At 42.8% G+C, this 57,671-nt stretch carries 55 protein-coding genes, 4 tRNA genes, 3 rRNA genes and 1 other RNA gene (2 of these 63 cut by a window edge); 30 read left to right on the top strand and 33 right to left on the bottom strand.

The genetic code is table 11. From position 1 onward, the window contains the following. Positions 1–128 carry the start of an energy-coupling factor ABC transporter ATP-binding protein gene (locus V7O67_RS00630; RefSeq protein WP_406670516.1) on the bottom strand. 718 nt of this gene lie to the left of the window's left edge, so the window shows 128 of its 846 coding nt (coding positions 1–128); it begins with the start codon at positions 126–128; the stop codon falls past the left edge of the window. 540 nt (positions 129–668) lie between these two features. On the opposite strand from V7O67_RS00630, the gene V7O67_RS00625 reads away from it, so the two are divergent. Both V7O67_RS00625 and V7O67_RS00620 read left to right on the top strand, forming a co-directional pair. Beyond that, positions 669–2,000 carry an ABC1 kinase family protein gene (locus V7O67_RS00625; RefSeq protein WP_406670514.1) on the top strand — a complete coding sequence of 444 codons (1,332 nt, stop codon included), beginning with the start codon at positions 669–671 and terminating at the stop codon, positions 1,998–2,000. Positions 2,001–2,102: 102 nt separating this feature from the next. Next, the gene (locus V7O67_RS00620) at positions 2,103–2,741 is read left to right on the top strand and encodes a class I SAM-dependent methyltransferase (protein ID WP_342303947.1); all 639 of its coding nucleotides are present in this window, start codon (positions 2,103–2,105) and stop codon (positions 2,739–2,741) included. Positions 2,742–2,786: 45 nt separating this feature from the next. On the opposite strand, the gene rpl12p is transcribed toward V7O67_RS00620, so the two are convergent. The 8 genes from rpl12p to V7O67_RS00580 all read right to left on the bottom strand — a co-directional run bounded on the left by rpl12p (position 2,787) and on the right by V7O67_RS00580 (position 9,014). Next, on the bottom strand, positions 2,787–3,101 hold the full coding sequence (rpl12p, locus tag V7O67_RS00615) for a 50S ribosomal protein P1 (RefSeq protein WP_406655703.1): 315 nt from the start codon (positions 3,099–3,101) through the stop codon (positions 2,787–2,789). A gap of 57 nt (positions 3,102–3,158) precedes the next feature. Next, positions 3,159–4,196 (bottom strand): 50S ribosomal protein L10, encoded by a 1,038-nt coding sequence (locus V7O67_RS00610; protein ID WP_406670512.1) that lies wholly within the window; start codon positions 4,194–4,196, stop codon positions 3,159–3,161. After that, positions 4,197–4,838, bottom strand: a complete 642-nt coding sequence (locus V7O67_RS00605; RefSeq protein ID WP_406655701.1) for a 50S ribosomal protein L1 — start codon at positions 4,836–4,838, stop codon at positions 4,197–4,199. A 170-nt stretch (positions 4,839–5,008) separates the two neighbouring features. After that, positions 5,009–5,494, bottom strand: coding sequence for a 50S ribosomal protein L11 (locus V7O67_RS00600; protein WP_406655700.1), 486 nt, complete (start codon positions 5,492–5,494; stop codon positions 5,009–5,011). 40 nt (positions 5,495–5,534) lie between these two features. After that, positions 5,535–6,002, bottom strand: a complete 468-nt coding sequence (locus tag V7O67_RS00595) for a transcription elongation factor Spt5 (RefSeq protein WP_406655699.1) — start codon at positions 6,000–6,002, stop codon at positions 5,535–5,537. Between the two features lie 2 nt (positions 6,003–6,004). Continuing rightward, on the bottom strand, positions 6,005–6,187 hold the full coding sequence (locus V7O67_RS00590; RefSeq protein ID WP_406671400.1) for a protein translocase SEC61 complex subunit gamma: 183 nt from the start codon (positions 6,185–6,187) through the stop codon (positions 6,005–6,007). Between the two features lie 210 nt (positions 6,188–6,397). Beyond that, positions 6,398–7,507, bottom strand: a complete 1,110-nt coding sequence (gene ftsZ / locus V7O67_RS00585; protein ID WP_406655697.1) for a cell division protein FtsZ — start codon at positions 7,505–7,507, stop codon at positions 6,398–6,400. Between the two features lie 55 nt (positions 7,508–7,562). Next, positions 7,563–9,014, bottom strand: coding sequence for a D-aminoacyl-tRNA deacylase (locus tag V7O67_RS00580; protein ID WP_406670511.1), 1,452 nt, complete (start codon positions 9,012–9,014; stop codon positions 7,563–7,565). A gap of 131 nt (positions 9,015–9,145) precedes the next feature. Between V7O67_RS00580 and V7O67_RS00575 the strand changes: the two genes are divergently transcribed. Together V7O67_RS00575 and V7O67_RS00570 are read left to right on the top strand one after the other, a co-directional pair. Next, the gene (locus V7O67_RS00575) at positions 9,146–9,802 is read left to right on the top strand and encodes an MBL fold metallo-hydrolase (RefSeq protein ID WP_342303954.1); all 657 of its coding nucleotides are present in this window, start codon (positions 9,146–9,148) and stop codon (positions 9,800–9,802) included. A gap of 21 nt (positions 9,803–9,823) precedes the next feature. Continuing rightward, positions 9,824–10,150 carry a ribonuclease P protein component 4 gene (locus tag V7O67_RS00570; protein WP_342303955.1) on the top strand — a complete coding sequence of 109 codons (327 nt, stop codon included), beginning with the start codon at positions 9,824–9,826 and terminating at the stop codon, positions 10,148–10,150. Here the strand turns inward: V7O67_RS00570 and V7O67_RS00565 are convergent, their stop codons facing one another. The 3 genes from V7O67_RS00565 to ffs form a co-directional block, all read right to left on the bottom strand. After that, the gene (locus tag V7O67_RS00565; protein ID WP_342303956.1) at positions 10,151–10,381 is read right to left on the bottom strand and encodes a hypothetical protein; all 231 of its coding nucleotides are present in this window, start codon (positions 10,379–10,381) and stop codon (positions 10,151–10,153) included. A 75-nt stretch (positions 10,382–10,456) separates the two neighbouring features. After that, positions 10,457–10,541, bottom strand: a tRNA-Ser gene (locus V7O67_RS00560). A 61-nt stretch (positions 10,542–10,602) separates the two neighbouring features. After that, an RNA gene (gene ffs, locus V7O67_RS00555) (signal recognition particle sRNA) lies at positions 10,603–10,917 on the bottom strand. Between the two features lie 137 nt (positions 10,918–11,054). Here ffs and V7O67_RS00550 point away from each other — a divergent pair. Beyond that, a complete protein-coding gene (locus V7O67_RS00550) occupies positions 11,055–11,294 on the top strand; it encodes a transcriptional regulator (RefSeq protein ID WP_406670509.1) in 240 nt (79 codons plus the stop codon). A 15-nt stretch (positions 11,295–11,309) separates the two neighbouring features. Here V7O67_RS00550 and V7O67_RS00545 read toward each other — a convergent pair whose 3' ends face one another. Continuing rightward, complete coding sequence (locus tag V7O67_RS00545) at positions 11,310–12,686, bottom strand: RAD55 family ATPase (RefSeq protein WP_406670507.1); 1,377 nt, start codon at positions 12,684–12,686, stop codon at positions 11,310–11,312. A gap of 87 nt (positions 12,687–12,773) precedes the next feature. Here V7O67_RS00545 and V7O67_RS00540 point away from each other — a divergent pair, with 87 nt between their 5' ends. Further along, the gene (locus tag V7O67_RS00540) at positions 12,774–12,917 is read left to right on the top strand and encodes a hypothetical protein (protein WP_406670505.1); all 144 of its coding nucleotides are present in this window, start codon (positions 12,774–12,776) and stop codon (positions 12,915–12,917) included. Here the strand turns inward: V7O67_RS00540 and V7O67_RS00535 are convergent. Beyond that, complete coding sequence (locus V7O67_RS00535; protein WP_406655689.1) at positions 12,914–13,693, bottom strand: ATPase domain-containing protein; 780 nt, start codon at positions 13,691–13,693, stop codon at positions 12,914–12,916. The two genes, V7O67_RS00540 and V7O67_RS00535, sit on opposite strands and share 4 nt — an antisense overlap. Positions 13,694–14,182: 489 nt before the next feature. Here V7O67_RS00535 and V7O67_RS00530 point away from each other — a divergent pair, with 489 nt between their 5' ends. From V7O67_RS00530 to V7O67_RS00515, 4 genes are all read left to right on the top strand, one after another. Then, entirely contained in the window at positions 14,183–16,183 is a 2,001-nt protein-coding gene (locus tag V7O67_RS00530) for an S-layer protein domain-containing protein (protein WP_406670503.1), read from the top strand. Between the two features lie 76 nt (positions 16,184–16,259). Next, a complete protein-coding gene (locus V7O67_RS00525; RefSeq protein WP_342303961.1) occupies positions 16,260–16,832 on the top strand; it encodes a hypothetical protein in 573 nt (190 codons plus the stop codon). Positions 16,833–16,923: 91 nt separating this feature from the next. Continuing rightward, positions 16,924–17,032 (top strand) — tRNA-Met (locus V7O67_RS00520). 66 nt (positions 17,033–17,098) lie between these two features. Further along, complete coding sequence (locus tag V7O67_RS00515) at positions 17,099–19,822, top strand: DNA-directed DNA polymerase (protein WP_406670501.1); 2,724 nt, start codon at positions 17,099–17,101, stop codon at positions 19,820–19,822. Here the strand turns inward: V7O67_RS00515 and phoU are convergent. Genes phoU through V7O67_RS00490 form a run of 5 tightly spaced genes read right to left on the bottom strand, consistent with a single transcriptional unit; the run spans position 19,819 to position 23,941 of the window. Then, on the bottom strand, positions 19,819–20,469 hold the full coding sequence (gene phoU / locus V7O67_RS00510) for a phosphate signaling complex protein PhoU (RefSeq protein ID WP_406670499.1): 651 nt from the start codon (positions 20,467–20,469) through the stop codon (positions 19,819–19,821). The genes V7O67_RS00515 and phoU overlap by 4 nt on opposite strands. A gap of 6 nt (positions 20,470–20,475) precedes the next feature. Further along, positions 20,476–21,246 (bottom strand): phosphate ABC transporter ATP-binding protein PstB, encoded by a 771-nt coding sequence (pstB, locus tag V7O67_RS00505; RefSeq protein ID WP_406670497.1) that lies wholly within the window; start codon positions 21,244–21,246, stop codon positions 20,476–20,478. A gap of 46 nt (positions 21,247–21,292) precedes the next feature. After that, a complete protein-coding gene (gene pstA, locus V7O67_RS00500) occupies positions 21,293–22,150 on the bottom strand; it encodes a phosphate ABC transporter permease PstA (RefSeq protein WP_406670495.1) in 858 nt (285 codons plus the stop codon). Between the two features lie 5 nt (positions 22,151–22,155). After that, the gene (pstC, locus tag V7O67_RS00495) at positions 22,156–23,049 is read right to left on the bottom strand and encodes a phosphate ABC transporter permease subunit PstC (RefSeq protein WP_406655683.1); all 894 of its coding nucleotides are present in this window, start codon (positions 23,047–23,049) and stop codon (positions 22,156–22,158) included. 22 nt (positions 23,050–23,071) lie between these two features. Then, on the bottom strand, positions 23,072–23,941 hold the full coding sequence (locus tag V7O67_RS00490; protein ID WP_406670493.1) for a PstS family phosphate ABC transporter substrate-binding protein: 870 nt from the start codon (positions 23,939–23,941) through the stop codon (positions 23,072–23,074). 214 nt (positions 23,942–24,155) lie between these two features. Between V7O67_RS00490 and V7O67_RS00485 the strand changes: the two genes are divergently transcribed. Then, a complete protein-coding gene (locus tag V7O67_RS00485; protein WP_342303968.1) occupies positions 24,156–25,517 on the top strand; it encodes a dihydroorotase in 1,362 nt (453 codons plus the stop codon). 83 nt (positions 25,518–25,600) lie between these two features. Then, complete coding sequence (locus V7O67_RS00480) at positions 25,601–26,506, top strand: ATPase domain-containing protein (RefSeq protein ID WP_342303969.1); 906 nt, start codon at positions 25,601–25,603, stop codon at positions 26,504–26,506. On the opposite strand, the gene V7O67_RS00475 is transcribed toward V7O67_RS00480, so the two are convergent. The 3 genes from V7O67_RS00475 to V7O67_RS00465 form a co-directional block, all read right to left on the bottom strand. Then, positions 26,489–27,184: a DUF1614 domain-containing protein gene (locus V7O67_RS00475; protein WP_342303970.1), complete on the bottom strand. Its 696-nt coding sequence runs from the start codon at positions 27,182–27,184 to the stop codon at positions 26,489–26,491. The two genes, V7O67_RS00480 and V7O67_RS00475, sit on opposite strands and share 18 nt — an antisense overlap. Positions 27,185–27,257: 73 nt before the next feature. Then, the gene (locus V7O67_RS00470) at positions 27,258–27,794 is read right to left on the bottom strand and encodes a KH domain-containing protein (protein ID WP_342303971.1); all 537 of its coding nucleotides are present in this window, start codon (positions 27,792–27,794) and stop codon (positions 27,258–27,260) included. A gap of 42 nt (positions 27,795–27,836) precedes the next feature. Continuing rightward, a complete protein-coding gene (locus tag V7O67_RS00465; RefSeq protein WP_342303972.1) occupies positions 27,837–28,622 on the bottom strand; it encodes a serine protein kinase RIO in 786 nt (261 codons plus the stop codon). Between the two features lie 657 nt (positions 28,623–29,279). Between V7O67_RS00465 and V7O67_RS00460 the strand changes: the two genes are divergently transcribed. From V7O67_RS00460 to V7O67_RS00415, 10 genes are all read left to right on the top strand, one after another. Beyond that, on the top strand, positions 29,280–29,474 hold the full coding sequence (locus tag V7O67_RS00460) for a hypothetical protein (protein WP_406670489.1): 195 nt from the start codon (positions 29,280–29,282) through the stop codon (positions 29,472–29,474). Positions 29,475–29,595: 121 nt separating this feature from the next. Further along, positions 29,596–31,070: ribosomal RNA gene (locus V7O67_RS00455) — 16S ribosomal RNA — on the top strand. Between the two features lie 96 nt (positions 31,071–31,166). Further along, positions 31,167–31,239: transfer RNA gene (locus tag V7O67_RS00450), tRNA-Ala, on the top strand. 125 nt (positions 31,240–31,364) lie between these two features. Continuing rightward, a 23S ribosomal RNA gene (locus V7O67_RS00445) occupies positions 31,365–34,292 on the top strand. A 99-nt stretch (positions 34,293–34,391) separates the two neighbouring features. Next, positions 34,392–34,463 (top strand) — tRNA-Cys (locus tag V7O67_RS00440). Between the two features lie 31 nt (positions 34,464–34,494). Beyond that, a 5S ribosomal RNA gene (gene rrf / locus V7O67_RS00435) occupies positions 34,495–34,616 on the top strand. Together the 16S, 23S and 5S rRNA genes with 2 tRNA genes alongside form the textbook arrangement of a ribosomal RNA operon. Before the next feature lie 277 nt (positions 34,617–34,893). Next, positions 34,894–36,363: a tRNA guanosine(15) transglycosylase TgtA gene (gene tgtA, locus V7O67_RS00430; RefSeq protein WP_406670487.1), complete on the top strand. Its 1,470-nt coding sequence runs from the start codon at positions 34,894–34,896 to the stop codon at positions 36,361–36,363. A 164-nt stretch (positions 36,364–36,527) separates the two neighbouring features. Further along, a complete protein-coding gene (locus tag V7O67_RS00425; protein WP_406655670.1) occupies positions 36,528–37,472 on the top strand; it encodes a UbiA prenyltransferase family protein in 945 nt (314 codons plus the stop codon). A gap of 38 nt (positions 37,473–37,510) precedes the next feature. Beyond that, positions 37,511–38,668 carry an NAD(P)/FAD-dependent oxidoreductase gene (locus V7O67_RS00420; protein ID WP_406655669.1) on the top strand — a complete coding sequence of 386 codons (1,158 nt, stop codon included), beginning with the start codon at positions 37,511–37,513 and terminating at the stop codon, positions 38,666–38,668. A gap of 1 nt (position 38,669) precedes the next feature. Further along, a complete protein-coding gene (locus V7O67_RS00415; RefSeq protein WP_406655668.1) occupies positions 38,670–39,815 on the top strand; it encodes a radical SAM protein in 1,146 nt (381 codons plus the stop codon). 52 nt (positions 39,816–39,867) lie between these two features. On the opposite strand, the gene V7O67_RS00410 is transcribed toward V7O67_RS00415, so the two are convergent. Continuing rightward, positions 39,868–40,728, bottom strand: a complete 861-nt coding sequence (locus V7O67_RS00410) for a coiled-coil protein (RefSeq protein WP_406655667.1) — start codon at positions 40,726–40,728, stop codon at positions 39,868–39,870. A 69-nt stretch (positions 40,729–40,797) separates the two neighbouring features. Continuing rightward, positions 40,798–41,463 carry a phosphoserine phosphatase SerB gene (serB, locus tag V7O67_RS00405; RefSeq protein ID WP_406670486.1) on the bottom strand — a complete coding sequence of 222 codons (666 nt, stop codon included), beginning with the start codon at positions 41,461–41,463 and terminating at the stop codon, positions 40,798–40,800. Between the two features lie 199 nt (positions 41,464–41,662). On the opposite strand from serB, the gene V7O67_RS00400 reads away from it, so the two are divergent. Both V7O67_RS00400 and V7O67_RS00395 read left to right on the top strand, forming a co-directional pair. Continuing rightward, positions 41,663–42,484 carry a F420-dependent methylenetetrahydromethanopterin dehydrogenase gene (locus tag V7O67_RS00400; RefSeq protein ID WP_406655665.1) on the top strand — a complete coding sequence of 274 codons (822 nt, stop codon included), beginning with the start codon at positions 41,663–41,665 and terminating at the stop codon, positions 42,482–42,484. 34 nt (positions 42,485–42,518) lie between these two features. Continuing rightward, the gene (locus V7O67_RS00395; RefSeq protein WP_406670484.1) at positions 42,519–42,695 is read left to right on the top strand and encodes a hypothetical protein; all 177 of its coding nucleotides are present in this window, start codon (positions 42,519–42,521) and stop codon (positions 42,693–42,695) included. 30 nt (positions 42,696–42,725) lie between these two features. Here the strand turns inward: V7O67_RS00395 and V7O67_RS00390 are convergent, their stop codons facing one another. Then, positions 42,726–43,319: a pyruvate kinase alpha/beta domain-containing protein gene (locus tag V7O67_RS00390; protein ID WP_406670483.1), complete on the bottom strand. Its 594-nt coding sequence runs from the start codon at positions 43,317–43,319 to the stop codon at positions 42,726–42,728. A gap of 355 nt (positions 43,320–43,674) precedes the next feature. Here V7O67_RS00390 and V7O67_RS00385 point away from each other — a divergent pair, with 355 nt between their 5' ends. From V7O67_RS00385 to V7O67_RS00375, 3 genes are all read left to right on the top strand, one after another. After that, entirely contained in the window at positions 43,675–44,184 is a 510-nt protein-coding gene (locus tag V7O67_RS00385; protein WP_406671501.1) for a YkgJ family cysteine cluster protein, read from the top strand. Positions 44,185–44,523: 339 nt separating this feature from the next. Beyond that, positions 44,524–45,270 carry a proteasome assembly chaperone family protein gene (locus tag V7O67_RS00380; protein ID WP_406655659.1) on the top strand — a complete coding sequence of 249 codons (747 nt, stop codon included), beginning with the start codon at positions 44,524–44,526 and terminating at the stop codon, positions 45,268–45,270. Between the two features lie 4 nt (positions 45,271–45,274). After that, positions 45,275–45,664, top strand: coding sequence for a DUF473 domain-containing protein (locus tag V7O67_RS00375; RefSeq protein ID WP_406670481.1), 390 nt, complete (start codon positions 45,275–45,277; stop codon positions 45,662–45,664). A 9-nt stretch (positions 45,665–45,673) separates the two neighbouring features. Here V7O67_RS00375 and V7O67_RS00370 read toward each other — a convergent pair whose 3' ends face one another. From V7O67_RS00370 to V7O67_RS00355, 4 genes are all read right to left on the bottom strand, one after another. After that, on the bottom strand, positions 45,674–46,300 hold the full coding sequence (locus tag V7O67_RS00370; protein WP_342303983.1) for a DUF169 domain-containing protein: 627 nt from the start codon (positions 46,298–46,300) through the stop codon (positions 45,674–45,676). A 36-nt stretch (positions 46,301–46,336) separates the two neighbouring features. Continuing rightward, a complete protein-coding gene (gene sepS / locus V7O67_RS00365) occupies positions 46,337–47,956 on the bottom strand; it encodes an O-phosphoserine--tRNA ligase (protein ID WP_342303984.1) in 1,620 nt (539 codons plus the stop codon). Positions 47,957–47,986: 30 nt separating this feature from the next. Further along, the gene (locus tag V7O67_RS00360) at positions 47,987–48,622 is read right to left on the bottom strand and encodes a haloacid dehalogenase (RefSeq protein WP_342303985.1); all 636 of its coding nucleotides are present in this window, start codon (positions 48,620–48,622) and stop codon (positions 47,987–47,989) included. Positions 48,623–48,787: 165 nt separating this feature from the next. Further along, positions 48,788–49,054, bottom strand: a complete 267-nt coding sequence (locus V7O67_RS00355; RefSeq protein WP_406655653.1) for a UPF0147 family protein — start codon at positions 49,052–49,054, stop codon at positions 48,788–48,790. 117 nt (positions 49,055–49,171) lie between these two features. On the opposite strand from V7O67_RS00355, the gene V7O67_RS00350 reads away from it, so the two are divergent. Next, entirely contained in the window at positions 49,172–49,648 is a 477-nt protein-coding gene (locus V7O67_RS00350; protein WP_342303987.1) for an Sjogren's syndrome/scleroderma autoantigen 1 family protein, read from the top strand. Between the two features lie 29 nt (positions 49,649–49,677). Here V7O67_RS00350 and V7O67_RS00345 read toward each other — a convergent pair whose 3' ends face one another. The 4 genes from V7O67_RS00345 to V7O67_RS00330 form a co-directional block, all read right to left on the bottom strand. Then, on the bottom strand, positions 49,678–51,945 hold the full coding sequence (locus tag V7O67_RS00345; RefSeq protein WP_406670478.1) for a DEAD/DEAH box helicase: 2,268 nt from the start codon (positions 51,943–51,945) through the stop codon (positions 49,678–49,680). A gap of 72 nt (positions 51,946–52,017) precedes the next feature. Beyond that, positions 52,018–53,763 (bottom strand): glycine--tRNA ligase, encoded by a 1,746-nt coding sequence (gene glyS, locus V7O67_RS00340; RefSeq protein WP_406670476.1) that lies wholly within the window; start codon positions 53,761–53,763, stop codon positions 52,018–52,020. 448 nt (positions 53,764–54,211) lie between these two features. After that, complete coding sequence (locus V7O67_RS00335) at positions 54,212–55,000, bottom strand: 2-amino-3,7-dideoxy-D-threo-hept-6-ulosonate synthase (RefSeq protein ID WP_406670474.1); 789 nt, start codon at positions 54,998–55,000, stop codon at positions 54,212–54,214. A gap of 54 nt (positions 55,001–55,054) precedes the next feature. Then, positions 55,055–55,567, bottom strand: coding sequence for a deoxyuridine 5'-triphosphate nucleotidohydrolase (locus V7O67_RS00330; RefSeq protein ID WP_342303991.1), 513 nt, complete (start codon positions 55,565–55,567; stop codon positions 55,055–55,057). Positions 55,568–55,808: 241 nt separating this feature from the next. Between V7O67_RS00330 and V7O67_RS00325 the strand changes: the two genes are divergently transcribed. After that, a complete protein-coding gene (locus V7O67_RS00325) occupies positions 55,809–56,060 on the top strand; it encodes a hypothetical protein (protein WP_342303992.1) in 252 nt (83 codons plus the stop codon). Positions 56,061–56,395: 335 nt separating this feature from the next. Continuing rightward, positions 56,396–57,671, top strand: the 5' portion of a protein-coding gene (locus V7O67_RS00320; RefSeq protein ID WP_406670471.1) for a PAS domain S-box protein. Its footprint extends 599 nt past the window's final position; the window shows 1,276 of its 1,875 coding nt (coding positions 1–1,276); its start codon is at positions 56,396–56,398; its stop codon lies beyond the right edge, outside the window.

The raw sequence follows: 57,671 nt of genomic DNA, 5'->3' as shown, positions 1-57,671 counted from the left end.
TTTGCTCCTAGGAGTGCTATTTTCTCTCCGGGATAAATTTTGAGGCTGACATTGTCAAGAGCTCTTGTTTTGCTGCTTGCATAAAAATAGGATACTCCTTTTAGCTGGACGATAGGTTTTTCGGTCATTATAGTCACACGCTGAATTTACAACCGGCCAAAAAGCCTGTTTTTGACAGGGAGAGTTTTTATTTTACATAAGGATGCTATTATAAATAGTTGTTTAGTGTTACCAAACCCACATATTTTTTTATTTCATGAAATTTGCTGATTTTTTGGAATGCTAAATCATCTTGCTTCTTAGTGAAAAGAAGTAATATTTAAATGACACCAATCTATATCTAGTAACAGGACAAATAATAAAATGATGTTCAAAAAACTCCGCAGGTACCTTATTATTTTTCGTGTTTTTTTGAAATACAATCTTTTCAGTCTCGTATACTCAGAAGTCAATAATTATTATGTTTCCAATAAGCGCAACCTCTGTGTGCTGGATGTCAAGAATAGGAAAAAAGCCAAAAATTTAAGGATGGCTCTGGAAGAACTTGGCCCGACATTTATCAAGTTGGGGCAAATTTTGAGCAAAAGACCTGATATCGTCTCTCCGGTATCTATATCGAGGAACTTGGGAACCTTCAGGACAATGTCAATCCACTTGAATTCGATGTGATGAAAGTGGCATTTGAAGGGTTCAGGTGTAATATTGGGGAGACTGAACAATCTGAAGGTCTTGAAAAGTCCGATTTCGATGTACTTGAGATATTCGATGAATTCAACACCAAACCATTGGCATGTGCTTCAATTGCCCAGGTCTATGAAGCTGTGCTTGACGGAAAGAAAGTTGCTGTAAAGATAACACGACCTAATCTTATAAACACTATCAACCTTGACCTTGCTATACTCGATGACCTGAAATCTATTATTGTAAAAGCCATTGGTCTTGGAAACAATTTTGATATTGATGCTTTCCTTTTTGAGTTCAGAGACCTCCTGAACAGGGAAATTGATCTCAGGAATGAAGCCAGGAACATTAAGCGTTTCAGAGATAATTTTGAGGATATTAAGGACGTGCATGTCCCTGCTGTCTATGATGAATATTCCAATGAAGGTGTGCTGGTCATGGATTACATGGAAGGCATTCCTGTCAGGAAACTTCCACAAACGTCTGCTGAAAAAAGTAAGTGGTATGCAAAGATTATCAGCCAGAGCTACCTGAAGCAGGTCTATCTTGATGGCTTCTATCATGCCGATCCTCACAGTTCTAACATCCTCATTCGGGAAGACGGCATTGCCTACATTGATTTTGGGGCTGTAGGAACTCTTGATGATGAACTACGTCGCAATATGCTTAACCTATTTTATGGCATCTATAAGAAAAAAGTGGACATAGTTTTTGAGGCATTCCTGAAGATATCTGGAACCTACAAGGAAGATATCGATGTGCGTCGCTTCAAGATAGATCTTGATGATATCATTTCGAAGCAGAATTATTCCGTAGGAGAGAGGCAAAGTGATAACTATGCGACGCTTGGTTTGAAGTACAACCTCTCACTTCCCAGTGAGTTCTCGACCCTGGAGAGAGCATTAATACTCATCGAAGCCAACTGCTTTGAACTTGATCCGAAGTTCAACCTGCTGGAAAATGCAAAACCAGTTATCACAAGGGTTTTGATGAAACGCTATTCACCCTTTGAGGCATTTGAATACCTGCAACTTGAAGGAGATAGGTATCTGGAGATAGTGAAGAACCTTCCTGAGGGTGTAAATGACGTTATTGAAACTATCAGGGGTTACCGGATAGAAAGGCTTGAAAAGAAGACTGATGAAATAAGGAAGTACAGAACTATAGATTCCATTACAAAGTACATTTTTCTGTTGGCTATCTTGCTTTCGTCCTCATATCTGGCTGTAAATGGTGAAGGTTATCTGCCAACGATGGGTATCATAGGTTTCATCAGTGCAATCTTCCTTTTTGGAGTAATGTTTCTGAAGAGGTCTTAGAATGGGTTTAATGGCAGTTTGTTCACCTGATTTTTGACTATTAACAGTCATTTTTGGAAAAAAGACGTATGTTGCAGTTAATAATATCTTAAATCGGGGGGTTTGGAGATAAATCATAAAAAAGGAAATAATTTCGGTTGGTTCTTTGGGGGCAGACATTATGATTTTTTTGCGACAATTCTTGGTTTTGGACATTATTATTATAAACAAGTAGCGTCTGCTCTTCCTTTGAAGAATGGAATGTCTGTACTTGATTTGGGATGTGGGACAGAATCAGTGGGAATTGCAATTTCAGAACTTATGGGTGGAGATATAGAGATGCATGGTCTGGACCTTTCCAGTGTTCAGTTAGGGTATGCAACTGATAAGGGGGAGGACGCAGGTATACCTTTGAATCTCTATAAGGGTTCTATGGATCTGCTGCCATTCACAAATGGGGTATTTGATATTGTTGTAACATCAGTGGCGTTTTGTGAAACTACATCTGAAGTGCGCAAGGGTGCTATCAAGGAAGTATCTCGTGTATTGAAGAACAATGCTTATTTTGCGATAGTGGATTGTGCAAAACCGCTGGTTGGGTTGGATACTGTAATGATGCTTCCTTTTTTCATGTTTAAGGAAAATGCGGATAGCTGGAATAATCATTACCCTGACATTTGCAGGGACAATAATCTGATTCTTGAAAAAGATGTATACTTAAAATCTTATGTCAAGTGCCAGCTTTTCAGAAAAGCTGATTAAAAAAAGAATGTTTGTCCGCCGAACTGGCGGACAGGAAATTTATTCTTATCCGAAGAGTGCTCCGAGGCCGGCCATTCCGTCCTCTTCTGCTTCTTCCTCAGCTTCTTCTTCTGCAGCTGCCTCTTCCTCGGCAGGTGCTGCTTCTGCTGCTGCTGCAGGTGCGCCTGCTGCTGCTGGTGCTGCAACTGCTGCGGTTGCCATTGCCTCTTCGATGTCTACATCTTCAAGAGCTGCAACGAGTGCCTTGGCACGTGCGTCGTTAACTTCTATACCTGCTGCCTGAAGTACGGCAACAATTGCTTCTTCTGTAATGTCTTTACCAGCTTTGTGCAATAAAAGTGCTGCATATATGTATTCCATGTGAAATCACCTTTTGTTTATCAATGTAATTTATGTGTAAATGTCTAAAACTTATTCTTATCCGAAGAGTGCTCCAAGGCCGGCCATTCCGTCCTCTTCTGACTCCTCTTTTTCTTCTTCCTTCTCTTCAGCTGCTTCCTCTTCTTCAACAGCTTCGGATACTTCTGCTGTCACAGCAGCAGCTGTAGCCCTTGCGCCAAGAGCCTCTTTCAGTTCATCGTCAACAGCTTCTTCATCATTGGCAGATGCTGCTGATGCAACTGAAAGCATCTGGGACTGTGCCTTTCCAAGCAATGCGTCGATTACTCCTGGTTCCAGAACAACTGCATTGACACCGAGGTTGCGTGATTCTGTTGTTGCCTTTGCAATGAGTGTCTTTATATTGTCTGAGGTTGGGTACGCTGCAAACACTGACAGGTTGAATGCCTGCTGAGTTGCCAGAACGATATCTGAGAAGTACTTGCTCTCATCGATTGCCAGTACATCTGGTGTGAAAACAGATCCAGCTTCCATAACTGCCCTGAGATCAAGACCAACTTCTACAGGGTAGATTTCAAGCCTTGTGAGCATAGATGCAAGTTTCTGTGAAACGACTTCTCCTGCTTTTGCAACGACTTTTGTCTCCCTGACAACTACTTTTCCACCGTCGATCGCTGCAGGTATTCCTACGCTTTGCAGATCACCCAGTATTGGTCCGGGTGGGAAGCTTGTTGGCCCTTCCTCGACAACAATATCATTGGGTGCGATTGCTCCACCTTTGATCGGGGATGGGCTTTTACTCTGCTCTAACGTCTTATAAAGCTTGAAAGGATTGTTCTCGGTGAACACCAGAGCGGTCTGGACATCGATGTATTCATCCATCTTTTTGATGTCATCGTCTGATTCGTCAAATGCTCTTTTAATGAGAGTGTTCCTTGCCACCTTTAAAACAGCTGTTCCCTGAAGACCTCTTCTCATCTTCTGGAGCTGCTTTGCCGGAATTCCGCCGATACCTACTACTCCGAGCAGGGGATAGTTGTTTATGAGCTCCTTTATGTCCTCAACTTCTTTTTTCTTCCATTGAGGTACATGCTCTGTGTGGTGAACTTCTTCCATTTACATCACCTTCACGGACTTACCCATAGTAGTCGTAACATAGATCGATTTTATGTTGTGCTTTCCCTTTTCGAGAGATTGCTCGACCCTATTCAAAACAGTCTCGACATTATCTGCCAGTTTGTTGACTTCCATGTCCTTGCGTCCGACTGCTACGTGGAAAGTGAGCTTATCTTTGGATCTTATCCTGATAGAGCTCCTTGCATTGTTCACAAGATCTGCAACGTTCTTGCCAGGTGGCAGAGGCGTTGGCATTTTACCTCTCGGGCCCAAAATAGCACCCAGGTTCTTACCTATCTGGGCCATGTACTGGACCTCTGCAATGAAGAAGTCGCATTCATTGGCAATGCTTCTGGCACGTGCTTTGTCTGAACCCAGTTCAGAAAGGTCTTCTTCTCCGAAGACATACTCGACACCTGCTTCCTTTGCCTGGAGGCTTACTTCTCCTTTTGCAAAAACAGCAATCCGGAGGTCTTTTCCAAGGCCATGTGGCAATAGAATTTCCTCATCGACACGATTTTTAGGTTGACTCATGTCAAGATTCTTTAAGTTAATTGCCAGGTCTACGCTTTCTGCGAATTTACGCTCCGAAGATTCCTGAAATAACTCGTTAATTGCATCTATTATATTTTGTTCTGCCATTCTTTACCTCCCGTAGTTTGAACATAATGTTCAGGCAGGACCATTTCGGTCTACTACGGCTTTTTTAGAGTCTTAGATCTTAGAGATCTTTACTCTCTCTCTGATAGTGGGCACACCAATAATATGTATTTATTTTAAACTTATCGGTTAAAGCTGAATCTCGCCTGGAATTACCAAGCTTCATTTGCAAGCACTTCGTCAAATTTGCCTTCATCTATCTCTTTCTGGCATTCTCTTGCATCCATTCCTTCAGCAGTTACACCCATTGGCACGCATGCTCCAAGGACTTCTTTTACGGCTGCCTTCAATGTATAGGCAAGAATGTCGTCCTTTTTCATACGGGCTATCTTCGCAGCCTGTGGTAATTTTAGATCGCCTACGACTTCTGTGCCGGCAAGGCCGGACCCCTTCTGGATACCAACTTCCTGAAGGATCAGTGCTGCGGTAGGGGGAGTACCGACTTCTATCTCGAAGTTTTTGTTCGAATCAACTATTACTTTGACAGGGACCTGCATCCCATTGAAATCTTTTGTTTTCTCATTGATCTTATCGATCACGTCTTTGACGTTAATCCCGAGGGGGCCAAGAGCCGGACCAAGTGGTGGTCCGGGATTTGCCTTTCCTCCAGGCACCAGTGCTTCAACAACATCTGCCATTTGACTATCACCGTTGGATTTTAATTATTGATAAAATGTATCAGGAATTTTCCTCTTCCTCTTTCCTGAGGACTCTTACAGTATCACCACGAATAGTTATAGGTATCGGTACGACTGCATCAAAGAGTTCCACTGTAATTTCTTCATGACCTTCATCCACTCTTTTTACACGTGCCCTTTCTCCCTTGAAAGGTCCGGATGTTACTTCGATTATTGCACCCTCTGTGATGCCTGTAACAGTTGGTTTTGGTGTAAGGAAATGGGATATTTCTTCGATGCTTGATTTTCCTTTCACTACTGCCCTTGCATGTGGAACTGTCTGGATTGCCTGTTCCACCTCTCCGGGGTCTGGGGCTTCAATAAGAACGTACCCTTTTAGTTCGTCAGGTGCAATTATTGCCCTGATGTCCAGATGATCTTTCCGTGCAACTAAGGTAATCAGATTTGCAACAGAACGTTCCTGATTTGCAGTGGTTTTTACAACAAATATTGCAGACTCTTCGACCATACTCACACCAATTGTGGTATCTCTACCAGCAATACATATATAAGGAATCCGACAAACCCGATTGCAAGAATTCCAAGTCCTGCGACCTTGGCAATCATCTGGAATTCCTCGCGTGAAGGTTTCTTTGTCAGTTTGAGAACCCTGAGATATGTCTTCAAGGATTGGTTTATGCTAGTGCTATTGATTTTACTTAGATCAAATAAATCTTCTGCCAAAGTTCTTCACAACCGGTTATGATCGATAATATACCTGTGTATATTTTATGTTAACTATATCATAGCTTATTGTCTGCTATATATAGCGCTATTCACACTACGTCTTTAATAAAATACCTTTCGATTGGATTACACTAATATGTAACCCAACCAAGAGGTATTTGTTAAAAAAAAGGGGTTCTACTTTACGAAATCAATTCCGTATCTTCTGGTCACGTTCTTCGCGCCGCCGTGGCCGTATATCTGTGGAGATTTTACACCTGTAACAACAATCATTGTGCGCACTGTCTGCTCAAGTGAATTGTCGATCTGTGCTCCCCAGATGAGTCTTGCGTCAGGGTCAATTCGACTGTACACTTCCTGTACAACACTCTCTGCTTCTGCAATTGTCATGTCAGGTCCACCGACAACATTTACAAGAGCTGAAGTTGCACCCGAAATATCAACATCGAGTAATGGACTGCGAAGTGCTTTTTGTACTGATTCAACAGCTTTCATCTCGCCATCGGCTTCACCAAGCCCGATCATGGCGACACCACCGTTCTGCATTACTGTTCTCACATCTGCAAAGTCAAGGTTTACAAGACCTGGTTTTGTAATAAGCTCCGTAATACCCTTAACAGCTCTCATCAGTACCTCGTCGGATACCTTAAAGGCTGCCTGAAGTGGAAGTCTTGGAACTACTTCAAGAAGCTTGTCGTTGGGCACAACAATAACAGTGTCAGCTACTTCTCTCAGCCTTTCAAGTCCTGCTTCTGCATTTGTGCGTCGGACATGTCCTTCAACACCGAATGGAAGTGTCACGACAGCAATTGTCAATGCGCCCGCATCTCTTGCAGCTTCGGCAACCACCGGTGCAGATCCTGTTCCGGTTCCTCCGCCCAAGCCTGCAGTAATGAACACCATGTCACTGCCGGTTACGGCATCTGCAATATCATCTACGCTTTCAAGGGCTGCATCTTCTCCTATTTGTGGAAGGCTGCCTGCACCAAGTCCTCTTGTCTTTTTCTTTCCGATGAGTATCTTCCTGTCGGCGCTAATATCCAGAAGATGTTGTGCATCGGTGTTAAGGGCAATAAGCTCAGCACCCTTTATTCCTTCGTCTGCCATTCTCTGGGTACTGTTGGATCCGCCGCCGCCGCAACCGATTACTTTAATATTGGTTTGCAACTCACGTAACAGGTCTTCAAGCTCGGCATTGATTTCTTTATGGTCAGGATTTGCAGCCGAACTACGAAGATGTGACTCCTGTTCAGATCTCGCCAGTGCCTCTTCTACTATGGATTTCATCTTTTTTCCCTCAAGTGAAAATCGTATGTTGGATTACAGGTATGATCATTTATGTTTAATTGGACAGTAGGATCTTCTTAGTTTTCCTTATGTGTACCATTTCTGGCTCGATCGTCCTTCCTTCCACAACAACAGACTTCCCATTTGCCAGTTCTCCCAACATTGGTCCTGGGGAGATGCCAAATTCTTTTGCTGCTTTTGGATCGAATTTATTACTTATAATGTATAGTATATTCTCATCAAGAATATATTTAACTTCATAATGCTCTTTTAGTATTTTAATGCATTCATTTATGACGTTCTGCATAGCAGTTTCAGTGTCTTCACCCATTCCCAGTATGTAATTTGATATCGTCCCGTTCTTCATCTCAATATAGATGGGGGCATACTGATTAAACGCACATATTGTTTTATCCCTGTCAGCTTTGATAGTTTCCTTGAGAAGTTCTTCATTGATCATACATGTGGATAGTTCTATATCCTCCTCATTTTCGATGGATGCATATATGCTTTCAAATGCTTCTATGGGGGAATCAGTGATTTTCAATTTTCCTTCTGGGCATAGTTCATCACACATCTTTTTGATCTTGGTGAAAAGCTTCCATGGGATTCCTTTTATTTCTCTTATTTCACTTTCTCTTAAGTGGACGTATCCAAGTTCTTCTACGATTTTGTAAAGTCGTTCTCTTTCCTTGGAACTCATGGATTTCCTGTCAAAATAAACGAAATTTGCTTTTGATTTTTCATAGGCCTGCAAAACCATACTTTTGTCTACATGGGGTAGTTGGTAATCTGGAAAATTATGCCCAAATGTTACTTCTGTTTCCAATATGAGCTCTGTTTGTCTTGAAGCATAGTGTCCTCCTCCAAAACCAATGGCAACAGGTACTTCTTCTGATCGTGCTTTCATTATGGCTTTTGCAATGATATCTCCTGCAACCGGGTCTGGCCATTGTTCTTCTCCACTACCAATCTCTACGTATACCATTGGCGTTTTCATGTCAGTTGGGCCATGATGGGTTGACTCCATGTTGATAGAATAATGTGTGTTTTTTGCCATTCGTTCCATGTTCTTTAGCACGGATCGCATAATTTGAGTTGCAGGAATTGACAGTTCCCGTGGTCTTCCTCCAAAAGATGCGTCGTTTGAGTTTCCTGTGAAATGTGCTGTAAGTACTGACCTTCCATCATTGCTCTTATGCTTTGAGGCTACTATTATTAAGTCGGTTTCAAACCCAAAACATTTCATTTTTTCATCTATTCTATCCTGATAGATATGATGTTCTTTTATCTCGATAATTCTATATTTTGGATTTTCATATACTGATTCAAGATTTTCCCACTTATCTGGGAGTTCATCGACTTGTTTCCATTGTTCGTTCTGGAGCAAATGTTCCTTTATATTCTGGCTGGCCCTGTCTACAACTGAGCAAAGTATATTGATCTTTTTACCTGTCATGCTTTCATCATCTGATTTTCTGGCGTACTTTTCTTTTTTCCATTCCACTATATATCTACTACCTTTTCCTGTCTTTGTATTCTTGTTTCTTTCAGTAGTTTTAATGCCTATTATGTTGTCATCTGGTATTTAGAAATGAGATTATTAGGTATTAGGTCAATAATTAGAGGTGTGATATTTTGGATGGTATAATAATTGATGGCGTTTTAATCAAATGGTTGGGTAACTCTGGTTTTATGATAAAAGGGAATGGCATGGTTATCTACATAGATCCAACTAATATATCCGCGAGAGTTCCTGAAGAAGACATGGCAGACTTACTTCTTATTACGCATGAACACTTCGGGCATTGTGATCCGGAATCTATTCGTAACGTCCGTAGATTCGACTGCACTACTTTAATTCCTGAGAAAATAAGTTTACAGTTCAGAGGAGATGCAAGAAGGGTCATTGAAGGTGATTCCCTTAGCGGAGAATTAAATATTAAAGGAGTGGACATCGAGGTTGTCTCTGCATATGACTCATGTGATAGCAGCAGTTCTTCCGGGGATGGTGTGGGCTACTTCTTTGTATTCGCAGGTTTGAAGATTTATCATGCAGGACATACGTGCGCGGTTCCAGAAATGGAAATAACTAATTCTGATATTGCTTTTTTGCCAATTGGTGGCCATGAGGTTATGGATGAAGTTAAGGCGGCTAATGCAGTATTACTGCTTTCTCCAAAGACTGTGGTGCCAATGATTTATGATTCGGATGATTTTGATGGCGCAAGCCCTGATGTATTCATAGATATGGTCAAAAAAAAGTCTCCTTCTACAAAAGTAGTGATTCTTTGATTTTCATGTAGGTGTCGTAAAATGGCAAGATCAAGAAAGAAAAACAAGGCTATATCCAAAATCATTGCACAAGAGCGTATTCAGTATCTCTTTGAACTCGCTAAAAATGAGCTTTGCTTAAACCCTGATAAGAGCGAACGGTACGTTTCGTTAGCAAGAAAAATAGGCATGCGTCATCGTGTAAGCATACCTGCAGAACTTAAACGCAATTTCTGCAAGCAATGTGGTTCCTTGCTTGTTACAGGTCAAAACTCAAGACGCCGCCTTAAAGATGGCAATATTATTATCACCTGCCTTAAATGCGGCGGAGTAACAAGATATCCCTTTAAATGTATAAAATCAAAATGATTATCCGTTGATCAGGGTCATAACTTTCATTGCCAGATATGCCACGGTGAATATTATAATTCCCATGGTCATATACATGAATATATTCCTGAAAACAACGTCTTTTTCAGAACCTGCCTTTATGCCAAAACCACCGCAGCAGCCTCCAGCTCCGCAGGATGTGCATGCACTCTCACTTTGCTTGTCGGATTCCTGACTATTTAATACCGGGATAATAGTTTTTTCAGACATTATTATGCTCTTTGTCCTTTATATTATTAGTTTCTCTACCACTGTGGGTATATTTGTAATTGCTAAAAAAAAGTACGACGAGAGGGGGATTCGAACCCCCGAGGCGCATAGCACCACAGGATTAGCAATCCTGCGCCATACCGGGCTTGGCTATCTCGTCAAAAAGCGAGTTCATTCCTTAATGCAATTCATCTATTTAATGCTTTCCGGCTTTATTAAAGTGACAGGCATGCCGCAAGTCGTTGTTTTTCCCATTTCCAAGTAGTCTATAATCTCTTCTCCACCCCGCAGCCCTACAAGCGATAGCTGTCCACGGTAGGTCTGCTCCCTTCCGGGCCTGGACTGGTTCCCGCAGTTAAGATATAAAAACAAGTTCTCCAACAAGCTCTTATATCAACACCATCCAAGCAGGACGGGGTTTCTCAGTTGAGATCACAGGTTTGAAAATGATCCGAACATCTCCTATTGGCTTCGTCTCCCGCATATCGGCGATTTCGGGTTACAGGTAACGCCGGCCTACCCAGACTAGCCCGCCACCACCTACATATGCATAACTGTTTATAAATGTATCCTTTGTACTGGTATGTGGTAAAAAATGTTTATGTTTGCGAGAATGATAAATTATGTAAAAGTAATTATATCATGTAACTCAATAATGTATTGGAGGATGAAAATGGAAGACTTGATCGGATTTGTAAGCGGTAATAAAAATCGTCAGAAATTACTTACTCTATTGGGGTCAAAACATAGCCTGGATGCAGGAAAAATGGCCAAGAACATGCATGTAGCTTCTCCTTCGGTCGATAAGATCGTAGAAGAGCTCATTGATAAAGAATTAATCGAACAGGAATGCGATGTATATAAGCTTACTGAACTGGGGGAAACTTTGGAGCGCAAAGTCCATAATATCTAATTATTTTTTTCATTTTTAGATTAAAGTGTCAGTTCTGAGTTTTATCCCGTTTTCTGTAATTGCATATTCTTTTATTGAGCGTTTGTGTTTTGTCCCTCTTGATTTGGTAACACACATATATCTTCGATCTCTTGCTCGGGAATTATGCAAAACGAGCACTGAATCCATGATGGATGCTGCATCTATTTTCTCATTACCTGGGCATTCCGAAGGTGCGGTATCTGTTGTAAATAAGGATGTAATGTTCCGGCTTTTCAGGTAATTTGTCATTGAATAAAGGTAGCCTCTAAGTTCTAAATTATCAGGCATTGATAACTCAAGGTGATTGGTTCCGTCAAAGAATACTCTGTTAATATTATTCGTTTCAATATTTTCTTTTATGTTTGCAGCATGTTCCCCAGGGTATATCTCACTTGGATTGTTGCAGATAAAAAATAAAAGTCCGTCATCAATATATCTTTCCAGATCCCATCCCATTCTTTTAGCATCAAGTATCATCTGGTGCGGTGTATCTTCGAATGTGACTACTATTCCCGCTTCATTATTTTTAAGTCCCTGCATTATGAATTGCAATCCGAATATTTTTTTTCCGGTTCCCGGGGTTCCAGCTACAAGAAGGCTGTTGTATTTTAAAAGTCCTCCATCGAACATACCATCCAGTCCGGGTATCCCTGTTCCAACTCTGGTATCGTCCAACGTTATCTTTTTTTCCGGTTTCAGGTGTGGGTACACGGCAAAGCCAGTTGAATTGATGTTATACAGATACTTACGGGAGGTAATCTCTGAGCGTATTCCCGGATCGAGCCCTCTCATTTTAATAAACTCCATTCGATGGTCTGCTTTGGAGTTACTGTCTTCTCTTGTGAGGTAAATAATACCATCTGAGAGGTGGCTGACTACGGAATTATGTAACTCTGTCTTTAAAAGTTCTCCGACAAGCAAGGTTAGCATATCTCTTTCCTGAAGCATTGAGTCCAGAGTGTAAAAAAACCGTCTCCTTTCCTGTTCAACGAATCCGAATCCCAGAGGAGTGATGGGATCAATGACCAGTCTGTCGGGCTTGACCGATTCAATTACATTTCCTATGTCGATCAATGTTGTCAGGGGATCTTTCTCAGAAAGTTGTCGGTTTATAGCATGCACTTCAAAGGAGTCGTCGAAGAAATCAAGAGTGGAATGGTACATTTTCAGTTTTTCAGTACTTTCTGTCGTAATAGGTATGTAGAGTGCTTTCTCCCCTTTTTTGGAAGCATTTGAAAGCATCTGCAGTGACATAATCGTCTTGCCCACTCCTGCTGTTCCTGCGACCAGGATTGTAGAGGGGGACATCATTCCACCCAAAATTTCGTCAAGCCCTTTGATACCACACGATATGCTTTTTAACCCGTCCATTCTATCTTCTTTCTGAGTTTGGTTCGATTATTTTTCTATTCGTTAATTTAATATATACTTTTATATAATTACTTGTTGGTGAATAATGTGAACTACAGATGTCCGCTTTGTGAAGGAAAAATGAACAGGTGGAGATTTCCGGTTCTTAAAAGGCATGATCACTTCGGCCGTGCCCTTGCAATTTATAAATGTGTGGAGTGCGGTCATGAGGAAATGTATCCGGATATTTAGAACATTGAGTATACTTCTTCATGCGGATGTATGACAAAACCTTCGGGTGTAATGTCGTACGGATGGATTTTTTTGCTATGGTCTGAACCGCGCATTTTAAAGATCTCCATGCTTCTCATACGCACGTTCTCATGTCTTTTGTAATATAATACTATGGTCCCATCTGTCACGAAGTTTTCAACACCGAATCGTGAGGGGTTTTCCTCGTCTATAAGCTCACATGTCATCATGGAAGTCAGGCCGATAACTTCGAGCGTAGTACTCAATTTAAGGAGTTCTATCCTTATCTTGGCCGGGTCCTGAAGATAGAAACTTACCGAAGTTGTTGAATCTACAAGTGCACGTCTGGCGTTAATTTCTTCCTGGGTGGCAATGATCTGATCCATCATTGAACGTATGTCAAAAGGACGGACATCCACATATTTCTCCTGTGAAGGGATGCCTATTTTCGTCGAACATGCGTCAATAATCACCAGTTTGTTCTCTTCTTCAAGTGCTTCTAGGTCCCAACCGAATTTCATGACATTTTCCCTGATTTGTTCAGGTCTTTCTTCTGTGGCCACTATGACTCCGTTTTCACCGTACTTGGTAATTCCGTTGTAGATAAACTGAATTGAGAAGTTGGTTTTTCCAGCTCCCGATGTGCCGGATATCAGGTATGTTCTGTCTCGGATGAGCCCGCCTCCGCACAACTCATCAAATCCGGGTATCCCTGTTTTTACCCGGTTAGCCTCATCTTCCATTGAGATTTCCTCAGAAACTGCACCATCGAACATTTTACTTTTTCACTCCTTGTGATAATTGCGTGATAAAGTGAATTGAAAAGGTTATACATATATTAGTTTTATTTTATGTTTATTTTATGTTATCATATATATAAATATGTTGAATTATGATTATTGTAGTGGCCGTGAATATAGCTTTCTTTCTTAAAAAACTATATGGCAATCTGTGAACATTATCGGTGTGTTCCTTTGTATTTTCCCTGCAGTTTATCTGCTAACTTCGACATTTCCCGTTAAATGCATCGATATTTGCCAATGCAACGTGATAATTACTCGAATTTAGACCACAAAAGATTTAAAACGGCAATTGATTAATAGAACACTTGTAATCCAATATGACGGGATTAGGAGGGTGATGAAGTCTCCTTCGGCAATTAACGAATCTTTGTGTTTGTTTTTTTGTCTGAAGTTAATATGGCGATAATACGCTTTATTTCTGATTCTCACTCTTATATCATAGAATAAATACGGAGGAAAAAAATGAACAGATTTACAACAATTGCACTCGTTGCTCTCTTAGCAATTGCAGCACTTATTGTGCCAGCAAGCGCTGTAGACGCAACAATAGAAGTGCGCAGTGAAGTTTTCAGTGGTGACAACTTCAGTGACATTTTCGACACAGTAGGCGGAAACATTGAAATTAATTCAACAAACTTTGCAGGTTTCTGGTATGACATTGATGATAACCTTGCAAGTGAAACTCTTACAATCTTAAACAACTCTGCGCTGGTATCAGGCGAGACTATTGATGAGGAAGGTCTATGGTACAATGCAACTATTGTACAGGCAGACTATACAGCAGAATTCGCTAACGAGACTCCAGATGATGACAACAGCACATTCCCACTTATCGGACTCTTCGCTGAGTCATATGTTGCAACAGCTGATGATGATGCAGGCGAACTTATGAAGTTGCTTCTCGACAACGATGACAAGTACACACTCAGGACCGGTTCCGCACTTGAGCTGCCAAACGGCTACGAACTTACCGCAAAGCAGATCGATGTAGAGGGTGACAAGGTCTGGATGGAACTCTCCAGGGATGGCGAGTTCATCGAGGATGAAGTTATCGATGTAATAGGTGGCGAAGCAACATGGACCTATGACACAGATGTAGGCGACACAGACGATGTAATCGTCTTCAGGGCACTCATCACCGATGTGTTCCAGGGTCAGGTCGACAGTCTTGCAGTAGTCGAGGGTCTCTGGCTCCTTGACTACGAGAACATTCTCGAGATAGACTCTGCTGATGAATTCGGAGAATTTGAAGTCAATGCTGTATCCAGCACCATTTCAATGTTCAACTCCGGTACACTTACACTTTCAGATGACAAGGACATTGATCTTGCAGAAGGCCTAATGATCACCACTGCAGACTCTGATCTTAGATTTGCTCTTGTGAAGGAATACACCGAGCCAGGAACCTACGAGGTTAGAGGATCTGTTGCAGTAGCTACTGATTCATGGACCGCAAATGATTTTGCAGGTTTCTGGTATGACCTTGATGACGATGAATCTTCAGAAACACTTTCAATCACTGTTGATGGCGAAACCGTTGACGAAGAAGACCTCTGGTATAACACAACCATTGTACAGACTTCATACACAGCAGACTTCGCTAACGAGACTCCAGATGATGACAACAGCACATTCCCAATTATTGGACTCTTTGCACAGGAATATGTTGCAACAGCTGATGATGATGCAGGTGAGCTTATGGAGCTGCTCCTTGACAACGACGACAAGTACACACTCAGGACCGGTTCCGCACTCGAGATGCCAAACGGTTATGAACTTACCGCAAAGCAGATCGATGTAGAGGGTGACAAGGTCTGGATGGAACTCTCCAAGGATGGCGAATTCGTCGAGGATGAAGTTATCGATGTAATAGGTGGCGAAGCAACATGGACCTATGACACAGATGTAGGTGACACAGACGATGTAATTGTCTTCAGGGCACTCATCACCGATGTGTTCCAGGGTCAGGTTGACAGTCTTGCAGTGGTCGAGGGTCTCTGGCTCCTTGACTACGAGAACATTCTCGAGATAGACTCTGCTGATGAATTCGGGGAACTTGAAGTCGACGCTGTAGCCAGCACCATTTCAATGTTCAACTCTGGCACACTCACTTTGTCACAAGACAAGGAAATCGAACTCGCAGAAGGCTTCATGCTCAAGACCGCAGACTCAACTGATCTCAGATACTACCCATTCGTCGAGAGAACAATCGGTGAAGGAATGGAAGTAGTTGAAGGCGATGGTGACGAAGGCGTAGATGAAGAAATGCCTGGTGATGAAGTAGTCGAAGGCGAGGGTGACGAAGTCGTAGAAGAAACCCCAGCTGAAGATGAAACACCTGTAGAAGATGATACTGAAGTAGAAGAAGAAGACACTGAAGAACCTGCAGAATCCCCTGGATTTGAAGCAGTCTTCGCAGTTGCAGGTCTTCTTGCAGTCGCATACCTTGTCAGAAGGAACTAAATATCTAAACTAAAGAAGGGTTAATCCCTTCTTTTAACCTTTTTTTTATGATTGATTTTTTTAAAGAGGTGTAACCATGCTTAAAAAAGTCTTTTTGGTTCTAATAATTAGTATTTTAATGTTATCAATCTCCGGTTGCACGGACAAGGTTGTTGAAGAAAGTCTTGTAGACACAGGTGTTGTCACAAATACTATCTCAGACGATGCCAGTAGTCAGAGTCTTATGCCTATTGATGATCTATCCGAAAACTACGAGTTTCTTGGTTCCCGTGACCTATCTGCTGAAAAAGTAGGGAGTGAATACATTTCAGTAGAAGGTATCGAAGGTGGTTCAGAAGGTCTTTATATATATCTGAATTCCACAGATCTTTATATCGATGTTATAGAAATGAACAGCTCATCTTCGGCTGAAGAGTTTATAGTCCAGTATAAGGCAGGGTTCAGAGAATTATCTTCAGGATCACGCTTTACAGAAGAATCCATTAGTGATCATTCTACTGTAAGAATACTTGAATATGTTACAATTGATAAGGCCAATATTCCCAGATACACTTACATCTGGAGCAACGATAAGTTTGTCTTTGTTGTAGGTGGTGCAACAGATGATTATGTTGTTTTGAGTGAGTTGGCTGAAGCAACGGGATATTAACCCGTGCCATTTTTTTTTGATTTTTCTGTTAACTGTTGGCTTTTTCAATCGACATGTTTTAATACAACTTTCCCCTTCTAGATGCTGCATTGCCCGGATAGCCTAGTTGGTTGGGGCGCCAGACTCATAGGGAATATTAACCGTGCGTCCAAATCTCCTGAGACATCTGGAGGTCGCGTGTTCGAGTCACGCTCCGGGCATTCATTTTTTTTATCTTTTTACATTTCAACGCAAAGCATATATGCTGCAAACCTGTAAGGTAATTCATGAATTTCCAGATACTTGATGCCGATTATATCCGTGAGGACAAAGGGCCTGTCATTCGCCTTTTTGGAAGGGGTGAGGATGGTAAAAGTGTCTGCTGTTTTGTACCGGGCTTTGAGCCATATTTCTATATCAGTGCTGAAGGGGAGCTCGATGAACTCTCCACTATGCTCAAGGAACGGTTCGATGTGATAAGAAAAGTAGACATCATTCCTAAATTAGAACCTGTTGGATACCAGGTATCCAAAAAACCCATGCTCAAGGTCATTACATATGAACCCGGGAATGTTCCTGAGATACGTGATGATATTGTAAATATACCTGCTGTAAAAGAGATATATGAAACTGATATCCTTTTCAGGAACCGTTTTCTGATTGATAAGGAATTGCATGGTATGGGCTGGGTGACAGCATCCTCATTTTCCAAAGAAACATTTTCAGGTGGAACGGCCAAATACTGCGATGAGGTATTCACTGCCTCTTCTCTGGAAGAGATCGAAAAGCTCTCTAACGCTCCTCTAAAGCATTTGGCCTTTGATATTGAATGTCTTCCTCTGGGGGGTTCGATGCCTGTTCCGGAGACCTCTCCTGTCATTATGATTAGTTTTTCCTTCAGCCCTGCTTATGAAGGATATGATACTAAGGTCCTTGTTGCCAAGGAAGTTGAAGGAGTAAGTGCTGATGTTGAATGTTTCGATTCGGAAACTTTAATGTTGAATCGCTTTTTTGAGATATTTCAGGAATACGATGCAGATGTCGTATCTGGCTATAATATTAATGGATTTGACATTCCTTACATTGCAGATAGGGTGACTATGCTTGCAGGTTCTGGGAAAAATGTAAGATCATCAGTGGGTCGTGATGGCAGGATACTTAGTTATCGTAAGATCGGCAATCGTACCATGGTGTCAATACCCGGTCGTGTTGTTGTCGATGCTCTTCCTCTCATCAGAAGCCAATATAGTCTCAAACGATACACACTAAGAAATGTCGCGAAAGAGTTACTTGACAGAGAAAAGCTGGATGTAGCTCCTTCTGAGATGGAAGAATACTGGAATGATACTGGAGAAAAGATACTTCATTTTATAGATTATGCACAACGTGATTCCGAACTGGCACTGGAGCTTTTTATGAAACTCAGGCTTCTCGACAAACATGTCGCAGTAGCCCAGGTAAGTGGTTCCTTGCTTCAGGAAGTTGTGGATGGTGGGCAGACCTCTATGGTTGAGAACCTGCTGTTGCGTGAGTATGGCAAAAGAGATCGTGTAATCCCTCCTAAACCCTCTGATGACCTTGTTAGTTTCCGTAATCGCAGCAGTGAAGGTCTCAAGGGTGGCGAGGTACTCGAGCCCAAAAAAGGTCTTCTTGAGAATATTGTTATACTTGACTACAAATCTCTTTATCCTACCATCATGATGGCCCATAACCTTTGTTATACTACTGTTGTTGAACATGATCGTCCGGAAAGTGAGACTATAAAGCCTCCTTCCGGGGGAGAGTTTGTGTCCTCAGAGGTATCAAAGGGTATAATGCCTTCTATTCTTGAGAACCTGCTCAACAGAAGGGTGGAAACAAAGAAACGCATGAAAAGTGCTGCAAGTGAGGATGAGTATCGTGTCCTTGACGCAACACAACTTGCCCTGAAAATACTCCTGAACAGTTTTTATGGTTACTCTGGTTACACAAGAGCAAGGCTTTACAGCCTTGCACTTGCAAATGCGGTGACTAGCTTTGGGAGAGAGAACATCCTGAATACCCGTGCAATTGTCAATGGCAGCATAAATAAGGTGGTATTAAGGGATAGTACTGTCTATTTCACAGAAGAGGTCGATGCCATCAAGCCCGATGATCGTATTGTTTCACTTTCGGTTGTGTATGGGGATACGGACAGTGTATTCGTGCAGTGCAGCTCAGAAGATTCTATTTCTCTTGAGGATGCTGAACTTGTAGGTAACAAAATTGCAGGAACTGTTTCATCATCCCTTCCTGATCCTATGGAACTTGAGTTTGAGTCTATTGCCCGCAGGGGTCTTTTCATAGCAAAGAAGCGTTATGCTATCTGGGTCTTCGAACGTGCCGGTGATGAATGGAAGGATTCCATAAAGGTCAAGGGCATGGAGACTGTAAGGCGAGACTGGTGTGAATTGACTTCCAAGACGCTTAACAGGGTTTTGGAACTTGTTCTCAAAGAAGGTAATGTCGATGCTGCTGTATTGCATGTCAGGAAAGTCGTTGATGGTGTGAGAAATATTGATGTCCGCAAAGATGAGGATGTAATCGATGATCTCACAATGACAAGAATGTTCTCTAAAAGTGCTTCACGTTATAAGAACAAGCAGCCACATCTTACGGTTGTAGAGAAAATCGAGAAAAGGACAGGTAATCCTCCTCCTGTGGGGGAACGCATACCCTTTGTCATAGTAGCTGGTAAGGACCTGTTTGTCAATCGTGCCGAAGATCCGGAATACGTCAGGGAACACAATGTGCCTATTGATGTAGATTATTATATCAAGAAGCAGGTACTTCCTCCGGTAGAGAGAATACTGGGTGTATTCGGTGTGGATATTGCCAACCTGGATTATGATTCAAAGCAAAAGGGTCTTTTCGATTTCTCGGATAAGCCACAGGATTCTCCCATCAAACGCATTAACAAAAAAGAGGTGGAGGTTCAATCTCCACAGCCATCAGAAGAAAAGAAATCCCAAAGCTCCCTGTTTGATTTTTAGTTGAGGTCTACTCTTTCACCGGATGCCATGTAGACAACACTTTCACAAATATTGCATGCATGGTCTCCTATCCTCTCCAGGTATCGAAGAACGAAGAGCAGATATGAGGCATTGGTTATTATGGTGTCATCCTTTATCATCATCTCAATAAGTTCTTTTTCTGTAGCATAGAATGTTCTGTCGATTTTATCATCTCTTTTTGCAGTGGACGTTGCTAACTCAACATCATTACTTGCGAATGCTATCATTGCCTGCTCAAGCATATTTTCGGCGGTCTCTGCCATTTTAGGTATGTTAATGAGTGGTTTGATGTGTTCGCCTTCAATTCTTTCTGCGACTTCAGCAACATTGACTGCAAGGTCACTCATTCTCTCCAGATCAATAGCTATTTTGAAGCAGGCGGTGACAAGTCTCATGTCTCCTGCTGTTGGGCTCTGGCGTGCTATGATATGAGAAATGCATTTCTCTATTTTCATTTCGTAATCGTCAATTGCCTGATCTCCATCTATAACACTTTTTGCAAGCTCCATGTCAAGCTCTTTCAGAGCTTTCATAGAGTTATTTATGGCATCCTGGGATAGTTTTCCCATCTGTGTTACATTATTTTTCAGAATACCAAGCATTTCATGGTACTTTGTACGTGTCATTTTTCTTCACCCGAATCTTCCGGTGATATAATCTTCGGTTTCCTTTTCTCTGGGACTCTCGAATATCTGTTCGGTTTTCCCGAATTCAATCAAATCTCCCAGAAGGAAGAATGCTGTGTAGTCGGATATTCTAGCAGCCTGTTGCATATTGTGAGTTACTATGACTATAGTATAGTTCTTTTTCAACTCAAATATAAGGTCTTCGATTTTGCCGGTGGATATGGGGTCAAGAGCACTGCATGGTTCGTCGAAGAGTATTACTTCGGGTTTTACGGCAAGTGTCCTTGCAATACAAAGTCTCTGTTGCTGACCACCGCTTAAGTCCAAGGCCGAAATGCTCAGCCTGTCTGAAACCTCTTCCCACAGGGCTCCGGATTTGAGGGCTCCCTCTACGATTCCATCTATCTCTTTTTTCTTTACTCCGTGAATACGTGGGCCATATGCAATATTATCATGTATTGACATAGGGAAAGGATTCGGTTTCTGGAAAACCATGCCTACTCTTTTTCTGAGGTCGACAACATCTACATTTTTTGAGTAGATATCTTCCCCGTCAATATTAACGTCTCCTTCTATCCGGCAACTTGGGATAAGATCGTTCATCCTGTTCAAGCATCTCAGGAAAGTGGATTTACCGCAACCTGATGGCCCGATAAAAGCCGTAACACTATTTTTTGGAATATCGATAGATATGTCATGGAGGGCGTGGTTATCGCCGTACCAGAGGTTCAGGTCCTTAACTGCTATCTCTGTTCCGTTATCGTAAGTTTCTGGCATGTATTATCCTCTTAAATATATGTGTGATTTTAGGATGTGGCAAAATTCATCTCTGTAATTTTTTCCTGTAGTGTGATCTCAGGCTTACTGCAACAAGGTTCACACCAAGTACTATTATCAGCAATACAAGTGCGGTGCCGTACTGGGTTGGTCTTGTTTTTGCGATATTGGTGCCTGCAGTGGCGAGTACAAACAGGTGGTAAGGAAGTGCCATGAACTGTGAGTATACCGAGTCCGGCAATCTTGGTAAAAAGTAAGCTGCGCCTGTAAGCAAAATGGGTGCGGTTTCTCCGGCTACTCTTCCGACACTAAGTATAGCTCCGGTAACCATCCCGGGGATTGCTGCCGGGAGTACAACCTTGCGTATTGTCTGCCATTTAGTGACTCCTAAAGCAAGTGAAGCTTCCCGGTATTCCTTTGGCACCGTGATGAGAGCTTCCTGGCTTGCTCTTATTATTACTGGTAAGATGAGCAATGCAAGTGTTAAAGAGGCTGCCAATAATGAAGGGCCAAAACCCAGATATTTTACAAACATTGCAAGCCCGAACAGTCCGAAGACCACTGATGGTGTTCCTGCAAGGTTGTTGATTGCCATTTCTATTGTCCAGGTGGTTCTTCCGGGTTTTGCATATTCATTCAGGTAAATCGCTGCAAGAATTCCCACTGGAAGAGCAACTGCCATGGACATTATTATCAGGTAGATCGTCCCCATAAGAGCAGGATATATGCCACCTTCTGTCATTCTATTTCGTGGCATCTCGGTAATGAATTCAATGCTGAGTGCACCGATTCCATTGTAAATTATGTAAGCAAGTATGGCAACAACAAAGAAGACAACCAGTGCAGCGGCTAATCTCAGCAGTGTAAATGCTATTTTTTCATTTATTTTTGGATTGAATAACATCGCTATCACAGGTTGAACTTGTATTTCTTTTTAATATGGCTGGCTATTATGTTAATGATGAATGTTATTATGAAAAGCACGGAACCAACTGCGAAAAGTGCATGAAAGTGAGCGCTTCCCTGAGGCACCTCTCCCATTTCAAGGGCTATGGTGGCTGTCATCGTCCTGACGGGTGAAAATAATCCTGAAGGGAATCCTGGTATCACTGCTGCATTTCCTGTGACCATCATAACAGTCATGGTCTCTCCGATCGCACGTCCTATTCCGAGCATTACTGCAGCTGATATCCCTGAGAGGGCAGCAGGTATTGTAACTTTATAGATGGTTTGCCATTTAGTAGAGCCCAGTGCAAGGGAACCTTCTTTTATTGAGCGTGGTACCGAACTTATGGCGTCCTCTGAAATTGATATGATTGTAGGCAATGCCATTATTCCAAGCATTATTGATCCTGTGAGTGCTGTTTGCCCGGTGGTAAGGTCCAGACTATTTCGAATAATCGGTACAAGAACAACAAGACCAAAGAATCCGAAAACGACTGATGGGATGCCCGCCAGTATTTCTGTGAAGGGTTTCAATACTCTCGCAACTCTTGGGTTCGCGAGTTCTGCGATATAAACCGCCGCAGCTATTCCGAGAGGGACTGAAAATATGATTGCTCCTATAGTTACTATGACCGATCCCAGGAACAAAGGTACAAGTCCGAATAGAGGTGGTCTTGCGGTAGGGTACCATAATTTTCCTGTAAGAAATTCTAATAGTGTCGTGTCACTTTTTGTAAAAAGAAGTATTCCATCCCTGAATAAAAAAAGACAAAGAAGGAAAAGGGTTACAACTGCCACTGCTCCTGATAGGAAGAGCATTGATTCAATTGCCTTTTCCTTTTTATTCCTGTTTGTCATTTGTTTCCCTTTTAGGAATCACTTAAGCTACGGGGAAATATCCCACTTCTGAGACTATTGCCTGTCCTGTTGGGCTCATTACAAAGTCGATATATTCCTTTGTAAGACCTTCAGGTTCACCGTTAGTGTAGTACTGAAGTGGCCTTGCGAGTGGATAGTCGCCGCTGATGATGTTCTCTTCGGTAGCTTCTACGAATCCTTCTCCAGAATCAAGTGAAATTGCCTTTGTACTTTCATCGAGATATGCAAATCCGATGTAACCGATTGCACCTTCATTCTGAGATACTTCCTGTACGATGGCACCGGTGCTTGGCTGGGTGAGAGCATCCTGGCGGTAAGCTTCGTCCTCAAGGATCTCTTCTTTGAAGTATTCGTAGGTCCCTGAACTGCTGTCACGACTCATGACTGCTATCTTACGGTCATCTCCGCCAACATCTGCCCAGTTGCTGATGCTTCCGTCGTAGATTCCCTTAAGCTGGTCGTAGGTGAGTTCATTTACGGGATTTTCCGGGTTGACTATGACTGCAATACCGTCGATTGCAATTTCATGTCTGAGAGGTGTTACACCGTTTGCTTCTGCTTCCTCTACTTCGGATTCTTTCATAAGTCTTGAAGTCATTGCGATCTCTACTTCATCGTCAATAAGTGCTGCAACACCTACTCCTGATCCTCCACCGATGATGGTTACACTTGTTTCAGGATTTTCAATCATGAAATCTTCGGCTTCTGCCTGGGACAGAGGGAGTACTGTGTCAGAACCTTTTACTATGATTGCTTCTGAGTCTGTGGTCCCTTCCTTATCTACACAACCGATGCCTATGAAGACAGTTGCAATAATTAACAGTACAGCAGAACATATTGTTATGTTCTTCAATAATTTTCCTGATATCATATCTGATTCACCATTTTTAGAGGTTTATTAATTGTCAGTGAATCATAACAAAATCGATACATAAGGGTTATGTCTGTACAATATATATTCGTACGGAATATGCCATTGTGTATTGTTTCTATGTATTCATATCGTTTCTATATATATTGTGTATTATGTGTTTCATTTACTCTTGTCATAAAAGGCATATACTTATACTGAAATATAGGACACTATGCCTGATATTCTGATAAAGAACACAAAAGTTTTCTTTAATAATTATCTTCAGCCGGCCGAAGTCCTGATAGAGGATGGCAAGATCATTCAAATATCTAAAAAAATAGATGCCCAGAGATTGAACCAAACAATTGATGCAAAAGGTTCATTGACATTACCTGCGGGGATAGATGTCCATGTTCATTTCAGGGATCCTGGACTGACTGAAAAAGAAGACTGGTACACTGGTTCGTGTTCGGCAGCAGCAGGTGGAATCACAACGGTTATCGATCATCCAAACACTATTCCTCCGACCATCGACAGAAAATCTTTCAAGGAAAAACTGAAGATTGCAAATCGAAATTCTGTTGTGGATTTCGGGATTTATGGGGGAGTTACGGGCAACATTGAAAAACTTCCTGAGCTTTGGAAGCTTGGGGCAAGTGCCTTTGGGGAGATATTTATGGCCGAATCCACAGGTGCTTTGAATATAGATGAGAAATGTCTTGATGAAGCACTGGCTGTACTTAAGCAGCTTGATGCACTTGCGTGTATTCATGCTGAGGATGATAAGATAAGGCTTGAATGTGAGGCTTTCCTGAAAAATGACATGTCGCCCGCTTCTCACTCAAGGGCGCGCCCTAATCACTGCGAGGCATTTGCTGTTGAAAAAGCTATACAGTTGATTAAGAAAAATGATGCTAAGGCACATTTTTGTCATATAAGTGCTCTTGAATCAATTGGACTTTTGCGCAAGGAGCGATATTTGGCTACTAAAAGTGGTATATCTCCAACTATTACAAGTGAAGCTGCGCCACATCACTTGTTCCTTTCAACTAAGGATTGGGAAAGACTAGGTTCTTTTGGCAGGATGAATCCTCCTCTCAGGGATCGCAGGAGCGTCAAGATGCTTCTAAACTCACTTAATGATGGCAATATAGATATAGTGGCCTCTGACCACGCGCCGCACACAGAAGCTGAAAAGGATGTGGATATCAAGAGTGCTCCTTCTGGTGTTCCGGGTGTTGAAACATTAATACCTCTGATGCTTGTTGCGGTTAAAAGGAACCTTATTCCTCTTGGGCGCATGATAGATGTGACCAGCAGGAACCCTGCAAGGATATTCGGCCTTGATCGGTATTCTAAGGGCGTTTTTGCCGAAGGTAGTGATGCTGATATTATAATAGTTGACCCGGGGAATGTCACTGAAATAAAGGGTGATGATCTTCATAGTAAAGCTGGATGGACGCCCTATGAAGGCATGGATGGTATTTTCCCGGAATTCACGATAGCACGGGGCGAAGTGGTATGGGATGGGGAGTTAATGGCATCAAGAGGGCGCGGAAATTTCCTTCCAGGTGAAGGTTTTGTTTCAGATTGACGTGTTCATAATATTTTATGTATGTCCACATTACCATAACACTTTAAATATATAATGGCGTATTATGTGCATATGGTGGTGTGATGAAAACCAAATTCCCAATTCATACTACATTGAGCGCCGATGCAATAAAAGTTCTCGAAAGATATGAGAAAGAACTTGGCGCAAAAAATGTAGTGCTGGAAAAAGCACTTCTTAATCTTGATTCTACACGTTTCAAAGCAAAGCTTGATACTCAGAATATCGATCGTTTGATCAAAAGAGTGACTACTGGTGTTCCTGGAATGGATGATTTTCTAGAGGGAGGCTTTCCGAAAGGATTTTCTGTAGTTGTGACTGGTCCTCCGGGTACTGGTAAGACTACTCTATCCATGCAGTATTTAATGGAAGGCGCCAAAAACGGTGAAAGGTGTATTTTCTTTTCATTCGAAGAAAGGGCACAACAGCTTGTCCAACATTTTGCACGATTTGGGTGGGATGTTGGCAAGTATATTGATGATGGTTATCTTGAGATATTCGGGATATCTATGCTTACTTCTGAAGAAATGATGGAAATACTGGATTCGCATAAACCTGATCGTGTAGTCTTTGATTCTATGAATGTCCTTACTGCGCCCAGTGATTTTAGAACTTCTACTTCATGGCGTGGTCTTCACAGATTGCTGAAAAAGAATATGACAACTGCGATTCTTGTGACTGAAAAGTCTCATGGGATTGAAACAAAACAATATGACGATTTTGATTTCCTGGGTGATGGCGTTATCTTTCTCGATTTCATTCAAACAAATGATATTGACACGACTCCTATGCCTGTAATGGCAGTTCAGAAAATGAGGGCCACTCGTGTGGATCATACTCCTCAGCCATTCCGCTTTACAAACAATGGCATAGCTAAATACAGAGCTCTTAATATTCCTTCAAAAGTCTTACAGGATAGGATTGAAAAGCGTCGGGCAGAGAGGCTGGGCATGTCAATGGATGAAATATGATATCAAACTGGCAATTATTGTTGTGATGTATATGGGTTTGAAAGCCCCGACTCCTCCAATACTTATAAAAGCACTACCTGTTTTTTCCTTATTGAATGTCACAACTGATATCACATTGCCAATAATTATGCCTCCTACTCCTGCAATGAAGGTTATTGATGCTGCATTTTCCGGTGCAACGATTAGTGCAAATGGGAGTGCTATTATCCCGATGTAGTCGGGTATTATTGTTCCAACTCCGCCCATTAGTTCTGATAGCAGGATAACTGAAACCACTACAATTAGCATAATTTCAAGAGCTGTGTTGTTAGGTTGCGTTAGCAATAGGTAAATTGATGCAAGGGCTGGTACAATTGCTCCTCCCACATTTATGGTTAGTTTTGTATCAAAAACTCTCTGTTTTCCAATGCTTAGTTCTTTTACTACTGGGACAGAGTAGATATCTTCAAGAATAGGTGCGTATTTGAAAAGCTGCTCTGGTTTTTTAGAGCGTATTGTTGTTATTGGTATCTCTATTACAGATCCAATGATCATTGTGGAAATAAGTATAATAAGTGGTGCAGGGCCGATAGTTCCGAGGGATAGCTGCCCTTTGTAGCAAAGTGCTGCTGTAGGGAGTAATATTAGCATGAACGCTGCATAGGTTCTTATTTCGGAACTATTGGTATATCCTCTCATCTGTCCACCTCTAATAAATTACGACCCAGAAGTATTAATATTTTTGGTGAGATATACTACTGTGGCATATCTCTTAGTAATAGTCAAGCTGGGACTGAATCAAATCCTGTCTCTTTTTCTCGAGGTAGCTGTATACGCTTCCATGGTTTGCTCCTTCTATGAGCATTTCAATGGATGTTCTTGCAATTTGGTTCTGTTCAGGTGTTCCGATCACACTTACGGTCTTTCCATAGACTGACATCTTTATGCCTATCAGTCTCTCAGTTATTTCCCTTGTCTTTCCGCCTTTTCCTATTATCCTTCCTTTAAGGCGAAGCAGGTCCTTTTGTGTATGTGCCTGTTTTGAAATGTCAATTACTTCGAGCATTAACATGTCATCATCGAACATTGTAAATGTCTTGTCCGGATTGAAGCCTCTGGCAATGGCGTTAACTACATCTGCAGCTTTCATTGCGCCAACTGGGTCATCTCCAGGGATGATCTCTACAGCTCCGCTTTCACTGTCTATTTCCAGTTTAGCTGTTGATTTGCTTTCTATTATCTGTTTGACGCGGCCTTTTGGCCCAATTATGGCGCCAACTCTCTCTTTAGGAACTTTAATATGTGTCATCTAAATCTACCTTTGATAATTATAAATCCATAATTCGTATCTTTATTCTTTGTTCCTGATTGATGAATATAATTGCTGTGAATCTTCATCAATGCCGTATTTTTTGAAGTAACGTATGATGTTCTCTATATCTCTTAGCAGGAATTCCCTTGAACGGGGGTGTTCACTAGTTACCGATTGTCCCATGTCTATGAATACAGGTTCGCCTGTTTCAGGAATTATTAAAATGTTATATTCGCTTAGATCTCCATGTACAAGATTTGCTTCGTTGTATAGAAGGTCTATGTAATTTACAATTGTATCATATACTGTTCTTGCCATTTCTTTTTCAAGACGGACATCTTTTAGCTGAGGGTATGGCTTTTCATCTTCTCCCATAAATTCCATTACCAGTATATTACGTTCAGCCACAATGGGTTCGGGGACTCGAATACCTGCTTCCTTTGCACGTATAAGGTTTCTTTGCTCTTTTTTTGTCCATGCAAAAATAATATCACGTTTGGAATGTCTCACGTTCCTGAAACGTGGGTCTCCTAAAATGTAGTCTTCCATTGAGTTGAACGTGCTTGATGATATTCTATATATCTTAATTGCGATGTCTTTGTCTTCTCCCTCTGCAAGGAAGACATTTGCCTCTTTTCCGGTGCTTATGGGACCTCCCATGGCTCGGAGTATTCCTTTATTGGATAGTGTGTAAAGAGTTTTCAGGGTGGGATCGTCAAATACATTGTCTGTTACTTTGAGCGTATCTGTGTCCTTGCGCTTTATGCGTAGTTTATCGACTTCTGTGTCTATACGCTTCACTTTCTTGGTTACTTCTTTTTTCATGTTTCCTGTCTATCCTTCCAGGTATTCTTTAAGATCCCTAGATTTTACCTGTGAGTGGATATAATATAACATCGTTCTTCTCATTCTAGGATGTCCTGATGGCCAGTTAATCATCTGTCGTATCTGCATTACTGTTCTTCTTTTTCTATTGCAGGCAGACACCTTGTTCTTCATATATGATTTAGAGTACTGCTATGTCACTTATATTGTTAAAGTTTGCGTATCTCTGCTTGTGTTTTGGTTTATATTTTCAAATCAGGGAGTTAGTTGTTTAAATAAAAACGAAATGTAACTATTCAGCCTGATAAAAACGCTATCAATAACAATCTTGACAAAAAGTTGAAACGTAAATTTCATTAGGATCATTTATTTTGATTGTTGCTATTGATTGCTTTTTTGATTGTTAGATTGTTAGTGAGCAGACATCTCTATTTCGATGAAATCAGTACCAATAGGCAAATCGTGCCAGGCTGAATAGTTACAACGAAATTAATTAAATACGTTATGTTTATATCATATGGTGTGCATCTATGAAATCCCTCCGATGCGGGTGGATGCTTGCCTAGGTAAGTTGTCTATTCAGTTGGTGTGAATTTGTATCTACCGCAAATCCCATATAAGATTAAAATATAATGTTATAATCCGAGTGGGTAGTGGATGGGTGACTTATTCGTCAAAGGTTCCTTCTTTGCTTTCGAATCTCTTGATTCGGAAGGTATATATACGATTGCGTCTTTTAGGGGTCCTCGCGAAATGCGAGAAACACTTACAATCACCGCCTTATTATGTGGAGGCAGGAGTTATTTCCTGTCTGACGTTGGATTTGGCAGTTCGGTTAATTCTGACCGGTAGTGTATTATATACTACAATAAGGAATTAACCAAACTATGTGCATAGGAAATTCTCTAATAGAATTCTCCAATCGATTCCTTAAAATGACTTCCAAAACATTAAACTTTGTGTGTGATCAACAATTCTGGTTGATCCTGCCAGAGGTTACTGCTATCGGTGTGCGATTAAGCCATGCGAGTCAAATGTTCTTCGTGAACATGGCGTACTGCTCAGTAACACGTGGATAACCTGCCCTAAGGTCCGGCATAACCCCGGGAAACTGGGGATAATTCCGGATAAATCATAGATACTGGAATGTTCTGTGGTTAAAAGCTCCGGTGCCTTAGGATGGATCTGCGGCCTATCAGGTAGTAGTGGGTGTAATGTACCTACTAGCCGACGACGGGTACGGGTTGTGAGAGCAAGAGCCCGGAGATGGATTCTGAGACATGAATCCAGGCCCTACGGGGCGCAGCAGGCGCGAAATCTTTACAATGCGGGAAACCGCGATAAGGGGACACCGAGTGCCAGCATATTATGTTGGCTGTCCATATGTATAAATAACATGTGATAGCAAGGGCCGGGCAAGACCGGTGCCAGCCGCCGCGGTAACACCGGCGGCCCGAGTGGTAATCACTATTATTGGGTCTAAAGGGTCCGTAGCCGGTTTGATCAGTCTTCCGGGAAATCTGACAGCTTAACTGTTAGGCTTCTGGGGGATACTGTCAGACTTGGAACCGGGAGAGGTAAGAGGTACTACAGGGGTAGGAGTGAAATCTTGTAATCCTTGTGGGACCACCAGTGGCGAAGGCGTCTTACCAGAACGGGTTCGACGGTGAGGGACGAAAGCTGGGGGCACGAACCGGATTAGATACCCGGGTAGTCCCAGCCGTAAACGATGCTCGCTAGGTGTCTGGGATGGTGCGACCGTTTCAGGTGCCGCAGGGAAGCCGTGAAGCGAGCCACCTGGGAAGTACGGCCGCAAGGCTGAAACTTAAAGGAATTGGCGGGGGAGCACTACAACGGGTGGAGCCTGCGGTTTAATTGGACTCAACGCCGGAAAACTCACCTGGGGCGACAGCAATATGTAGGTCAGGCTGAAGGTCTTACCTGAATCGCTGAGAGGAGGTGCATGGCCGTCGTCAGTTCGTACTGTGAAGCATCCTGTTAAGTCAGGCAACGAGCGAGACCCGTGCCCACTGTTGCCAGCATATCCTTCGGGATGATGGGTACTCTGTGGGGACCGCCGCTGCTAAAGCGGAGGAAGGTGCGGGCTACGGTAGGTCAGTATGCCCCGAATCTCCAGGGCTACACGCGGGCTACAATGACCGGGACAATGGGCTCCTACCCCGAAAGGGGTTGGTAATCTCATAAACCCGGCCTTAGTTCGGATCGAGGGCTGCAACTCGCCCTCGTGAAGCTGGAATCCGTAGTAATCGCGTTTCAATATAGCGCGGTGAATACGTCCCTGCTCCTTGCACACACCGCCCGTCAAACCACCCGAGTGAGGTATGGGTGAGGGCACGGATTTTGTGCCGTGTTCGAACCTAAATTTCGCAAGGGGGGTTAAGTCGTAACAAGGTAGCCGTAGGGGAATCTGCGGCTGGATCACCTCCTAAGCAAGATAGGCACAAAGTCTATCACCACTAACCGGTCAGAAATCGAATAACTGTCAAATCCAATCAAACAAGCATCAAGAATCGGGACGCTCAAGGGCTTGTAGATCAGTTGGAAGATCGTCGCCTTTGCAAGGCGAAGGCCCTGGGTTCGAATCCCAGCAAGTCCATTTAAGTGCACCAGGCAAGTAATTTTGCCCGGGAAGGATGAAGTGTTCAACAACCCCATGTTGAACATAATGAGATCATGTATAAGCATGCATATATCAGACGCTCACTGGATAAAGTGAGGTGGACTCTGGTAATTATGCTTTCAGGTGGATGGCTCGGCTCAAGGGCTGATGAGGGACGTGCCAAGCTGCGATAAGCTCAGGGTAGGTGCATGGAACCGATGAACCTGAGATTTCCTAATGGGTCTTCCTAATGCGTTTTGCGCATTGATCAGTAATGATCGGGAACGCCCCGAACTGAAACATCTTAGTAGGGGCAGGAAAAGAAATCGAAGAGATGCCGTTAGTAATGGCGAATGAACACGGTAAAGTTCAAACTGAATCCCACTGGTAACATGTGGGAGATGTGGTGTTATAGGCTTTTCCTAAAGATCCCACTTGATTATAATCAAACTTTTCTGGAACGTTAGACCAAAGAGTGTGAAAGTCACGTAGGTATTAATCAAAGGATCTGGGATGTAGCCTGAGTAGCGTGGGTCGGAATTCTCGCGCGAATTTGGGAGGCACCAACTTCCAAAACTAAATACTTCTTGAGACCGATAGCGAACTAGTAGGGTGACCGAAAACTGAAAAGTACCCCAAAAAGGGAGGTTAAAAGTGCCTGAAACCTGGAAGCGATGGAGCGATATGGCATGAAAGGATCTTTGACACGAAGGAAACAGTCGCGAGGCTGCAGTACGAGTGTCATTGCCGATGTCATATCTTACGTTTTGAAGAACGGGCCAGGGAGTGTATCAAAATGGCGATGGCTAACTTTTTACTTAGGAAGCCGAAGCGAAAGCAACATGCTCGCAACCGCAAGGTGAGGAGCGGCGTATACAAGTGCGTGGAGTCATTATGATACGACCCGAAGCCGGGTGATCTAGGCGTGGGCAGGTTGAAGCGTGGCGAAAGCTACGTGGAGGACCGCAAGCGGTATTGATCTGCAAATCATTCGTGTGACCTGCGTCTCGGAGTGAAAGGCTAATCTAACCCGGCATCAGCTGGTTCCTTCCGAAACATGTCGTAGCATGACCTGACTGGAGATAGTCGGTGGGGTAGAGCACTGATTGGAGATCCTGGGGAAGAAATTCCTCACTCTCTTGTCAAACTCCAAAACCACCGTCGTCATAGAAAGTCGGAGTCCGGACTACCGGGGTAAGCTTGTAGTCCGTAAGGGAGACAACCCAGCCCGTGGTTAAGGTCCCCAAGTGTCGACTAAGTGTTAATACTAAAGGGCGTCCTAAGCCCTAGACAGCTGGAAGGTTAGCTTAGAAGCAGCTATCCTTTAAAGAGTGCGTAACAGCCCACCAGTCGAGGTTTAGGGCCCCGAAAATGGACGGGGCTCAAGTCGACCACCGATACCACGGAGCACCGAAAGGTGATCTTGTAGGAAGGCGTTGCGTTCGGGCAGAAGCAGGGCTGTGAAGTCCTGTGGACCGTGCGGAAACGAAAATCCTGGTAATAGTAGCAGCATAGATAGGTGAGAATCCTATCCGCCGAAGGGGCTAGGTTTCCTCGGCAATGATCGTCAGCCGAGGGTTAGTCGGTCCTAAGTTGTACCGTAATCCGAGTACATCAAAAGGGAAACAGGTTAATATTCCTGTACCATCTGACATTAAAACCGACGTTTTTGGGCAGGTTGAGCGGCGTCGTCGCGCCGTCTAAGCACCTAAATCTGTGGAGAGCCGTAATGGCGAGAAGCAGACGAATGTGTTATGGTGAAAATCAACTGCACCCGGGAACCCGTGAAAAGGGAGTCAGATGTCCGTACCGAGAACTGACACAGGTGCCCCTAGCTGAAAAGGCTAAGGCGTGTCGGAATATTTTGGCTAAGGGAATTCGGCAAATTAGCTCCGTAACTTCGGGAGAAGGAGTGCCTGCTGTGAAGACAGCAGGTCGCAGTGACAAGAGAGCTCTAACTGTCTAATATCAACATAGGAGATCGCAAACCTGAAAAGGCTAGTACGATCTCTGAATCCTGCTCAGTGCAGGTACCTGAAAACCCGGTTCAACGGGACGAAGGGCCTGTAAACAGCGGGGGTAACTATGACCCTCTTAAGGTAGCGTAGTACCTTGTCGCTTAATTGGCGACTTGCATGAATGGATCAATGAGAGCTCTACTGTCCCTAGCCAGAGTCCGGTGAAGCTTACTTTCTAGTGCACAGTCTAGAGACCTCTAGGGGGAAGTGAAGACCCCGTAGAGCTTTACTGCAGCCTGTCGTTGGGTTGTGATCTTGGATGTACAGTGTAGGTAGGAGACATCGAAGTCGGTGCGCCAGCATCGATGGAGTCGCCATTGGGACACTACCCTTCTGAGATTACGATCCTAACTCCGCGAGGAGGACCCCGATAGGTAGGCAGTTTGCCTGGGGCGGGACGCCCTTGAAAAGATATCAAGGGCGCACAAAGGTTGACTCAAGTGGGTCGGAAACCCACTGAAGAGTGCAAGAGCATAAGTCAGCCTGACGTTATTCAGCACAGTAGTGGATGACGAGACGAAAGTCGGTTCTAGCGAACTTTTGTGTCCCGCTTGGTGCGGGCCAAAAATGACAGAAAAGTTACCTCGGGGATAATTGAGTTGTTGCCGGCAAGAGCACATATCGACCCGGCAGCTTGCTACTTCGATGTCGGTTCTTTCCATCCTGGCCGTGCAGCAGCGGCCAAGGGTGAGGTTGTTCGCCTATTAAAGGAGATCGTGAGCTGGGTTTAGACCGTCGTGAGACAGGTCGGTTACTATCTACTAGAGGTGTACGTGGTCTGAGGGTAAGCTACCTTTAGTACGAGAGGAACAGGGTAGCGGCGCCTCTGGTGTATCGGTTGTCTGACAAGGCATCGCCGAGCAGCTACGCGCTAAGGAATAAGAGCTGAATGCATCTAAGCTCGAAATCTGACCTGAAAAGAGACTGCATTAAGGGTTCCGATAGAAGATCGGTTTGATAGGGTCGGGATGTAAGCACCAAGGCAACGAGGTGTTCAGTCCGCGGCTACTAACCATCCGTGCCTATCTACCTTACTTTGTCCAGGCGAAATCTGATATGTACATGCAAATTATACAAGATCAAAAGGTAAAGTATTTAACATAATGGTCCCAATAATTTATCGCTCAATACGCCAAGGTGGCGGAGCGGCTACGCAATCGCCTGCAGAGCGATTCCATTCCGGTTCGAATCCGGACCTTGGCTTTACCTATAAAAAAAATTCATCGTAAGTGAGTCTGGCGGCCATAGCGGCAGGGCAATTCCTGTACCCTTTCCGAACACAGAAGATAAGTCTGCCAGCGTTCCATATTGTACTGAAGTACGCGAGTCTTCGGGAACTATGGATCGCTGCCAACTCACTCAACACTAACTACTACTTTCTTTTTTCTAAATTGATTTTAACATTAACTAATCTATTTGTTATTCTGATATTATTGATTCTTACAATCTTTTATTGTTATTTTGATTGTGCATGCATATGGTGATGGGAATCATTGACCCTGATTTAGTCTGGAAACAAATTTCATATATCTCCATTATCTCCATTGGTCAATCTAAAAAAAGCAATTTTAAATTCTGATTTTAAGTTCCTGAAAGGAAGTTACATATATCTTCACTTTTATCTACCCCCTACATGTCATCAAGATTCGATATTATTCATAAGGATGCGGCAGGCCGCATCGGAAGGCTGGCAACTTCGCACGGTGTAGTTGAAACACCAACTGTCATGCCTGTTATCAATCCCAATCTCCAGACTATCAAACCTTCCGAAATGAAGGATTTCGGGGCAGAGATACTCATTACTAATTCATACATTATCTTCCGTAAGGATGAGCTGCGCGAAAAAGCACTCAAAGATGGTTTACATGCTCTTCTCGACTATGACGGCCCGATCATGACCGATTCCGGTTCATTCCAGCTATCAGTTTACGGTGAGGTTGAGGTCACAAACGAGATGATCATTGATTTCCAGAAAAAGATAGGCACCGATATAGGTGTTCCCCTGGATATTCCTACTCCTCCTGATGTGCCCTATGAAAAGGCAAAGGAAGATATGGATATCACAATACAGCGCCTTAAGGAAGCAAAGGAACTTGTAAAAGGTGATATGCTTTTGGCAGGTCCGGTGCAGGGCGCTATTTACAAGGATCTCCGTGAGGAGTGTGCCCGGGAGCTTTCTGAAGTCGGTTTCGATGTCTATCCTTTCGGGGCTGTTGTCCCACTCATGGAGTCCTATCGCTATGCAGACCTGGTGGATGTCATAGCATCTTCCAAGAAAGGACTTGATCCGACTGCTCCGGTGCATCTCTTCGGTGCAGGCCATCCAATGATGTTTGCTTTAGCCGTGGCCCTTGGCTGTGATCTCTTTGACTCGGCAGCCTATGCCCTATATGCTAAAGACAGGCGCTACATCACCTCCAGAGGCACCTACCATGTTGACGATCTGAAATACCTGCCCTGCTCCTGCCCTGTGTGCATGAACCACACGGCTGAGGAATTGAAGAAAGCCCACAACTGCACCGAACTGCTGGCAAGGCACAACCTCTATGTTACCTTCGAAGAGGTACGTGAGGTCAAGCAGGCTATATGGGAGGGCAATCTCCTGGAACTAGTTGAGCAACGATGCCGTTCTCACCCACGCATGCTTGAAGCCCTCAAGCAGATGTACACTTATTCTCCGTGGCTGGAACAGTGTGACCCGTCATCAAAATCCACACTATTCTACTGTGGTCCGGAGTCTGCCAGGCGTCCTGAAGTTCTGCGTTTCAACAAACAGCTTGAAAGACTTACCATAGAAGGTTCTGTGCTCATAAGGGCATACCCGACAAAGAAGGACAGTGACTATGACAATGTCATGATATTCAAACCACCATTCGGCTCTTATCCCCAGGAACTTGCAGAGATATATCCGCTCAATGCAGAGGTTGTGAGAACTCCTGATTATGAATCACTTGAAACTGCCTATCAGAACACCATCAAGCTTGTGGAACTGAACCCTAAGGCAACCTTCACGTTCCTGATGAATGACAGGTTCGATCATCCTCTGGTGGAGAAACTTGCAGAATTTGATAATTTTACAATTGTTCCTCCGAAGAATGAGTGATCTGTATTTTTGAGAATACATCTGAATATCTTTAATTTATGCTGTGGATATTCAGATAGTTTCTATTTTTTCATCTTAAGCACAATCCTATTTTTTAATCCACACTACCCTAATACTAATATACAATACCGAAAATTAGGAGGCTATAACTTACTGGTGATAACGTGGTTTCCACTTCCGAATCAAAAACTAGGAATCCTTATGTCGAGCTTCTCAGGCCTGAGATTGCCGACATGGATCTTGCTCTTCCTGCGGCCAGTGCCCTGCTGGCAGCCTACCTTGCTACAGGGGCTTTCCCTCCGTTGATACCTTTCATAATCGCGATCATCGGTGGTTACGCAGCGATCACGAGTTCTTATGTGTATAATGACTGCTGTGATATGGACATCGATGAGATTAACCTTCCAAATCGTCCACTGGTATCCAACCGGCTTTCGCGGGATCAGGCGCTCAAATATGCGCTTTTCCTGTTCCTGGTTGCAGGTGCGGCTGCGCTTTACCTGAATCCCGAGTCCTTCGTGGTGCTTCTGATAGCTGTCGCAACAATCAGTGTCTATTCGGCCATAGCTAAAAGGGCCACATTCCTGAGTTTTGTGCCTGTAGGTATTGCCTACGGCCTTGTTCCAATAGGTATCTGGCTTGCATTCGACCCCGCCGGTATTCTCAAGGAACCGTCCTATGGTTCAATACTACCACTTTCTGCCATCTTTTTATTTTTGATGATGTGCTTTACCGATTGGGGCTTTACACTCTCAGGAGTTGCCAGGGATGTAGAAGGAGATCGTGCAAGAGGTGCTCCAACATTTCCAGTAACATTCGGTGTCCCTGCGACAGCTAAATTCGTAACCCTCATGTGGATTATAGGAGTAATTGCCTCCATTGCAATCGGAATCACAGCACAGCTTGGCCCGATATTTTTTGCCGGTGCACTGCTTGCAGGTGGGTGGATACTCATACAATCATTCGATTTCATAAAGAACCCGACACCTGATCGTGGGGGAAGATTGTTCCTTCAGGGTTCCAGATACAGGGGTGTCATGTTCGGTTCACTCATAATTGATGTAATACTCCTGGTACTTGTCCCGGCATATTCCGGCATACTCTGGTAAATGATAATAATGAATGACAAATTTGAATGAGGCTCAACATGGACGCGGATATCATTGTAATAGGGGCTTCCCCTGCGGGAGTCATGGCTGCAAGGAATGCGTCAGCCAAAGGTTGCAAGGTCATACTACTCGACAGGAAGGAAGCAGCAGGCGTTCCAACCCACCCGGCAAACACCTTCTTCAAGGGAATGTTTGACCGTACAGGAGAAGAAGTTGACCAGAGCTATATAATCAAGAACCTCAAAGGAGCCTACATAATAACACCCTCTGGAAGGAACGTTATTTTCGAGGGAGAAGCTTACTTCCTTGATCGCAGGAAATTCGATGAATTCTACATAAAACAGGCTGAAGATGCAGGCGCAGACGTTCGCTTCGGAATAGAAGTTCTCAACGTCCTCAGGTCTGAAGGCAGTTTTTTGCTAAGCACCTCAAAGGGAAAGATGAAGTGCAAACTTGTCATAGTCTCGGACGGCATAAACTCAAGAATCAGTGGACTTCTTGGTCTTAAGCCCATAAAATATCCGGATGACATAGCCTGGTCCCTGGAAGCCGAGATCGAAGCTGAAGGTATCGGTGAACCTGATTATTTCGAATACTATGTAGGAAACCATGCCCCTGGCTGGAAATCAACCTATTCTCCCTGCGGTGGCAACAGGGCAACACTCGGTATGTATGTTAGAAGGCACGGAATGGACGTTTCCGACTTCTTCGATGACTGGCTTGAAAGGTTTAAGAAAATTAAGGGACTCGATGATGTGAAGATCATCAGCAAATCTACAGGTGGTGATCCAATAGCTGCCATTCCGGGTGATATTGTTGCAGATGGTGTAATGATAGTAGGTGGTTCCGCCGCACAGTCAGGCATAGGATATGGTATGCATGCAGGGCAAATGTGCGGTGATGTCGCGGCCGATGCCATTAAAAAAGGTGACACTTCAAAGGGCTTTTTATCAGAATACAGGAAGCGCTGGAATGAAGCTTACAGGACAGAATATTATCTTGGAAGATTTGCACTTGAGACTCTCAGGAAGATGTCTGATATGGAAATCAACGAAATGATGAAAGTTTTTGAAGGTGAGGATCTCAAGGTACTCGGTGGAAGTCCTTTTAATCAGGCAATCCAGATATCAAAGATGATATTGAAAAATAACCCATCTTCAATATTCTCATACAGGGCTATCTTCAGGAACAAATGAGATGAAGAACAAATACTACTTTTACAGGAACCCTCTTTTCAAAGTCTACGCACAGATAGAAAATGATCGGGTCAGGATGAAGACTTCTGGTCTTGCTTCCCCTTTCATGGGTTCTTTTGTTTCTGAGATGATGGAGATATTCGAGGGTACAAAACCATCCAAAGTAGATGGTGACCGGCTTATATACTCCACCTGGATGCCTCCCATACCCAGCAAAGCATTCGACAGGCTTGTCTCAAGCCAGATGAGTGCAATGAGGGGCAAATACGTCCCGGAACAGATCACGATATCTATCACTGAAGAGTGTCCGAACAAGTGCCTACACTGTGCCCTGCCGGATACTAAGAACAAGGCAAGGCTCAGCCCGGATGTTGTCAGGAGAATCATTGACCAGACCCAGGATCTGGGTACGACCCTGGTTATCTTCGATGGGGGAGAACCCTTGCTCTATGATGGTCTTGAGGATCTCATAAGTTATGTCGATCAGGCACGTACAATTCCCGGTCTGTTTACATCCGGTGTGGGCCTGACTTCAGAGCGTGCATTGAGTCTGAAGAATGCAGGTCTTTCCATGCTCAGTATAAGCCTTGACAGTGCAAATGAAGCAGGTCATGACTTCATGCGTGGAAGACCCGGAGTTTTCAAAGAAGCAGTCAACGCCATAAAAAATGGTCTGGAAGCCGGGCTCCTGGTTGGTATTTATGTAGTCCTTTCACCCAGGAATATCGATGAACTCGATGACTTCTACGAGCTCGCAAAAGAATTAGGTGTACACGAACTTTCCTTTTACGAGATAGTTCCCACAGGCAGGTGGCAGGGTCATGAAAAAGAAGTTCTTTCCCCGGAAGATTTGAAAAAGTTCGATGATTTTGTGGAGCGAACTTCCCATGCCGAAGGACCACGAGTGTTCCCCATACCTCAGATAATCAGGAAGATGGGCTGCTTTGCAGGCAGAAAGTGGCTTCACGTAACCCCCGAAGGTGACGTGCTCCCATGTGCATGCATGCCGAAACCATACGGTAACATCCATGAGGAGTCCCTGGGTTCTGTCTGGAAGAAGATATACAAAGACCCTGTTTTCAATTCCGGTCCGTGTCTTATGCGTGACAGTGAGTTTAGAAAAGTCCATTTAGGACTCGAAAAATAATTTATTATAAAACAGTTGAAAAAAGGGTGAAAGATCACCCTTTTCATTTTGATTATTTCAAGAAACCTGATCTCTGTAGAGCCATAAGGTTCTCGGTAGTAAGCTTGCCACCGGACTTGAATTTATCGAAAATATCCTCGGCATCCTTACGTGCATCTGCTTTTGCAGCCTCTTTCTTACCATCGACATCGCCTTTCTTGATCTTACGGATCTCTTTATCGATGTCACGGATCTCTTTCTGGGCTGCGATGAAGAGTTTGTGCTGCTCATCGGCGCTTTCCTGGAATTTAACAAAATCCTTGTGGGCAGCGTCGGACTCGGCACGAACTTTATCAGCTTCCTTGAAAGTGGTAATCATCTTATCGTGATAATCCTGTGCTTTCTGGGCATAATCGGAAAGTACCTTGTGGTGCTCGGAAGCCTCATCCCTTATTTCCTGGGCTTTTGTCAAAAGGTCTTTTAGTTCCTGATTGCCTTCAAGCTGTTCCTTCTTTGCAACGTAGAGCTTCTGAAGTTCGGTAATCCTGTTGACAAGTTCTCTTTCCTTGCTTGTCGTAAGAACTTCGGTCTGCTGTGTGAATTCCAGTCTGTCAATCTCTTTGCGTATGTCCTTAATGGAAGGACCGCCAAGATTGTTAACATTACGGATCTGGTCTATCTGTGCAAAGATGTCATTTGCCCTTGTATTGACCTCATCACGAAGTACCTTATACTCTTTTACCTTCTCGTTGTTCTCGTCACGGAGTTTCTTGTATTCCTGTGCTTCGTTGATAAGGTCCTTGGTCTTCTTGTTGAGTTCGTTACGCTTTGCGGCCAAAGTGCTTGCTTCTGCGTTGAGTTCGTTTCTTTTTGTCTTGTATTCTTCAGACTGCTTCTTAAGCTCAGTCTTCTTGTCGTTTAATTCTTTCAACATATCCTTTTTATCCTCCCGATCCAGCAAAAAAGCTGGCATTTCATGCATTCCTAATGCACGATTCTGGCTTTACGAGTCCAGTGCCTGGATCACTGGTATTACTGCTTCAAGGTTTTTTTCTGTTATGACAATGTCGGCGTGCTCATGTAATATAGGTTTTGAATTGAATGCTATAGCATACCTGGCTCTTTTGAAGATACAGATATCATTAGCCCCATCACCTATTACAATACACTCTTCGGGTTTTATTCCATATTCACTGGCGATCTCTTCCAGGACAAGTTCCTTTGATCCTTCTCCTGTAAGAGGGCCTGTGACCTCTCCTGTTATGCATCCGTTGTCTATCAGAAGCTCGTTGGAAACCACATGATCCATGCCCAGTGTTTCACCCACACGTTCTGCGGCAAGGGTGAAGCCACCGGATATCATTGCAGTTTTATATCCCTGGGATTTTAAATATTTGATCAGCTCTTTTGCGCCAGGCATGAAAGGCATTTTGTCAAGCGCATCATGCGCGTTATCGAGTGAAAGTCCTTTTAGTAGTCTTACTCTCTCAAAAAGTGCATGGGAAAAATCAAGTTCTCCATGCATAGCCATTTCGGTTATCATGGCCACCTTCTCTCCTACTCCGGCCGCCTCCGCAAGTTCGTCAATGGTTTCAGCATCTATCAGGGTACTGTCCATATCAAAAACAACTAACTTGATCCTCTTTTCAGAATTGTCAGTATTATTCACTTGATCAAACCTAGATTTTAAATCCCGTCATGAAACAGCATTTAAGTGCCGAGATTGATGTGAAATAAGTTACATTGCTTTTAAGGTTTTCGGGCAGAACCACTATATATGTAATCATTTTTTCAGGATGATATATTCCATTAGCTCCATTCCAAAAGTAATATATGCTACACCGCACATTGCAATACTGTGATTTTACATGGCAAAGATTGGATTTATAAAACTAGGTAACCTTGGTATGAGCCAGGTTGTTGATTTGGTACAGGACGAAATCGCAGCAAGAGAAGGAATCACCATCCGTTCTTTTGGAACCGGTCCTAAAATGGGCAAAGATGAAGCTGCTGCAACAGAGGAGCTTAAAAAATTCGATGCTGACTTTTACGTTATGATCAGCCCTAACTCAAGTGCACCAGGTCCAACCGCAGCTCGTGAGATCTACAAGGATGTACCATGCATCATTATTTCAGACGGTCCTACCAAGAAGGATGACCGTGCAGCACTCCAGGAAGCAGGCTTTGGTTACATTATCATGACCGTTGACCCACTCATCGGTGCAAAGACAGAGTTCCTTGACCCTGTAGAGATGGCATCATTCAACTCCGATGCAATGAAGGTCCTCTCAACCTGTGGTGTAGTAAGACTTATCCAGGAAGAACTTGACAAGGTTGCTGCAATGGTAGACGAAGGTAAGGAGCTTGAGCTTCCACATATCCTTGCAAAGCCAGAGAAATGTGTCGAAAGGGCAGGATTCAACAACCCATACGCAAAGGCAAAGGGTCTTGCAGCACTCCATATGGCTGACATGGTCGCAAAGATCAACTTCCCTGCATGCTTCATGATGAAAGAACTCGAACAGGTTGCACTCACAACAGCAGCAGGTCACGAGATGATGCGTGCAGCAGCACAGCTGGCAATCGAAGCAAGAGAGATCGAGAAAGCAAACGACAGTGTCTTCAGGCAGCCACACTCCAAGAAGGGCAACCTGATGACCAAGACAGCTCTCTACGAGAAACCACAGTAAAGTACCTTAATCGGTACTTTTCCTTACTTTTTTTATGGACTTACTTACTGTCATTTTAATTGCTGTAGCAGCTTTTGTTATCTTCGTTCTTTTAACAGCCTATTTCATGAAATCTACATTGTACATGAATAAAGAGGCAAGCAAAGCTGAATTGATGAATGAGATTGAAGACAAAGATAATGATACTACAAAAAAAGACGATGGGAATTAGTTCCCATTAATAATAAAAAACGATTATAGATTACTTAGGTTCTTCCTTTGCCCTTGGCATTGCAATTATTTCTCTGACCTGAAGGCTGAAGAAATCAAAGGAATGTGCAGGCCTCAGTACTACTGAAACATCAGCTCCCCATCGGGTTCCACCAATTGCGATTATCTCCGTATCTTTTGAAACTGGTATGTGTCCCGAGTCTGCTGCCATCATAGCACATTCAATTGCTACCTTGAATCCTTTTCCAAAAACAGCACGAAGAGTATCAGAAATCACGTCTGCCCTGCTGGCACCACCAATACGCTTCTGGATGGCACGTTCCACGCCTGAGAACATGTGTGACTGGGTCGTCATAACGACTCCAAGTTCATTCAATTTCTTGAGATTCTCCTCATCAACTTCCCATTTGCCGCTCTCTTTCAGGCCGTACTGGTGTGTGATTGCGATTATCTTTACATCCTGGTCCTTAAATGCCTCTGCCGCCATGAGTGCGGTCTCTCCGCTTGTACTGGAAAGCACCACATATTCTATTCCAAGCTCAGCTGCTCTTTTTGCAGATAATTTCATTACTTCTTCGGTGTTTGCTTTTCCTACTTCGTTAAAGTATGTGATCGTCTTTTCCATATTATCACCTTTGATCATGATTTCAAGTTTAAGAATAAAACAGTGCTCCTCTTTTATATATGTTTATGGAGTTAGCGGCAAATTCCAATTGCTTTGGAGTTGTTTATTTTGTTAATTTAATGTCATAAGAATATTTGTGGGGGGATTATTTTGCTTTCCATGAAGTATTCTGGTGATTCGTGGTTCGAACTAAGTCATTCGAATGGCGGGGGTAATATCAATAACCAAAAAATGTAGCGGTGGTTAAAATACAGGATTTACTCATGGTGTGACGTTTAGAAATACTCATATAGTTGTCCATTGATTTTTTTATTATGTACGAAAAAAGAACCTTAAGTGATTTACCTTTTTTAAAATAGTTCAGGAAATATTTTCGCACTATTCATGGCCATGTACGTGTCCTGCGATTTGCTGCAAAATAGTAGATATCAATCTGGATGAATATGATATAAAAATATTAGGGCAAGTACCAAAGGATAAGACCGATAAGATCGAATCCTTCATTGAAGGCGGAGAACTTCATTACAAACTATCTCCTCCTTGCCCCTTTTTGGAATCTGGTAAGTGCACCGTATATGATAGGAGACCAACTATGTGCCGATTGTTTCCGTTTAATCTCACAACTATGCCAGATGCGTTGCTTTTATTTCCATGTGATATGAGGGCAAATATATTCGAAGACTATATCGAATATTCAGACCATATGCTAAAGCAACCTTTTCCTGCAAAAACGATTGATGCCTTCGAACAATTGCATTGTTCTTTTGACAGCAAGCTGAATGAAGGTTTGCCCATTCCTATGCTAGTTATGAAAATTAATGATCTAATACCTTTTAACGAATATTTCAAATCAAGATTAAAGTAGAATCAACTAATAGAAATGAGGACAGCAAACGGCGATGAAGCTTATGTTATATTCACGAAGGGCATGTTTGCTTTAAAATAAGAGTATATTTGTAAAAGTATCCATTAATGCAAGCATGTTTGGGATTTTTGATGTACTCCGGGCTGCCTTCACAAATTTAACACTGTATCAGTGATGGCAGTTTTTTATCTTCTTTAAATCTCATGTACCAGATAAGGAAATTACCTCTTATCGTCCGCATATATGTTTAATTTATGCAGCAAACGATGCTCTTATCTATGTAGTATGTGTAATATCTTTATCAGGGAGTTGACTTAGTTCCTTTTGGAAGGTGATTTTTTGTCAGAAACAGATTACGATGATAACGATGTAAAGATAATCACAAGTGAAATAAAGTCTGAAAATCCTGTTCTAATAGAAGGCTTTCCGGGGATAGGCCTGGTCGGTAATATCGCAAGCCAGCAGATTATCGATGAATTGGAGATGGAATACAAAGGTTCTATGGACTCAAGACATTTTCCACCTATTGCCGTCCTCTATGAAGGGCTTATAAATATGCCTGTAAGAATCTACGAAAGTGTCGAACATAATATTGTCATGGTAGTGTCCGACATTCCTGTAAATCCGGTGGTAGCCTATGATATCAGCAAGGCTTTTCTTGACTGGGCAAAAGCTATCAACGTCAAGGAGGTTGTTTCTCTTGCAGGAATCGCCACAATGAGCGAGGACCATGAAGTCTTCGGTGCGGCAACAAACAATGATATGCTGGAGAAAATTAAGGATAAGGTAGAACTTTTCAAAATGGGCACGATATCCGGTATTTCAGGAAGTATAATGTCTGAATGTCTTGTGCGGAACATGTCTGCCATAAGCCTGCTGGGGTCGACAAGGAGTCAGAATCCTGACCCAAGAGCTGCTGCTGTCGTGATCGATGTGCTTAACGTTCTCTATGACCTGAAAGTCGATACAGAAAGCCTGATTGAACAGGCTGAGAAGATTGAGGTAGAGATGCAAAGGCTTGCCGAAGATATTAGAACAAGTGAACAGCCTCCTGGTCCGAGAAAGGAATTCCCGATGTATGGGTGATAACATGGAATACGTTGCATTAACCGGTTTATCTGAACGTGTAATTGCAGAGCTAAAACAGAACAGGCTACTTACGATCGAGATTCGAAACCCTCATAATTTCATGGCTGCCCTGCATTCAAGTGTAGGTGATATGTTATTACTTACCCACACAAGTCCCGAAGACGTCACAGGCGGAAGTATGGGAATAATTGCGAAATTGGTCAAGCATCAGATATCAACCCACCGAATAACACAGAGCAATGAACTTCATTATGAAGAACGTGAGACTACATGCCTAAGGTTGCAGCTTGACCCAAAGTGCACTGCACGTGTGCGTAAAGTTCTGAACAACAGAATAGGTGAAACTACAAAGGTCGATGCGGAAGAGATTCCGCTCTACAATGCCAGATAAAATAAAAACTCATTCAAATGTTGCAGGGATGTTTTTTAATCCCTCTTCTATTGTTTTTACAAATTCCCATCTGATGCCTAAAGGTACTTCTTCATTAGCATAGTTGCTATGTTTTCTGGAACCTTTGCAGCCATAAGAAATACCAATTCCTTCCTGAAGTGGTTTTGCAGTGCAATCACCGCATATGGATGCTGCACCAATTGATCTTGATTCTATGCCCTCACCAAAATGATATGCATATGCCTGTATAATCCTCATGGCACTTTCCGGCTTGAGGTAGAGTAAAAGTACATCGAATTTTCCTTTGTTCCCTTTCAAAGGCTCAATCCTTAAGGATTTGAATTCTCTTTTTATCCTGGGAAGATTGCTTGCTGCTTTTTCGGCGGTTTTAGCATTTTTGTATCTGCCGGATTTCAAATAGTAATCTGCAGGGCTGTTCTCGCTGATTCCAAGTACGTAATCTCCAGGCCTGCATCGTTGATGACTTATGAGGGATGCTTCTCCATGTCTTGCATTGTGGACAAGTTCGCAATAAAGAAGGTCCGATGTGTCACTATCCTCTTCGGATAGTGTAATGCACACCGGCTCTCCATTGTCCATAAGTGATTCAATATTGGGGAATTTACATGAGTTCATTCAGGCACCAGCATCGAATATTTAGTTCAATTCACTCTACTCAATAATTGCTCTTACAGTCGTGAAAACAGGTCCGCGAATGTCTATCTTCTTTTTGTTGCTGGTGATGAAGCGCTGTGCGAGAGGTTCAAGACGAATGTTGATCTCAGAAGGTACCTTGACTATCCTTACTCTTGTTTCAACTTCACTTTCACCATTTGCAACGGCATCCTCTATATCCTTTGCAGCCTGGCAGGCAAATGCGTCCAGGAACCTGACACCTGTCCTTGCAGAGTGATTTTCAAGTACCTTTCTCCATTTCTTGTTGTCAGGTACTCCCAGAATGTCACTCTCATAGGCAACTACTTCGTTGAACACAGCAGGTCCACAGAGCTTTGTCTCTTCCTCAGGTTCGATGACAGCCACTTTTACCGTCTTTCCGTTGATGCTTCCTTCCCATGCAGGGAATTCACATGGACTTGGGGTTGCCGCATATTCCTCACAAACCGCTACAATTGCTTTAACGATATCTTTGCCCTGGGCAGTTTCAGGTACATTCTCTACATATGTCGTCCTTGCAAGCTCATTATCGGTCATCTTCCACTCAGAATATTGTGGTATCTGTGGATATGTAAGTGAGCGGATGTCAGTTGCATCATGGAGTATCATTGCCAGTCTTTCAACTCCAAGGCCGAGGTTCATCACAGGACAGGGTATATTGTACTGAGAAAGGGCTGTAGGCGAGTAAATACCAAAGGTTGCTATCTCTATCCATCCGTCGGAGTACTTTGTGTTAGAACCCACCAGATTTGGATGATAGGCAAAGACCTCTATCTGTGTGTCAGGCACATAGTATTTGCTGCGTTTGTCGTCAGGTCTGAACATGAACTTTTCAAAACCGAACTGTGAAAGTAAACCCTGTGCAACTGCTTTCCCATGGTCGACGGTCACATTTTCATCCATTATAACGCAGGATGCAGAGTAGTATGTCATGAGACGTGCCGCATCTTCAGCCTGCTCTCTCCTGAAGCAACGATCAATGGAGAAAAAATTGAATGGTGGATTTGCACGTTCGATGACAGATGCAAGGCTGATGAACCAGCCTGATGTCATGTGACTTCTAAGTGTCTTTTTTGTTGCCTGGGGGATGAGTTCCTTGAACTCAGGAAATACCTGGTCTATCATTTCAACAACCAGTGAATCAGAAACACTGATTCCGGCAGCGATCTCAGGAACAAGGTCGTCTCCTTCCACATCTCCTTTCTTGTATGCGTGAAGTATCTTCCTTATGGTCTCAATGGCTTCATCATCGATATCACCAAGAATCTGCCTGATACTACTGATACGTTCGTCGGATATTCCTACATTGGGGCGTGGAAGTCCTGAAAGATAGAAACACCTGTCAAGAACAGCAAGTGCTTCATGGCTGAATTGCTTGTGAACCTCTCTCTCATCTACTATGAGTGGGTTCATCATTTCCTCGAATCCCATTCTCATATATGCATCACGAAGTTTTGAGATGGTGTCATATACAGGGTGTGGTTTCCCGTATTTGAGGGTCATATGTGGGTATTGGTCATTCAGTTTTGTTTCACTGATATAATCCTTCCCTGTATTCCATGCAGCGTCAAAATCTTCGCTTGCTGCTTTCTTAATATCATCAGGATTGAATTTCATGTATTTTCCTCTAAAAGTAATAATATGAATTTAATTTATCCTATTTTCAAAGTCCTTCATAGCTTTTTCCAGCTTTTGCTGGCGTATTGCGTTTGTAAGGTCTCCCCGCGTTCTTTCTATAATGGATCTTGTAGTATCCGTTTTGTGACGGAGTCCATGTGTCATAGCATCCGGATAGTCGAACATCATAAGGCAATTATGGATCTCTTCCATAAATTGAAGGTGGGATTCTCCTTCTTCAGGTGATCCTTTTCTGATAAGGTCAAGTATATGTCTTCTGAGTTCCCCGCTCACATCTCCCAGTCCGTTCAGGTATGCCACATCACTTACATTGAGTTCTTCAGGTCCGGGTATGGCTTTATCCTCATTGTCCTTGTTGAGTATCCCGTAAACTATCGTACATTCCACAAATTCCTGTTGTGCATGTTCCAGAAATCCGGCAAAATATATGTCAGGATAAGTTTGGAGTAAAGTGTTTATTTTTTCAAGCATCTCTGCGGCCTTTTTAATGAGTGAACTGGCTTTTTTGAAATCCTTGTTATGTATGCTGTACATTGCAGTCCTGCAATTACGTACGACATCTCTGGAAATCGATAAGGTACTCTCTCTTGCTTTATCTTTTTCCTCGAAATTATCCTTGATCCTGCTGGAAATTTTATTGATCATTACAATCCTTTAGTTCATTCGCAGCCTTGTATAAACACTTTTTCGAAAGCTTGCGTGAAAACGAACAATTATGTATGCAAAATATATTACTGCACGTGTTGTAATAAAAGTCAAAAACAAAAAAGATTAAAAAAGGAAATAATAATTATTACTTCCTGTGCTTGCCTACTCGTCAACAGGTATTGTTTCAAGCTGGCTGGCTACGTCCCAGATAAGGGTTCTGGTATGAACGGGAATATTAGGATCATTGCTTATATCTTCAAGCACTGATATGCTGGATGAAGTCCTCAGGAACAGTGGTTCATCTTTTTTGTTCAACGTTTCCAGAACTTCGTTTGCAGAACGCCTGATGTTTCTCGGGACTGAATTGTCGTTAGCTATGTATTCCAGCTTCTGCTTGCATTCCTCAATGACTTGCTCAAAATCTGACATATGATCACCTTGATAATTTTAGAATGAAAATAAGAGTTACCTCAGTTATTCCTAAATAGTTACGTTCTATAAAAAGACTTTCATTGGTATATATGTTTTGAAAAACGAGGAGATAAAATGTCAAATACTAATGATGATAATGTAATAAAAATATCTAAGATGCTTGAGATTGGAGGTACAATGCTGGCCCAACAGTGTGATAATTGTGGTGCTCCTCTCTTCCGTTATCAGGGGCGTGTCCTTTGTCCAGTTTGTGAGGATATTCGTGACCCACGCAGGGCCATGCAATCACCTCCAACTGCAGATACCTCTTCATCTCCAATAACCGGACCTTCTTCTATAAAAGAAAAGGAAACTCCGGTTGCGGCAATCTCTGACCAATCTTCCTGCTCAGATATGCAGGAAAAAAAACCGGTGAAGGCCGTTGCTCCGGTACAACTATCTGTTCCTGAACTTGAGTCCCTGATGATTAAAAAGATGATCTCCCTGGCAAGTGAGATGCAGGATGAAAAAGATGTCAGGAAAATCATTGATTATCTTGACATGATTGACCGTTGTATGGATACAGTGGCTAAAATGCGTGGCTTGCTGTAATGCAGATTTAAGATTGAATTAATCCTTTTTTATTTTTTATATTCGCTGCCCACAATCTCTCTGATCTTGGCTGCGGTCTTTGGTCCGATATTATCTACTTTTAGCAGTTCTTCATAATCTGCTTTCATAATATTCTCTACTGAACTGAAATGTTGTAAAAGATTGCGTGCAGCCTTTGGTCCGATATCTGATATCGATGAGATAACATATTCCTGTTGTTGCGGCAACATGAGTGCAGATTTCTTCCCGTGCATGTTCACTTCTCTTTTTTCATCCACTTGCTCACGTTTTGCTATCTGTGACAAGAGGGCTGCGGTGTCTTCTGCATCCCTGGTGTAGAATAAAGAAACACCGAAATCAAGGGTTATTGAGGCCAATGTTCCATGAATTGCATTGGGACTTATTCCTCTGCAGTTGAACAGGCTTTCGCCTTCAACAATAAGCACTGGTTTTTCATATGCTCTGGAGAGGTTTGCAATTTGTTCGAAGAGCTTTTTATCTATGAGAGAACTGACAAAATCCTGGGATTCCTTCCTTTCAACAGCTATGCGATCGCTAAGGATGTAATCACCGACTTCTAATGTTTTGACGATTATCTCAGTACCATTTCTGTCAAGGTTGCGGGCAACTGAACTGCGTATCTCTCTCTGGTCAACGACTATTTTGATGTTCTTGTTTTCACCATCATACTCAAGCAGTGTCTTCTGATCCTCATCAGGAATGTCGGCTGCAAAATCCTCTGTAATAGAATTATTTTTCCTTGCAGGCATAGCTTCCTGAAGCATCTGCATATTGCTTTGCATTTTTTTCTCTTTTGACAGGCTGCTCCAGTAATATCCTTCATCCCTTGTTCCCTTGGTGACAAGGACCACAACACGTCCTTCGTGCTTCCTTCCGGTTCTTCCTTTTCTCTGAATGCTTCGTATCTCCGAAGGGACGGGTTCATAGAAGAGTACCAGGTCTGTGGAGGGGATGTCCAGGCCTTCCTCTGCAACCGACGTGGCTACAAGAGTGTTATATTCTCCTGCCTTGAACCTGTTAATAATCTCTACCTGCTGTTTCTGTGTAAGTCCCTTGTCCTTGTACTTGGAAGCCTGTCCTACAAAGCGAACAGGTCTTATTTCTTCAATCTCTTCAAGCGTTTTTGTTATCATCTCAGCAGTGTCACGATAATTAGCGAAGACTATAACTCTTGACTCCGGCTTGTTGCTAAGCTGTTCAAGTACTATTTTCTTCACATGCTCCATTTTTGGATGCTCACAATCACAGTCTCTGAGACGATGTGCCACTTGCCTTATATATAGGTCTTCTGCCAGTCGCTTGGATGCCTTACTTCCTTTACTGGAACCAGCCTCATTGTCAAGCCTTTCCATATACATACGCAGGGCGCCAAGCCCCTGTGTTTCTGTGACCTCTACTGCATGGTTCACTTTCATTATCTCTGCGAGTATTGATATTGCTCCGTAGACGGAAGGGTCCGGAAGCCCTCTTAGTTCTCCCTGAAGTTTTGCCTGCAGACCTAAAAGGTCCTTTTTAGAAACATACCTATGGTTGTGTATGGGATATCCTGCATCTGTGAGTCTTTTGTACCTGTCGTCAAGAACCTTCTGAAGCAGGTCCTTTATCTCCTTCATCTCCGAAGGAAGATTGATTCGTTTCCACTCGATATCTTTCTTCTGGATATAGGAAGCCACATCTTTGTCAGACTCGGTTTTTACAGCAACAGATTCAATATGCAGGGCCTGGCATACCTCGGCTATCCTTTCATCTGAGCTTCCGGGGCTTGCCGTTATGCCCAGGCAGAGTGCATCCCTTGCAGTTTCAAAATACTTTTCAGCAATATAGGTGTAGGCGTAATTGCCAACGGCTCTGTGGGCTTCATCAAAAGTTATGTGGGTGACATCCTCAAGACTTATTCTCTTTGTCAGTATGTCATTTTCGATCACCTGGGGTGTGGAAATGATGACCTTTCCCCTTTTCCACATGTCCGCTCTTTTGGCCGGGCCGACACTGCCTGTGAATGTCAGAATCTCTTCTTCCGGCAGTTTGAAAACATTTTTGAAAAAAGATGCGTGTTGCTCTACAAGGGGTTTTGTAGGAGAAAGTACCAGTACCTTTCCTCCTGCTTTTTCCAAGCGTGATGCGATGACAAGAAGAGATACTATCGTCTTTCCGAGTCCGGTGGGAAGGACTACAAGCGTAGAAGCTGCAAGGGCCTTACCGGCCAGATCAAGCTGGTAAAGCCGCTGCTCAACAGCATCCTGTTTGATCAGTGGGTGTCTGATATATTCTGGCATATTTTCAAGTTTAAAGTTTGTCAGATATACAATCTTTAAACTTTTAAACCTGTGGCAAGCATTGTGAAAGTATTAGAGTACATCTCCGGCACTCTCAAAATCCCTGTCTTTATACATAAGATCGTAAAGTATCTCCTCTATACCTTCAATAGATGTACGGACCTGCTTCATGCTGTCACGTTCGCGAATTGTCACAGTATTGTCTTCGAGTGTGTCGTAGTCGATGGTTATTGAGTACGGTGTACCTATCTCATCGTTTCTCCTGTAACGACGTCCGATAGTACCTGAATCATCGTATGACACAAGCAGTCCCTTCTGTTTCAACTGTACTTCAATGCTCTTTGCCGGACCGATGAGTTCTTCTCTTGTAAGAAGCGGAAGGATTGCTACCTGCACTGGAGCTACCTCTTTCTTGAGTCTCATCACTATCCTTGCTTCCTCTTCGGTATCTTCCTTTGCAGGCACAGTTTCTTCATCGAAGGAGTGTTCCATTACAGTATAGAATATCCTGTCTATTCCGAAGGAGGGCTCAATTACGTGAGGTACTATGTTCTCACCACTGACCTTGACAGTCTCTTCTGCAAATTCAACGACATCCCTTGGCACTGTGAACTCTTCACCGTCTATGATGACTGTGATGTTGTCCTGCTCCAGTTCTTCCTGGCTCAGGGCCTTCAATGCTTCAGCCACATTTTTTGCTTTTCCCTTGAAGAGTGGTCCGAGTTTTCCCATATTCGGTTTCACGACAAACTGTGTAACCATCTTAGGTTCAGGGTATTCCCTGTAAATAGAAAGCTCGGTTTTGCTAACTGTTGCGTGTGCAGAAAGGTCGTAATCTGTCCTGTCGGCAATCCCTACAACCTCTACCCAGCCGAATCTGTCAGTGTTGACTTCTGCATCCCAGCAATCTATAGCATAATGTGCCATCTCATCTTTCTTGTGCTGCCTGAATCTCATCATGTCAGGTGAGACGCCTACACGCTGCAGGAACAGGTTGGTAAGGCCGATCTGGTATGCGAGGAATTCGTGGGCAATGATGCCTTTCTCAACAGCTTCACCAAGTGTCATTTTCTCTACTGCACCCTTGTCCTGGGCTTCATCTGAATATAGATTGACTGCGGTATCAGCAAACCTGCTAAAGTTGGAATGACTTTTATCCTGGGGATCTATGAAGATTTCAGCTTCTGCCTGTGTAAACTCTCTCAACCTGATAACTCCCTGTCTTGGAGATATCTCATTACGATATGATTTTCCGATCTGGGTAGCACCAAAGGGCAATTTTTCCCGGTAAAAGCGCGCTAATCTCAGAAAGTCTACGAACATTCCCTGGGCCGTCTCCGGACGCATATATCCCTGTCTTCCTGATCCGGGGCCGATTTGGGTCTTAAACATAAGATTGAATTCATATGTCTCACCAAGCTCTCCTTCACACTCAGGGCATTTTACCTGGCTTTCCCTGATTATCTCGTCAAGCTCTTCATTACTGAGTGCATCTGCAACAGGAACAATCTTGTCTACCAGATGGTCAGCCCTGAAGGCTTCACCACATGCTTTGCATTCGCACAGGGGGTCTGAGAAACCGCCGACATGGCCAGATGCCACAAAAACATTTTCAATGCCTACTGTGGGAGTCTCTATTTCCATGAATCCTTCCTGGATTACAAATAGCTCCCGCCATATTTGTTCGATCCTGCGCTTGAGGGTGCTGCCAAGGGGTCCATAATCATAAAATCCTGCTGTTCCTCCGTAGAGCTCAAACGAGTTCCATAAGAAGCCTCTACGCTTCGCCAGCTCAATAACCTGTTCGTATTTATCCATAAAATGTCCTCTAAGTTGTAAATGATTATTATGAATCTCTCGATATGCCCATTGCATTTAATAGTAACGAAAGTGCTTTGAAAACATGATGTTCACAAATGCCTAAACCATGTCGTAATATCTATAAATCAGGTTCATTAAGATTATATATATGTTCATATATTTTTTGCTTTGAGCAAGGTCAACAATACAATCATATTTCATATCGTACCACCACTTAATATGATTCAATTGGTCATTCTACACTTTGGCCTTGCTTTTCTTATCCTTTTGTATTTTTTAAATCCTGGTATTTAGATGTAGTTTCTCTTATTTACCTGTGGTAATTTCCTGATCATACTTTGGGTGAATGTGGATTTTTATAATATCAACTTAAAAAAAAGGTATATGTGGAAAACAAACAAAACCCCTTTGTTTCCACTGGAATAATAAAAATAAAAGTTCACTCTTATTCGAGTGCTTCTTCTACTGTCATTCCTTTGTGTGCAATTTTTGAAATATCTGCTACCAGTTTTGTCGGATCATCAGACTGGAACACATTCCTTCCAATTGCGACACCTTTTCCGCCTGCTTCCAGAGAATCATGAATCATCTCAAGAAGTTCCTTATCTGTCTCCATTCTCGGACCGCCGGCAATGACTACAGGTACGGGACATCCCTGGACTACCTCCCTGAAAGAATCGATGTCTCCTGTGTAGTTTGTCTTTACAATGTCAGCACCAAGCTCAGCTCCTATTCTTGCAGCGTGCTTAACATATTCGACATCATGCTCGGATGCTACTTTTGCTCCTCTGGGGTACATCATCGCAAGCAATGGCATTCCCCATTCGTCGCACTTGCGTGCTATGTGTCCCAGGTCCTGTAGCATCTTTGCCTCATCTTCAGCACCGACATTAATGTGTACTGAGACTGCATCAGCTCCTACCTTGATAGCTTCTTCTACTGTTGTTGCAAGTACCTTGTGGTTAGGATCAGGCCCAAGGGATGTGGAAGCTGAGAGGTGAATGATAAGTCCCACGTCTCTTCCGTATCCTCTGTGTCCGTATTTCGGAAGTCCCATATGTCCGAGAACGGCGTTTGCTCCTCCTTCTGCAATCTTGTTAACAGTTGAAGGCATGTCTATTAATCCTTTTATGGGTCCAGCCCCTACTCCGTGGTCCATAGGGATTATTATCGCATTATGTGTATTACGGTCAAATATCCTTTCCATCCTGACGGATTTGCCAATTTCGCTCATGCTTGGGTCATTGCTTTAATTATAGATAATCCTAACGTGAACCTGGGAACAATGTCACAGGTTCTCATGCTGGTATTTGCCACAATATCCTTCCGTAAGTTCACTATGGAGGTTAAAGAATAACAGTTGCATTACCCTGGCATTCCTTTTAAGCTTGAATCCATGAGGATTATGGACTACTAACATTGATTCGCTTCTTCCCCTGTATCCGGAATCCCACACCGCCGTTCCAATATTGGCTCCGCACCTGAGCAGAGTAGACCTTGGCCTTGCGATAGCTGCAAGATCAAGGGGAATGTTCACTATTTCGTTGAATGTGATCTTGTATGTGCCCTGTGCAAGGTGCGCCCATCCGTTTTCATCAAAATCCATTGGTTCTGTTGAAGGTGTTTCTCTTTCGCTATTGTCAAAATCCACAGCTCCTGCTCCGGTGTATGTTTCTATATTCTTGAGTGTGAGTTCTACGCTGTTTGGTTGAAGCTGTGTCTCAATGTCTGTCATATTCTCAACCAGCGGTGTCTCACTGCTGATCATCGCTCTGAGCTCATTTTTAGATAGAAGGGCCATGGATGTAGGTTTGTTTGATAAGATATATTTTTTTGGACCAATATGCCGATTGATGTAAACTCATGTTATCTCAAAAACACATTATTGTAAACCAATTAGTTTATATTTATTAGTGTGCATGTGTATTGTGGTGAGTTTGAAAATGTTTCCTTAATCTTTCGTTCCTGATATTTATCTGGGAGTTAGATTTGGAAACATGTGCATAAAACAGAATGAATCGTAATTAAAAGGAGTGAATGATGTGAGTAGTACGGATCTTGTTAAAAATGGGAACAGACCTGAGATTCTGTTCCGTGTGAGTTTGAGTCCAGATGGAACCGCCTATCAGAAGGAAGTTTCTCTTGTCTTCCCTAAATATGCAAGTGCAGACCTTCCTCATTACAAAGAGGAATATATGCCGGAAATTCAGTACAAGGCTTTAACTCAGAACAAGGCTTTAACTCAGAACAAGGCCTCTGACGATTGTCAGTGGCATTTTGATAAAGAGGATTAATCTTTAATCCTCTTATTTTTTTAGATAAATATGACTTTATTATTTTTGTATTATAATATTTTTTGTACCAATGCTTAATTTTCCTTTTTCACATTTTAAGACTATAATTTCAGATATCTTTCTATTTCATTATGCTGTTTATTTTACTAGATCCACATCTGTTCCACAAAGACATATTTAATTTACTATGGTACCATTATTCTTGCATAAAATGGAAATCTCAAAAATGTATATATAGGTATTCATAGCTGCTTTAATTGTCTCTATTGTCATTTGGCTTTACAGGGTATTACTTTGTCAAAATCATCATATTATCATGAAGTTAGGTATTTCACATGGAAAAAGAAGCATCTGATTCTGAAAAATATGCAAATATTGCGAATGTGACCATCATGAATTCAAAAGTATCTGAATTTGATGGTTATTTGCGTATATCTGCCAGTGGGCAAATACTGGAGGCAAATGATGCATACTGTCATCTTAGTGGGTATACGAAAGATGAACTTTTTGGGATGATGTTGAAAGATCTTGGTGCAGGTGTTTCCTGGCATGCTCTTATTGATGATTTACCTGATGTCATAGAAAGAAGCAAAGGTCACTTTGAGATTAGTCATCATACAAAAGATGGCCAACTTCTTGATCTGGAAGTAAGCGCTACATATGCAGAATTCCCTGATCCGTCTTTCATCTTCATTTTAAAGGATATTACCGCTCTTAACCAGAATGATAAATTCTTTTTGGATAAAGGGGATATTTACAAATCTTTATTTAAACACAGTAAGGCAGTCATGTTGTTGATTGACCCTGAAAGTTCAGATATAATTGACGCTAATATTGCAGCGTGCGAATACTATGGTTGGTCACTGGAAAAACTCACGCACATGAACATCCATGATATTAACACCATGTCCCTGGAAAAAGTACAGGCTGAGATGAAAGTTGCTGTAAACGAAAAGAGAAATTACTTCATTTTCAAGCACATGCTCGCAAACGGGGAAATCCGTGATGTTGAAGTATACAGCAGTCCGGTCATGGTCAATTCACAAAATCGATTGTATTCTGTTATCCATGACATTACTGAGCGTAAGCTGGCGGAAGAGGAGCTGAATACCAGGGAAATGCAACTGCGAACTGCGCAAAAAATAGGGCATATTGGAAGTTGGGAGTTTGATCTGAATTCCGGTAAAATTGTTACTTCTGAGGAAACCCTCAGGATATATGGGCTGGATGAAAAAAGTTTCACAATTTTTGAAGTACAGAAAGTACCGTTGCCTGATTATCGGCCAATGCTGGATGAGGCTCTAAAAAATCTCATTAGAGATCAGGTGCCATACAACGTTCAGTTTAAGGTAAAAAGAGTAATAGATGGTGCTATACGTGATGTTCATTCTGTTGCAGAGTACTATGCTGAAAGAAATGCGGTCATAGGAACTATTGAGGATATTACTGAGCGTAAACTAGCGGAAGACGCGCTGCTGCATGCCAAGATAATTGCCGAGGCTGCAAACCAAAGTAAGGATGAATTCATGGCAAGCATGAGCCATGAACTAAGAACTCCATTAACATCAGTTATAGGTTTTTCAGATATATTGCTTGATGAAACCTTTGGCA

Origin of the sequence: Methanolobus sp. ZRKC4, assembly GCF_045291305.1 — an archaeon.
Classification (GTDB): domain Archaea; phylum Halobacteriota; class Methanosarcinia; order Methanosarcinales; family Methanosarcinaceae; genus Methanolobus.
The sequence above is the reverse complement of the archived record's forward strand: the minus strand, read 5'-3'. Positions and strand labels throughout refer to the sequence as shown.

Coding starts and splice junctions, on each gene's coding strand:
- V7O67_RS00625 (WP_406670514.1), top strand. CDS start 669: ATGAAAGTGGCATTTGAAGGGTTCAGGTGTAATATTGGGGAGACTGAA.
- rpl12p (WP_406655703.1), bottom strand. CDS start 3,101: ATGGAATACATATATGCAGCACTTTTATTGCACAAAGCTGGTAAAGAC.
- V7O67_RS00610 (WP_406670512.1), bottom strand. CDS start 4,196: ATGGAAGAAGTTCACCACACAGAGCATGTACCTCAATGGAAGAAAAAA.
- V7O67_RS00605 (WP_406655701.1), bottom strand. CDS start 4,838: ATGGCAGAACAAAATATAATAGATGCAATTAACGAGTTATTTCAGGAA.
- V7O67_RS00600 (WP_406655700.1), bottom strand. CDS start 5,494: ATGGCAGATGTTGTTGAAGCACTGGTGCCTGGAGGAAAGGCAAATCCC.
- V7O67_RS00595 (WP_406655699.1), bottom strand. CDS start 6,002: ATGGTCGAAGAGTCTGCAATATTTGTTGTAAAAACCACTGCAAATCAG.
- ftsZ (WP_406655697.1), bottom strand. CDS start 7,507: ATGAAATCCATAGTAGAAGAGGCACTGGCGAGATCTGAACAGGAGTCA.
- V7O67_RS00570 (WP_342303955.1), top strand. CDS start 9,824: ATGGCAAGATCAAGAAAGAAAAACAAGGCTATATCCAAAATCATTGCA.
- V7O67_RS00565 (WP_342303956.1), bottom strand. CDS start 10,381: ATGTCTGAAAAAACTATTATCCCGGTATTAAATAGTCAGGAATCCGAC.
- V7O67_RS00550 (WP_406670509.1), top strand. CDS start 11,055: ATGGAAGACTTGATCGGATTTGTAAGCGGTAATAAAAATCGTCAGAAA.
- V7O67_RS00545 (WP_406670507.1), bottom strand. CDS start 12,686: ATGGACGGGTTAAAAAGCATATCGTGTGGTATCAAAGGGCTTGACGAA.
- V7O67_RS00535 (WP_406655689.1), bottom strand. CDS start 13,693: ATGTTCGATGGTGCAGTTTCTGAGGAAATCTCAATGGAAGATGAGGCT.
- V7O67_RS00530 (WP_406670503.1), top strand. CDS start 14,183: ATGAACAGATTTACAACAATTGCACTCGTTGCTCTCTTAGCAATTGCA.
- V7O67_RS00525 (WP_342303961.1), top strand. CDS start 16,260: ATGCTTAAAAAAGTCTTTTTGGTTCTAATAATTAGTATTTTAATGTTA.
- V7O67_RS00515 (WP_406670501.1), top strand. CDS start 17,099: ATGAATTTCCAGATACTTGATGCCGATTATATCCGTGAGGACAAAGGG.
- phoU (WP_406670499.1), bottom strand. CDS start 20,469: ATGACACGTACAAAGTACCATGAAATGCTTGGTATTCTGAAAAATAAT.
- pstB (WP_406670497.1), bottom strand. CDS start 21,246: ATGCCAGAAACTTACGATAACGGAACAGAGATAGCAGTTAAGGACCTG.
- pstA (WP_406670495.1), bottom strand. CDS start 22,150: ATGTTATTCAATCCAAAAATAAATGAAAAAATAGCATTTACACTGCTG.
- pstC (WP_406655683.1), bottom strand. CDS start 23,049: ATGACAAACAGGAATAAAAAGGAAAAGGCAATTGAATCAATGCTCTTC.
- V7O67_RS00490 (WP_406670493.1), bottom strand. CDS start 23,941: ATGATATCAGGAAAATTATTGAAGAACATAACAATATGTTCTGCTGTA.
- V7O67_RS00485 (WP_342303968.1), top strand. CDS start 24,156: ATGCCTGATATTCTGATAAAGAACACAAAAGTTTTCTTTAATAATTAT.
- V7O67_RS00480 (WP_342303969.1), top strand. CDS start 25,601: ATGAAAACCAAATTCCCAATTCATACTACATTGAGCGCCGATGCAATA.
- V7O67_RS00475 (WP_342303970.1), bottom strand. CDS start 27,184: ATGAGAGGATATACCAATAGTTCCGAAATAAGAACCTATGCAGCGTTC.
- V7O67_RS00470 (WP_342303971.1), bottom strand. CDS start 27,794: ATGACACATATTAAAGTTCCTAAAGAGAGAGTTGGCGCCATAATTGGG.
- V7O67_RS00465 (WP_342303972.1), bottom strand. CDS start 28,622: ATGAAAAAAGAAGTAACCAAGAAAGTGAAGCGTATAGACACAGAAGTC.
- V7O67_RS00460 (WP_406670489.1), top strand. CDS start 29,280: ATGGGTGACTTATTCGTCAAAGGTTCCTTCTTTGCTTTCGAATCTCTT.
- tgtA (WP_406670487.1), top strand. CDS start 34,894: ATGTCATCAAGATTCGATATTATTCATAAGGATGCGGCAGGCCGCATC.
- V7O67_RS00420 (WP_406655669.1), top strand. CDS start 37,511: ATGGACGCGGATATCATTGTAATAGGGGCTTCCCCTGCGGGAGTCATG.
- V7O67_RS00415 (WP_406655668.1), top strand. CDS start 38,670: ATGAAGAACAAATACTACTTTTACAGGAACCCTCTTTTCAAAGTCTAC.
- V7O67_RS00410 (WP_406655667.1), bottom strand. CDS start 40,728: ATGTTGAAAGAATTAAACGACAAGAAGACTGAGCTTAAGAAGCAGTCT.
- V7O67_RS00400 (WP_406655665.1), top strand. CDS start 41,663: ATGGCAAAGATTGGATTTATAAAACTAGGTAACCTTGGTATGAGCCAG.
- V7O67_RS00395 (WP_406670484.1), top strand. CDS start 42,519: ATGGACTTACTTACTGTCATTTTAATTGCTGTAGCAGCTTTTGTTATC.
- V7O67_RS00390 (WP_406670483.1), bottom strand. CDS start 43,319: ATGGAAAAGACGATCACATACTTTAACGAAGTAGGAAAAGCAAACACC.
- V7O67_RS00375 (WP_406670481.1), top strand. CDS start 45,275: ATGGAATACGTTGCATTAACCGGTTTATCTGAACGTGTAATTGCAGAG.
- V7O67_RS00370 (WP_342303983.1), bottom strand. CDS start 46,300: ATGAACTCATGTAAATTCCCCAATATTGAATCACTTATGGACAATGGA.
- sepS (WP_342303984.1), bottom strand. CDS start 47,956: ATGAAATTCAATCCTGATGATATTAAGAAAGCAGCAAGCGAAGATTTT.
- V7O67_RS00360 (WP_342303985.1), bottom strand. CDS start 48,622: ATGATCAATAAAATTTCCAGCAGGATCAAGGATAATTTCGAGGAAAAA.
- V7O67_RS00355 (WP_406655653.1), bottom strand. CDS start 49,054: ATGTCAGATTTTGAGCAAGTCATTGAGGAATGCAAGCAGAAGCTGGAA.
- V7O67_RS00350 (WP_342303987.1), top strand. CDS start 49,172: ATGTCAAATACTAATGATGATAATGTAATAAAAATATCTAAGATGCTT.
- V7O67_RS00345 (WP_406670478.1), bottom strand. CDS start 51,945: ATGCCAGAATATATCAGACACCCACTGATCAAACAGGATGCTGTTGAG.
- glyS (WP_406670476.1), bottom strand. CDS start 53,763: ATGGATAAATACGAACAGGTTATTGAGCTGGCGAAGCGTAGAGGCTTC.
- V7O67_RS00335 (WP_406670474.1), bottom strand. CDS start 55,000: ATGAGCGAAATTGGCAAATCCGTCAGGATGGAAAGGATATTTGACCGT.
- V7O67_RS00330 (WP_342303991.1), bottom strand. CDS start 55,567: ATGGCCCTTCTATCTAAAAATGAGCTCAGAGCGATGATCAGCAGTGAG.